Raw genomic sequence first — 57,671 nt, 5'->3', positions numbered from 1 at the left:
TGCCTACCAGCTCTATAAATATAACACAAAAGGCTATAAAACAATAGAGATTCTGCCAACGTTTTCTCTTCAAAAGTACAAAAAACAGAATGCCGAGAAGCAACGAAAAATAGTCCTTTAAAAATAAAGCAACACTTAAAAATAAAAGAGCAAAAAAGGAGAGGAAATATTTTCTTAAATAAAGTTCTTTAGAAATGGACCATTCGGTATTGGCAAAAACATAACCGGAGACGTAAACAATGGCATGTCCAAAAGGAACGTATAAAGGAATTGCCGGAGTTCTGTACGAGTACATTCCTAACAGAGTACAGAAAAGTAACTCACCAATATAAGAAAGTCCAAGCATTACGAGCATCAATTTCCTTAAATAGGAGTTTGATGTAAAATAAAAACCGGCAAAATAAAGGATGCACAATACGTTGGTCAGCTGTCTGCCGTCAAAATAATGTTCGGTAAAAAAGACAGAATCGATCCCTAATGCCAGAACAGTAAAAAACGGAAAACCTAATGCAAAAAGGAATTGCAGTTTTGCATCATTTCTTTCGGAATTAAAAATAACCGCTTCTATTTTGTCCATCAGATCGTTGTATTGAAAAAGCAGCTTTTACTTTTAAAAGCTACACTTTTCTGCCCATTAAATTTTCGCCAAAGGTTTTTAAAATGTTTTTCTTTTCTGCGCTGATATTTATTTTTTCTAAAGTTTCAAAAGCTTTAAAAGTATACATTTCTATCGCTTCCTGTGTTGCTTTTGAAGCACCCGATTCATTAAAAATGGCTTTCGCTGTTTCAATTTTAGCCGTATTGTCGTCAAGTTGTAAGCCGAACAAATTTTGCAGTTGCAAAGCTCTTTCCTTAGAGGAGAATTCTATTGCTTTTAAGTATAAATAGGTTTTTTTATTTTCTATGATATCACCCCCAACTTGTTTTCCAAAAGTTTCCGGATCTCCGAAAGCATCCAGAAAATCATCCTGAAGTTGAAAGGCCAGTCCTAAGTTAAGTCCGAAGTCATAGATTAAATCTGCCTCTTGTTCAGAAGTTTTGGCCACAATTGCCCCCATTTTCATGGCAGCGGCTACCAAAACTGCTGTTTTATATTCAATCATTTTAAGGTATTCCGGAATGGTTACATTGGTTCTGTTTTCAAAATCAACATCCCATTGTTGTCCTTCGCAAACTTCAAGAGCGGTTTTGCTGAACAATTTTGCCAGGTCTCTGAAAATCGTCGGCTCGTATTGTTCAAAATACTGATACGCCAGAATTAACATGGCATCTCCCGATAGAATTCCGGTATTCAGATTCCACTTTTCATGTACCGTTTCTTTTCCTCTTCGTAAAGGAGCATCATCCATAATGTCATCATGAACCAGCGAAAAGTTATGAAAAACTTCAACCGCCATAGCAGCCGGAAGTGCTGTTTTGTAATCGGCATCAAAAACTTCTGCCGCCATTAGGGTAAGTACAGGACGCATACGTTTTCCGCCAAGACCTAAAATATATTCAATGGGTTCATAAAGATCTTTGGGTTCTTTATTGATGCTTTGTTTGTTTAAATAACTAATAAAGAAATCCTGGTACTGACTAATATCGTGCATAAAATGAAATTCTGATTTACGAAGTCCAAAGATACAATTCAATTATGAATAATTAGTTCTTAAATTTTAAAAGGAATTATGCATTAAAAACAGCGTTTGGAGCAGGTAATGCACAATACATCAAAAAAAATATAAAAAAACTTGGAAACTTTGTTGGTGTTTAAAGTTTCCTGTTTATATTTGCACCGCAGATACGGAAACTCAGGAAACTATAAAAGTTTCCACGTAGGAGTTCGAGTAATGTGTTAACACAGTAAAATCAGGTATTTATGAAAACAACATGGACCATAGATTCTAGTCAATCAGATGTTTTAATAAAAATGAGACATTCGATAATTGCTTACTTAGGAGGAACTACAAACAAATTTGACGGTTATGTAGATTTTAAAAACAATGAAATTGAAGATGCTTCTGTTGAGTTTTTTCTGGATATAAACAACCGAAATGATAGTTTCCAGCAAATGGACACCCATTTACAGTTGAATGATTTGTTTAACGTAAACGAACATCCAATTATTAGTTTTAAATCGACCTCTTTTCAGAGAGTGAGTAATAATATTAATTTTTTCAAAGGAGATCTGACAATAAAAGATGTAACGAAAGTGGTAGAGCTTGATGCTGAGTTTATTGGAGTTAATTCTTATGATGGTAAACAGAAAGTCGCTTTTGAAATTACCGGAAACATCAAACGCCAAGATTTTGGGTTAGATTATAATTCGTTTAACCATAACGGAGGTTTGGCATTGGGAAAAGATATGAAGCTTATTGCCAATTTAGAATTTAGTATATAACTGTTATATAGTGAACAAATTAATGTAAAATTATTACAAATTTATTGGAAACTATTTTCGTAATAAAAGTTTCCAAATTATATTTGTAGTACAATTTGAAAATTAAAATGAAAGAGAAAATCATATCAAAAGCAAGTGAATTATTTTTAAAACTAGGTTTTAAAAGTGTTACTATGGATGATATTGCAGGGGAAATGTGTATTTCTAAAAAAACGATCTACAAGTATTTCTGTAATAAAGAGGTTTTAATAGAAGAGAGTACTTCATTGGTTCATACACAAGTACATCAGATTATTGATTCTATAGTAGCAAAAAACCACAATGCAATTCATGAGAATTTTGAAATCAGAGAAATGTTTTGTGAGATGTTTAAGAACAATATTGATTCTTCCCCTATTTATCAGTTAAAAAAACATTATCCGGAAATATACCATAATATAATGAGTCAGGAAATTGATTTGTGCAGTCAATGGTTCAGAGATAATATTGCAAAAGGAATCGAGCAGAATTTATACAGAGCAGATTTAAATGTTGAGGTATATGTGAAATTCTATTACATTTTGATTTTTCATATCAACGAAAATACAGTCTCAGAAAAAGAGGCACAAAGCATAGAATTAGAAGCTTTGGAATATCACACCAGAGCCATGGCAACAGCAGAAGGCATTGTCGAATTAGAAAAACAACTTAAAAAATTTACTACTTAATCATCAATCTATGAAAAGAATCATTCTTATATTTTTGTGTTCCATTGGCTTAAGTGCCAACGCACAAGTCAAAACACTAACCTTAAAAGAGGCTATTACCTACGCGCTTGAGAATAAAGCCGACGCTAAAAAGTCTAAATTAGAGGTTGAAAAAAGTGAATATCAAATTCAGGAAGTACGTTCCAGAGCCTTGCCTCAGATTACAGGAAATGGAAACTTAACTTATAACCCAGTCTTACAAACAAGTGTGATCGACGGAGCAGGATTTGGACAACCGGGAACGACTATTCAAGCTACTTTTGGTCAAAAATGGACTTCGGGAGCCGGAATTTCTTTGACTCAGGCTTTGTTTGATCAATCTGTTTTTACAGGATTGAGAGCAGCAAAATCTACTCGTGAATTTTATCAGATCAACGATCAATTAACAGAAGAGCAGGTAATTGAAAGAGTAGCAAACAATTATTATTCTGTTTATGTACAACGCGAAAGATTGGTTTTATTGGACAGTAACTATGTAAATACGACTAAAGTACGTGATATTGTTAAAGGTCAGTTTGATAACGGTCTTGCTAAAAAGATCGATTTAGACAGGATTATTGTAAAAATGTCAAACATTAGTACAGAACGTCAGCAAATCTTAAATCAGGTTCAGTTACAGGAAAACGCATTGAAGTTTTATATGGGAATGCCTATCGAAACTCAAATCGAAATTCCACAAGAACAATTCGAAGTTACGATTCACGCTTTGACAGAAGAGCCAAATATGGCCAACAGAACAGAATATTTGCTTTTGAAAAAACAAGAAGAATTGTTAACCTTTCAAAAGAAAGCGGTTATGGCAGAGTACTATCCGACACTTTCTTTAGTTGCAGGCTATAATTTTATTGGTCAGGGTCCGGAAATGCCTCTTTTTGCAAAACCTAGAGATGGAGTATACTGGTCTGATTACTCAGCAATCGGAGTGAATTTAAAAGTGCCGATTTTTACAGGATTCGGTACCCGTGCTAAAGTAAGAAAGGCAGATGTGGATATCAGATCACTTCAGGAAGATATTAAAGACACACGTCTTTCTCTTGACTTAGATTACAGAAACGCAAAAACTCAAATTGAGAATAACCTTGTAACAATCGAAAATCAGAAAGAAAATATGCGATTGGCAAGCGAGATCTTGAGCAACACAAAAAACAATTACCTTCAGGGATTGGCATCATTGACCGATTTGTTAGATGCTGAAAATGCATCACTGGAAGCGCAAAACAATTATACCAGAGCAGTTTTAAATTACAAAGTTGCCGAAGTAGCATTAATCAAATCAAAAGGCGAACTTAAATCTCTTATTAAATAACTATACACAAATGAAAAAAACTATTATAACTATCGTAATCATAATTGCAGCATTAGCTCTGATTGGATTTGTCTTAAATAATAATAAGAAGGAGAATAAAGCTAAAACAGACATTGTTGCAGAGAAAAATGCAGCGGTTTCAGTAAAAGTAACTCCTGTAAAAACAGAAGAAGTTTCGTTGGATTTCGTGGCAAACGGAAACTTCCAACCAACTCAGGAATTGACTTTCTCTGCTGAAAAATCAGGAAAAGTAATCAGTGTTTTGGCTAAAGAAGGAGACTACGTAAGAGTAGGTCAAACTTTACTAACGGTAAGAGGAGATGTAATCAATGTAAATGCACAAACGGCTGAAGCAGCTTATTTAAATGCAAAATCAGATTACAGCAGATACGAAAATGCTTTTAAAACCGGTGGTGTTACAAAACAACAATTGGATCAGGCAAAATTGGCTTTAACCAATGCACACTCTAATTATACAGAAGCAAAAATTAATGTGGGTGATACAAGAGTAAAAGCCCCTATTAACGGATTTATCAATAAAAAATATATTGAACCGGGTTCGATCTTAGCAGGTATGCCGGCAACAGCATTGTTTGATATCGTAAATGTTTCTAAATTAAAATTGACGGTTACGGTAAACGAAAACCAAGTAGCAAGTTTGAAAAATGGAGACAATGTAAACGTAACAGCCAGTGTTTATCCGGATAAAACGTTTTCAGGAAAAATTACTTTTGTTGCTGCAAAAGCAGATGCTTCTTTAAACTTTCCTGTTGAAATTGAAATCGCAAATAACTCGAACAACGATTTAAAAGCAGGTATGTACGGAACAGCAAATTTTGCATCCAAACAACAAAAACAACACTTAATGGTTGTACCTAGAAATGCATTTGTTGGAAGTGTGAGCAGTAATGAGATTTTTGTAGCGCATAACGGTATTGCAAAATTAAGAAAAGTTACGGCTGGAAGAATTTTGGGTGATCAGGTAGAAATTATCAACGGATTGTCTGACGGTGAAACTGTAATTACTACAGGTCAAATTAACTTACAAGACGGAAATACAGTCGAGATTATTAAATAATTTAAAGCAATAAGCTATAGGCCGTAAGCATTAAGCTTATTGCCTAAAGCCTACAGCATAAAGCAAAACAAATGAAATTAGCCGAAATATCGATAAAACGTCCGTCGTTAGTAATTGTATTGTTTACGATTCTAACACTTGGTGGATTGTTCAGCTATAGCCAGTTGGGTTATGAACTGATCCCGAAATTTGAACAAAATGTGATTACGATTTCTACTATTTATCCCGGAGCTTCTCCGAGTGAGGTAGAGAATACCGTAACCAAGAAAATAGAAGATGCGATCGCATCCTTAGAAAATGTCAAGAAGATTGACTCGAAATCTTATGAGAGTTTGTCCATCGTGTCGATTACGCTGACCTCTAATGCAAAAGTCGATTTTTCGATGAATGATGCACAGCGAAAAATTAATGCCATCATAAGTGATTTACCGGAAGATGTTAAAACACCGGCGCTGACCAAATTCTCGCTGAGTGATTTACCAATCATGACGCTTGGAGCAAATGGTAAAATGGATGAGGCAGAGTTTTACGACTTAATTGATAAAAAAATTGCGCCTATTTTATCTCGTGTACAAGGGGTAGCGCAGGTAAGTATTATTGGTGGTTCTGAGCGTGAGATTCAGGTGAACTTGGATGCATTAAAAATGCAGGGTTACGGACTTTCGATTCCACAAGTACAACAGAATATTTTGACTTCGAATTTGGATTTCCCTACAGGAAATATTCAGACTCGTGATCAGAAAATATTAATTCGTTTAGCGGGTAAATATAAAAGTGTTGAAGAATTAAGAAACTTGGTAGTGTCTTCTCAAAACGGAATTCAAATTCGTTTAAGTGATATTGCAGATGTACAGGATACTCAAAAAATTGCAGAGAAAATATCTCGTGTAGATCAAAAAAGTGCGATTGTTTTGCAAATTGTAAAACAGTCAGATGCCAATGCCGTAGCGGTAAGTGAGCAATTATTGAAAACGATTGCAACTCTTGAAAACGATTACAAAAGCAATCAGTTAAAACTTGAAGTAGCAAAAGACAGTACTATTTTTACATTAGAAGCAGCAGATTCTGTTGTACACGATTTATTAATTGCGGTTGTTTTGGTTGCGTTTGTAATGTTGTTCTTCTTGCACAGTATTAGAAACTCGTTGATTGTAATGGTGTCTATCCCGGCCTCTTTGATTGCCACTTTTATTGGTATTTATTTAATGGGATATACGTTAAACTTAATGAGTTTATTAGGATTGTCTCTTGTTGTTGGTATTCTGGTCGATGATGCGATTGTGGTCCTCGAGAATATTTACAGGCATATGGAGATGGGTAAAAGCAGAATTCGTGCTTCGTACGATGGAACTGCTGAAATTGGTGGAACAGTAACTTCGATTACATTGGTAATTGTGGTGGTATTCTTGCCGATTGCGATGAGTTCTGGTTTAGTATCTAATATTATTACACAATTTTGTGTTACCGTAATTATTTCAACTTTACTGTCACTTTTAGCGTCATTTACAATTATCCCTTGGTTATCATCTCGTTATGGTAAATTAGAACATATTGAAGGAAAGAATTTATTTGGAAGAATTATTCTTGGTTTCGAAAGCTATTTAACACGTTTTACCAACTGGGTTTCTGAATTATTGACCTGGTGTTTGGATCACTATATTAAAACTTTTGCTGTAGTAATTGTATTGTTCTTTGCTTCAACAGTTGGATTAATGGGAGGTGGATTCATCGGTGGAGAGTTCTTTGCTTCTTCTGATAGTGGGGAGTTCTTAGTTCAAATCGAAATGCCGAAAGACGCTTCGTTAGAGCAAACCAACTTCATGACTCAAAAAGCGGAAGCATACTTAAAAGGACAAGAATACGTACACAGTCAGATTACAACGGTAGGACAAACCAGTGAAGGTTTTGGAGCATCGCAAGCTACAGCATACAAAGCAGAGATTGACGTTAAGATGATCGAACAAAAAGATCGAACAGACGATGCCAACGTTTATGCTGCTAAAATGAAGCGTAAACTGGAGAAAGTATTAGTTGGAGCAAAAGTAAAAACAGTTCCGGTTGGTATCTTAGGTACTGCTGAGGATGCTACTTTAGGATTGATCGTAACAGGTCCGTCAACTGAAAGTGCGATGGCCTTTGCTAAATTAGCGGAAGCTGAGTTACGTACTATTCCTGGAACAACAGAGATTAAATTAACGGTTGAGGACGGAAATCCTGAAATCAACGTTAAGGTTGATCGTGATAAAATGGCTGCCTTAGGACTAACACTTCAAACAGTTGGTCTAACGATGCAAACGGCTTTTAGTGGAAACACAGATGGTAAATACAGAGCCGGAGAATACGAATACGATATCAACATCAGATACAATGCTTTTGACAGAAAAAGTATCAAAGATGTTAGTAACTTGATTTTTATTAATTCAGCCGGACAGCAAATTAAATTATCTCAGTTTGCTTCTATTACAGAAGGTTCAGGACCTAGCCAGTTAGAGCGTAGAGATAAATCTGCTTCTGTAACGGTAAAAGGACAAAACGTTGGGGTTCCTTCCGGAACAATTGTTACGCAATGGCAAGCCAAACTGGATAAACTTAAAAAACCAACCGGTGTAAACTACATCTGGGGAGGTGATCAGGAAAACCAAAGTGAAGGTTTTGGTACTTTAGGAATCGCTTTACTAGCAGCTATTATATTAGTTTACCTAGTAATGGTGGCACTTTATGATAGTTTTGTTCACCCGTTTGTGGTATTGTTTGCGATCCCGCTTTCGTTTATTGGTGCGATGTTAGCGTTGGCTTTGACCAACAATTCATTAAACATCTTTACGATTTTAGGTATCATCATGTTGATTGGTCTGGTGTGTAAGAATGCGATCATGCTTGTCGATTATACGAATCAGCGAAGAGCTGCCGGAGAATCGATCAGAACCGCATTAATCCAGGCAAACCACGCTCGTTTACGTCCGATTTTGATGACGACAATTGCGATGGTATTCGGTATGTTCCCAATTGCATTAGCGTCAGGAGCAGGAGCAGAGTGGAAAAACGGATTGGCTTGGGTAATTATCGGAGGATTGATTTCTTCGTTATTCTTAACCTTGATTGTAGTTCCTGTAATCTATAACATCATGGAGAAAATCATTCATAAATTCTCTAAAGGTGAAAAAATCGATTACGAAGCTGAAATGGTAGCAGATTATGTGCCAACAGAAGTAAGTGAAGATGGTTTTAACCCGAAACACACGCACTAAGAATTTAAATTCCAATATTTTAAATTCCAAATTCCAAATTCCAAATTTTAAATTAGGAGTTTCGTAATAGAAAGATCCCAAGTTCCTTAATTGGAATTTGGGATTTTTTATTGAATTAAATAAGTTGGAATTTGAGAAAAAAGGGGCTTCGACTTCGCTCAGCCTGACACTTGGGGAGAAAAAAACTTTGCGGCTTTGCGACTTTGCGAGAGACATTTTGAGGCTAAGAGGAGAGGCTTTTATGGAAAACCATACACTAAGGGTTAAATTCCAATATTTTAAATTCCAAATTTTAAATTAGGAGTTTCGTAATAGAAAGATCCCAAGTTCCTTAATTGGAATTTGGGATTTTTTATTGAATTAAATAAGTTGGAATTTGAGAAAAAAGGGGTCTTCGACTTCGCTCAGCCTGACACTTGGAGAAAAAAAAACTTTGCGGCTTTGCGACTTTGCGAGAGACATTCTCAGGCTAAGAGGAGAGGCTTTTATGGGAAACCCACACACTAAGGGGTAAATTCCAATATTTTAAATTCCAAATTCCAAATTTTAAATTAGGAGTTTCGTAATAGAAAGATCCCAAGTTCCTTAATTGGAATTTGGGATTTTTTATTGAATTAAATAAGTTGGAATTTGAGAAAAAAGGGGGGTATTGAATTAAATAAGTTGGAATTTGATAAAAAAGGGGTCTTCGACTTCGCTCAGCCTGACACTTGGGGAGAAAAAAACTTTGCGGCTTTGCGACTTTGCGAGAGACATTCTGAGGCTAAGAGGAGAGACTTTTATGAAAACCAGTACACTAAGGGTTAAATCCCAATATTTAAATCTCAAATTCCAAGTTAGGAGTTTCAGAACAAAATGATCCAGGACTTCTTCAATTGGAATTTGGAATTTTTCATAACCATCAAATAAGTTGGAATTTTACAAAAAAAGCCCTTCCTTTTTTTGTTTATTTGTATCACCTTACTAAAAAACAGCTATGTTACAAAAAAATAAATCTGCGGCTATTGGTTTTATTTTCATAACCATGTTAATTGATATTACCGGATGGGGGATTATTATACCGGTAATTCCGAAATTGATTGAAGAATTGATACATGGTGATATTAGTGAGGCCGCAAAAGTGGGAGGCTGGTTGACTTTTGCCTATGCCATAACACAGTTTGTGTTTGCTCCCGTAATTGGTAATTTGAGTGATAAATACGGACGTAGACCGATTCTCTTAATCTCTCTTTTCGGGTTTTCATTAGATTATCTTTTGCTGGCTTTTTCGCCTACAATCATATGGTTATTCGTGGGACGTATCATTGCCGGAATTACCGGAGCGAGTATTACAACGGCTTCGGCTTATATTGCCGATGTGAGTACTCCCGAAAACAGAGCTAAAAACTTCGGACTGATCGGAGCTGCTTTTGGTTTAGGATTTATTATTGGTCCGGTTATCGGGGGATTATTAGGGCAATATGGTTCCAGAGTTCCTTTTTATGCAGCTGCCGTTTTGTGTATGGTGAATTTTTTATATGGCTTTTTTATCTTGCCGGAATCTTTAAAGAAAGAAAACCGCAGAGCTTTCGACTGGAAACGAGCAAATCCGGTTGGTGCTATTTTAGGTTTAAGAAAACATCCAACCTTAATTGGACTTATCTCCGCGATATTTTTGTTGTATGTAGGTTCCCATGCCGTACAAAGTAACTGGAGTTTCTTTACGATCTATCGATTTAATTGGGATGAGCGCATGATCGGAATTTCATTGGGAATAATTGGTTTACTCGTAGGAGTGGTACAAGGAGGATTAGTACGATGGATCAATCCAAAAATAGGAAACGAAAAAAGTATCTATATCGGTTTGGCTTTATATACTGTCGGCATGTTGTTGTTTGCATTTGCATCTGAAAGCTGGATGATGTTTGTGTTTTTAATTCCGTATTGCCTTGGTGGAATTGCCGGACCAGCATTACAATCTGTGGTGTCCAGTAAAGTATTACCAAGTGAACAAGGAGAGATACAAGGAACGTTAACGAGTTTGATGAGCGCTTCATCGATTATTGGACCTCCAATGATGGCGAACACTTTTTACTTTTTTACACATGACGATGCTCCTTTTAAATTCGCGGGAGCTCCCTTTATTCTGGGTGGTGCTTTAATGTTACTGAGTACGATCGTAGCTTATTTTTCATTAAAAAAACATGCTGTTTCAAAAGTAGAAACTAGACCGACGACAGAAACTAGTCCGGCGACAGAAAGTATACCCGCCACTGAAACGATTTCAATAAAAGAATAAACTAGAAATAAAAAGAGCCTTCATTATTCAAAATGAAGGCTCTTTTTTTATTGTTGTCGGAAGATTATGAAGTAAAGCTGACAGGTTTCAAAAACCTGTCAGCTTTATTTTTAAGGTATTTAAGAATATTGTTCTTGGAAGGAAATTTTAAAAATAGCCACAGATTAAAGGATTAGATAATCTGTGTAAATCCTTTTAATCAGTGGCAAAAAAATAATTCGTGCCAATTGGTGAAATTCGTGGCAAAATTTACTGTTTCACTACTTTTGGCCTTGATCCACTATTCCTTTACGAATTTTATGATTTTTGCTTTGCCGTTAGCTTTTACTTTTAAAATATAAATACCTGTTGAAAGACTTGACAAATCAATTTCAGAGTGAGTTGTATTTATTTTTTTGAATAGAACAGATTTACCTGAAGTAGAGAAAATTTCAATTTCATCGATTGTCTCCTTATTGTCAAGGATTAGAATGTGTTTGACCGGATTAGGCGAAAATTTGAAATACGCTAACTCAAAATCAGGAGTAGAAAGTGCTCCATCAGATTTTGCTGTTACTGCAAGACGCTCTGTGCTTTCAACCCCGTTTATAGTTTGTGAAGCATAATAGATTATACCATTGACTAAAACGGTTGTTAGGGGTAAACTGGTTTCAGTCTTTTTACCGGTTGAGGAACTTTTGTTGCTGTACCAGGTAATATTTTGACCCTCAACGACAATATCAGCCAAAGTTTGTCCGGCTTTAAATTCGAAAACAATGGCATTTTTTCCATTTATAAGTGGTGCCGGTGGATTTACGGCTATGTCTTTAATAAAATAACATCCGTTGCTATCCTTTATACGTACAGAATGATACCCATAAGATATATTTGTAAAATAAGGACTGGATTGAAATGCACTCCCGTCTAATGAAAAAACATATTGTCCCGAACCTCCACTAGTAGTAATAGTTAAAATTTGTGGATTTGCCTCTACAACAGCAGTTAATAAAGAGGGTTGCGTAATTATTGCAGCTACCGATGAGATACATCCGGTAATATTATCCTTAACCGTTATGTTGTAAGTGCCGGCAGCTAAATTTTTCAAAAGAATTGGGTTATTGCCAGTTCCAATAATATTGACACCCCCATTTACGCTATACGAATAACCGCCATCTCCTGCTGTTTGTACCTTTATAGCACCATTTTGTTCTCCAAAGCAAGTTACATTAGTTACAATCTCTAAAGTAGCTTTAGGAGTAACTACTTTTTTTACTTCTATAATTAAAGTTACTGTAGCCTCTTGTGCATCGCGAACAGTTATATAATAAGCACCTGGAACTAAACCTGAAAATACATTTGAGGCAGTAAGAGGTTCGTTGTTTAGCAGATATTGATACGAACCTGTACCTCCTGTTGCCGTTACCGTAATTGTTGCTGTAGGATTGTTACAAGTTACAAGGGTTGTGGTAGCAACGGCAGAAAGTGTATTTCTTGGGACTACATTTAGACCTGTTTTAGAAACGATACAGCCGTTTGCGTCTTTAGCATATGCGGTATACGTCCCTTCAGCCAGATTAGGGAATAGATCACCAGACTGATAAGGGATCCATAAATTATTAATACCTGAGAGTGCATATTCATAAGTTGGGGTTCCTCCTGCTGCAGTAATACGTATGTTATTAGCATCAACCATTGCATCGGCCGTTAATTGATTGGGTTGCGTAATTTCTGCCGTTAGCGCTTTTATACATCCGGTAGCATTGTCTCTGACATTTATAGTGTAATTACCGGGACCTAAATTGTTAAAATAAGAATTGTTGTCGGAATTGCCATCTCTATATGGACCTCCATTTAAGCTATAAGAATAATCGGAGGGCTTTACTTTCTCTACCTTTATATAGCCATTTTGAACTCCAAAACAGCTTACATTTCCAACAACCAAAGTAGCTTCGGGAGGATTTACGGCACTTATTACCTTGGTTAGAGAGGTTGTAGCACCTTGACTGTCTGTCACGATTATAGTGTAAGTTCCGGCTGTCAAATCTGTAAATAAATTTGAAGTCGTAGAAGGGCCATTATTTATCGAATATCGATACGTACCTGAACCTCCTGTTGCCTCTACGGCTATTGTTGCTGTAGGATTATTACAAGTTATTGCAGTTACCGAAGCAACGGCAGAAAGTGTGTTTCTTGGGGCTACATTTACATTTGTTTTAGAAACGATGCAGCCGTTAGTATCTTTAACATATATGGTATACGTCCCTGTAGCCAGATCAGAAAAGAGATTGCTAGCCTGGTAAGGCACCACCAATACATTGTCAATACTTGAGACGGCATATTCATAAGATCCGGTTCCTCCTGCTGCAGTAATACGTATGTTATTAGCATCAACCAACACATCGGCTGTTAATGGATTGGGTTCGGTAATGACTAAAAAGGTTGTGGAAATACATCCAATTTGATCGCGGGCTTCTATAGTGTAAACTCCCGATACAAGATTGTAGAAATAAGGACTGGTCTGGTAAGGCCCATTATTAGCACCGTTATTTACAGAACGGTAAACATAAGGAGCTTTTCCTCCTGTAGATTGCATAAGGATAAAACCGTCATTTGCTCCGTAACAACGGGATTGCGCGGTTACTCCAACGGTATTCAATCTTGGATTTAGGATCAGATTGAAATAATTTGTCGTGACCGTTCCCTTATTATCAATTCGCGCATAAATAGTTCTAGACGGCTCCGTACTTTTAAATTGGGTTACTTGCAAAATTGGATTTACATTCATATTCGCCTCCTGCAGACTAACATGATAAGTTAGGGTAGTTTCGGCTGGATTTAAATTGCCCAGTAAAAGAGAATTGTTGACGGTTAAATCGAAATAAGTATCGTCGTAACAGTGCTCAATAGGGTTGACTTGAGCATAAAACAGATTGGTAACTAATAAAAGAATAAAATAGAGTAGTTTTTTTTTCATACGTATCGGTTTGTTAAATAGAACTTTAACAAATATAGTATAAAAATAGATCTAGCGTTATTCTAATCATATATATGGGTTAGAATATGCTACAGCCATTTTTTTTAAAATAAAGAATTTTTAAGAAACCAATTTCGGACTGAACCGCATAGCTCTTTTATGGAATAAGCGTTTTCTTAAGATGTTGAATCTCTATCGCTGAGTTTATCCTTGTTGATAATTCATTGTAATCAGGATTGTAATTGTCCCAGATTTTCCAAATCCCATCTCTCTTTTTTATAAAATACGTTTGTCGGTTTACTTTATTTAAAACAATTGAAATGGCGTCGTTTTCATCCTTCCATTCCAGATTCCAGAACTCCTTTGCCGTGATAATGGCGATGGTGTCGGTTATGCTGGATACTTTAAAATCAAAAATTTCAAAATTAGATCGGTTGTTTATACAGTTGAGGTGGTAGTTTAATTGGGAATAATTTTCGAAAAGATCTTTAATTCGTTTGGAGAAGGGGCCTTCCGGAAACACAAAATCAGATAAGCCTTCGTGACAGATTTGAGGTAATTTTTTTAAAGAGTTGAATTCTTCGTGACAATAATCGATAATCAATTTTTCAAAAAAAGAAGCCGATTCTGTTTTATTTTCAAACTCCAATAATTTGTTGGCATCTATTGCTTCATCGTTTAGAAAACTGTTTAAAGAAGGATAACCAATAAAAATAGCCAGTTTGTCTAAACTCTTTAAGAAACGCAAATCAGAGCTTTTAGTTTTTGAAGAGTCATTTTTGAAAATCCTTTGCAAGGTCATACTCGAAATAGAACAACCCAGCTCATTTTTTTTAGAGCCTTGCATGAACTCTGATTTTTCTAAACCATCAGAAATAATTTCCGACAGTATAATATAATGTGCTCTTTTCCACTCTTTAACCCCGGACAAAGTGCTGTTCTGTATAACTGGATGCGACTGTATGCCTTTTATTAATTTTTCTATTATGATTTCCATGGGCGAATTTTTTTAATAATTGACGTTCTTTTTCACGGTAATTAAATACAATTCTTATTAATGAATACACGGTTACATAGTTATGTTTAAGATAAGTTACAGTTGTGGTATTCTTATTGTTAATGTTATGCCAAAACTACTGATAAATTTGTTAAATAATTTAACCGACTTAATAATTAACAATTAAAAACAAAGAATTATGAAAAAACCTCAAATTAAATTTTCAATTAGAAAAATTGCACTCTTATTTTTAGCATTGCTTGCTTTTTATTCTTGTGAAAAAGGAAATGATCAGCAAGAAATCGATACTCAGGAAAAATTAATGGACGGACATGTTAATCTTTTAGATAAAGGAAGATACGGATTGGCTCAAATGCCGGACACTTATTTAAAGAGTATTCAGTTTACCTCTCCGGAAGAATACCGTTCCAAAATTGCCCAATTTAGACCTGACTTAACGACTAGTGCTCAGAAAATGTCTTTAACGGCTAAAGTGGCAGCAGTAAAAAACTTGCCAACACCTCCGGTTGGAGATCAGGGAAGCGAAGGATCTTGCGTAGGTTGGGGAGTAGGATATGCTGCTCACAGTATTGCCAGATATCTTAACAATACTATACACCAAAGTAATTGGAGTGGAGCTTCAAGAAGTGCCGCATACGTATACAATCAGATAAAATTAGGGAATTGTGGAGCAGGTTCTTATCCAAATGATGCAATGAACCTAATCAAAAATCAAGGAGAATGTTCAGAAGCCCAAATGCCTTACATTGCCGGAGGTTGTAATACACAACCATCATCACAACAAAAAACTTGGGCTGCAGGTAGAAAAACTGGTGGATGGTTTAGTGTGAACCCAAAAAGTGTTGCAGATATCAAATATTACTTAAACCAAAATTACGCTGTTGCAGTATGTTTTGATGTAAATCAAAGTTTTTATGACATTCGTAACAACAACCACGTTTGGTCTAGTCTATACGGAAGCAGACAAGGTGGACACTGCGTATGTATAGTAGGATATGATGATGCTACGGGACTTTTTAAAGTACAAAACTCTTGGGGAGCAGGATGGGGCCGTAGTGGTTTCTTCTATGTGACTTATGCTAATATCACCAACGGAGCCTTCAATTGGGCGGGATGTATTGTCCCTAATCCATCGGCAAACTCTTAGTATTAGGATTAATTGGTAAGAAAAAGAGGCAGTTGTAAAACTAGCCTCTTTTTTATTGCAGGTATACATAATGATTGTAATAATCAATAATGGCTTTCCCTTTAAGTAAAACATCGGCGCCAATAATGCCATGAACAGGTTTTGTTTTGTAGGCACGTAAAGCTTCGTTTACATGTGAAAGATCAAAAATCACCAAGCTGAAATCAGTATCTTTCCAGCTCCCAAGTTGCAAACGATTGTGAGAAGAAAGTTGCGTTTCCATACCTGTTCCTCCAGCTCCTGAAGCTTTAGTTTTGGATTTTTTTGCCGATAATTCGAAGTACTCGATGCTTTCAAATCCAATACAGGAATTAGAAGCTCCGGTGTCCAGAATAAAACTTCCCGAAACTCCATTGATTTTGGCCTTAATAGACAAATGCTGTGTTTTGGTAATTTTGAACTTTATTTTTCGATACTTTGCTTTTTTAAGGACTTTCTGAAGATCTTCCATTTTCGATAAGGATTGAAAATCAAAAATAAACCAATTGCAGCCAATAAACTAATGCTATAGACGATATAATTGGAAGATTTTTCGGGTTGTGAAATAGTTCCGTAATAGACAAAAGCACTCCAATAATAAGGTGATTTTTTGGCATTTGGAATATTGGGATCTTTTAAAAAATCTCTTTTTGCATTGGCATTTGCTTCAACATAAGATTGTTTGTTTTTGAGGTTGGTATAAAAATCATCCATAAAAACAGAAGTCGTAAAATCGTTTACTTTCCATAACGAAAACAATAAATTTTTGGCACCCGCAAACTGAAATCCTCTTGCAATACTCATAGCACCTTCGGCTTTGTATAGTTTTCCTATCCCGGTTTCACACGCACTGAGAACTACCAGATCCGGATTGATGTTGAGGTTGTATAATTCTGAATATAAGATTTCCTGATCATAAAATTTGATGCTTGCCGGTGTTTCTAAATCGCCCGAAGAAGCATGTGTACTTAAATGCAAAATAGCATAATTCGCCGCATTATTTTTGAAATTAGAAAAGGTGGCGTTGCTGTTTTCAAAATACTGACCTCCAAAATTTTTCTTTATCGATTGCAATTCGTTTTTAGAAAAAGTCAAAGCAAAATTGGTTTTTTCGAAGATCGGAAAAATGCCCAAAACCGTTTTTTTAGCATTTGAATAGGGAATGGAGTTGAGGTAAAAGGAAGCCGAATTCGTATACCCAATATTAAAATCATTCAGGAAAAAATCCATTTTTGCAAAATTGGTCGTTTTGGATTCCTTTGTAATTAAAGCTTCAAATGGTAGAAAATTCAGAATCCCATCCGGCACTATGATAAGGCTGGGATAAACAGATTTTTTAGGTAGTTTTAAAATATCATAAACCTGTTTGCTGTATGTATTGTAGTCGGAAATAGCATTCGTAATCGCATCGGCTGAATTGAAATAATCCATAAACTGAACAATTTTAGGAATTGATACAGGCGTCGTATTAAGCCGATCTAAACGAATCTGATTGTTTTGTAAAGTAAAATAATATTGATTTTCAAATCCCATAAAATAGCAAATCATCATGGCTTTATCCTTTTCCAGTTTTGAAAATAAGGCTTTTAAATTGCAGGTTTCAGGAATATAGTTTCCGTTTTTAGACTCCGTTTTTTTGAGTAAAAGCATGATTTCGTTTTGCTTTTTTATAAGACGGTTTAGCTCTGAAAGCGTTGCCAAGTTTCCTTTCTGCTGTTCTTTTAAAATGGAATTGTTTAAGTTTTGAAGCTCGTACAAATAATGTTTTTCTGCTGCGGAAGCGTTTTTAATGTTGGAACGAAAACTTTTTAAAATGCCTGATTTGGTTTTTTCAGACAATTGAAAGGCGTTTTCAATATATTCAATTTTGCCTTCTTTTTGATATAAATCGCTATAGATAGCAATACATTTTTCAGTCCGGTTTCGGGATCGTAGTTGTGTAATGATTTTTGAGTTTTCATAAACCAAAGAATTCATGACTAAATTTTCGATATAAAATGAAATTTCAAAAGCTCGTATTGCTTCTTTTGGTTGCTTGAATTGGAAAATTTCCGCCTGTAGATCAAGCGCATCAATTAAAACCGTTTCCGCATACACTTGATTTTGATCCGGAAGACTGTTTTTTGAATTGTAATTGGGAACTAAAATTTTAAAAATAGCCGAAATCAGTTTCGTGCTTTCATTGTATTTATGTTCATCAAAAAGCAATAAAGCTTTTTCGTAGTATAGTTTTGCAAGTTTTCTGGGTTGTTGATTTTTGGTTTCTAAAAACAGTTTTTCGGCTTTTTCTAAATAGGAATTCGCAATTTTAAAATCTCCTCGCTGTCGATTTAGTGTTGCCAGATTCCGATAACAATTCGATAAAGTTTCGGATTGCTCTTTTTCATTTTTTAAATAGTTAACAGCCAATTCAAATGCCTTTTTAGCATGCTGATGAATTTCAGGACGCATTAAATTAGTTGTGGAACTTAACAAATAATTATTCCCGAGATTATTCAGTAAAATCCCTTTTTGAGAATTGGATAATTTCTCTGTTTTCAAAGTGTTTTGCAACAATTCAATGGCTAGAGAAATTTTACCCGAACTTTGATAAACGTTAGATAAATTGAGAATTGCTGCTATTTTCTGAGGCTCGTTTTTTTCGATATTGGCAATAAAATAATACTGTTTAATAGTGTTTTCAGCATTGTCATAGTCGCCCAGAATCGTGTATAAATTGCCCAAAGGTTTTAAACAAAACTCCACTATATCGTAGTTTTTGAGTTTGTTCTTCTGATAGATTTGCCAGGCCTTTTCGTAACTTTTGATCGCCTTTTCCGACTGCCCGAATTGATTTTCGTAATAGGCTTTGTTGCAGTTTAAAACCACCAAGGCTAGTAATTCTGCCTTAGATTTTGGTCTTGAATTTTTCCAGAAATCAGCTTCTGCTTTATCAAGCTTCTGCAGCCCCTCCGGACTTGGATTACCCACGAAAGTATCTACAACATGGTATATTTTATCTTCCTGACTTTGCCCAGAAACGGTCAGACTTAGGAAAAGGAAAATTAAACCATATAAGTGATGTGAGTTCATTTAAAGTTTGTTGATGGGAAGAGTTAAACCATATAAGTGATGTGAGTTCATTTGAAGTTTGTTGGCGGAGGAGTTAAACCATATAAGTGATATGAGTTCATTTAAAGTTTGTTGGTGGGGGAGTTAAACCATATAAGTGATGTAAGTTCATTTAAATATTGTTGGTGGGAAGAGTTAAACCATATAAGTGATGTGAGTTCATTTGAAGTTTGTTGATGGAGGAGTTAAACCATATAAATGATGTGAATTTATTTAAGATTTGTTGATGGAAAAATTAATCGCAACTATATTCAAGCCAGTATAATATGAACTTACATCACTTATATGGTTTAAAAAAAACCGCTAAAACTTCCAAATTCCATAAAACTGAAAATAATTAAAATTCTGTTCAAAGTTGATTACGTACCGTGCCCCGAGACTTGGACCAATTCGTGCCGCTCCGATTGTTAAGTCGAATAATAATCCGGTTTTAAAATCAGCAAAAGAATTTTTAACCGAATTCGAATCTGTTTTGGTGTTTATTACAAATTTTTCCGAATCCCCTTCAAAAGTTTCAATTTTTATGGTCTGATTTCGTTCCTGAGAAATATTAAAATTGGCTTGTAAACCCGCACCAACACCAATGTAGTTATTGATATTGTACCGAATCAGGATCGGGACTTCCCAATTGACACTTTTATTTTCAGTGCTTGTAGTAGTTCGTTGACGCTGTTTTAGGCCATTGGGACTTATAACAATACCGTCAACCACGCTTCCAGCACTGTCATATTGATTGATACTATTGAGCCATTCCACCTGCCAGTAAAAGCGATACGACTTAAAAGGAGAAATAGTGGCACCAACAAAGTAACTCGTCGAGTTGTCTAAATTCGGATATAGATTGTAACCCGCTTTTGCGCCAATAGAGATTCCGGGTAAAAATCGGGTAGTGGCGTAGTTGGTAATGATAGGTTCATTTTTGTCGAAAATGATCGCAGTACGGGTTCTCGTTTTTACTTTGTGAAAGTCTTTATTAAATTTCATTGAATATTTCACAAAGCCTTTTGTACTGTCTTTTTCGTGTACATTTTTCTGTTCACTTCCCGGTAGATAGATGTTTTTGAACGTAAAAAAGATCTGTTTTTGTTTGATAATCGTATCGAGGCAACTTACTGTCGGAACTTCATCTTTCGGACAAATCGGACATTCGGGATACATGCTTTCGATTTTGAAAGTCTTTTTGTCAAACATATCGGGAATATCAGTTTCAAGGCGAATCATTCTGGCGGGACCTTCTCCGTTGTTTTGGAAACGGGTTTTGAAATTTACCCGTTTAAAACGCACGAATCGATAGTTCATAAAACTTCCGTTAGACCCCATTTTGTTTGGGTCGTGAGAAGTAACAATTTCCATCTCAAGGTTTTTTATTTTATGGTTTTTATAACTTCGGTTAGGAACAAAGATGCCACGCATCGTAACAGTTGCGCTGGTATCTTTAATCATTTCGGGAGTCGTTTTGAACGTATAAAAAAGATTGCGGGTTTCGCCCGGATTGGCATCATCAAATTCTAATACCGAAACATTATGATAGGTTTTATGGGCGTCTGACAAGGAGGCATCCAGATCTTCTTCGGTTGTGGTATTTTTGTATTTTTTGATTCTTGAAATGCTTTCGGCAGAAGCCAGATACGATTTGGTATCCTCAAGATCATTCACCGAAGCCACCACGTTTTCTTTTACTTCACGTTCGTTGGCATGAGTCCTGAAATCTACTAATTCGAAATTGTTGTTTTTGAATTGCTTTTCATTGTAAAACAAATAGAGCTTTCCACTCGAAACATAATTTTCCAGATTTTGATAACTCACTACAACTACCATTTCCTGTTCCGGAATAGGATCACAGTTTTTTAAGAGGGCAAAGCCGTTCTGATCTGCAATAGAAGCAATGTCCTTATAATTAGAATCTGTAATGTCATTTACAGCAACTTTTTTAGGACGTGTTGCCGGAGGTTTCCCGTTGTCGTAATTGTTGGTTACGGCTAGTCTTGTGGTGTAATTGCCCTTGTTTTTATAGACATGTTTAGGCTCGGCCTCTTTGCTGTAATGTCCGTCTCCTAGTTCCCATAGATAGGAATAACTTGGTTTTGGAGCACCTGCAATTGGAATTAAAGGTGGCGTCTCAGGTTTGAAAGTAACCTGATTCCCGTTCTGATTGTAAATAATAGTTGCTCTTCGGGTTATGGTGTCTTTTACCTTAGTTTGTGCCAACGCCATTACAGAGGAAAGAAAAATTAAATAACATAAAAGCTTTTTCATATCGAGGAGGTTTTTTATCTCTGAGGTATGCAGCGTCCTTTTCTGTCCATCGTTGCAGATGGCGGAAAGACACCGTTCAGATAGCTGTTGGGGACAGGATTAGCTTCTGTAGCACATCATAAATAATTGTAAGACAGATTAAATGTAAAAAAAAGTGATGAGCTAATCACCACTTTTTCTCAAAAAGTATTTAGTAAGTTACTGAATAGCATTAATTGCTGCTACCAGTTGCGCTTCGGTGCCGACTGTTGTTTCGGCAAGTGTGAAGCTATAAATATCGCCGGCAGCTACGGTTACCCCTTTTATTGCGTAGCGCCATTGACCATTATCTTCCGTTACAAAAATCACATGACAAGCCAATCCAATTGGAATTTGTCCGTAGTGTTCACTAAACAATCCGGCTGTTGTATAGGTATCCAGTTTGGCCAATGCGTTTGTTCCTTCACCATCATAAGACAAATAAACAGCACTGTTGTTGTTGTCATACCCTTCAGGTGCATCTACAAGAAGGCTTGTTTTTGGTCGAGGATCACTGTAAAAACGGTCCACGTTTGTCCATCCAAAGTTTCCAAAAGTAACATAGTAGTTTGATGCTTCTCCTTTTACACCGCCACCATTTTGACCTTCACCATCTTTAGCTTGTTTCCAAACCAATTCTCCTGCTTCGTCAATTCTTCCTGTCCATAAGGTCATCGCATTGTCTACACCATCCGTTAAAGCTGCCGGAATGATCATACTCATAGAACAAGAGGTTTGAAGTGCAACACCCCCTTGTGTAGCCTTAATAAAAAATTCACCTCCCGAAATCAATAAGTTTTTCTTTCCGTCTGTTGTAAGTCCCATGGTAGGTTTGTTGGTCACGAGCATGTTTCCTTTGTCAAAAAGTTCGATGTATTCAATGTCAACGGTTCCGGTCACGGGAGTTCCGTTTTTCATTAAACAATCTCCGTTGATGCTTACTTTCACACCTTTGGCAGAAGTAAAGGTTACCACACCACTTGCGGCTGTGATGGTGAAGTTTTGTGTGTTTTTTTTGACTCCTTGTTCTCTGATACTTTTGAAGGCTGCAGGAGTTGCAGGCAGAATCACATTGTTGTCGCCATCGTTGTTGTCGCTGTTGTCACAACTTACTAATGTCGTTATAGCGAATAATAAAAGTCCGATTGTTTTAAAATTTGTTTTCATGATGTTTAGTTTTAATAGTTATTTGTGAATAGATGTTTATGAAAGGGAAATTGTTACCCTCTGTTTTTACTTTATTTCGATTTATACTAGTAGATCAATGGCATGGAGAATTTGTTACCCCTCTTTTTAATAAATTATTTCGAAAGGCATTTTTCTTCAAAAACATTCCCGTCTTCATCCAGTGCAACCAATATGTCTTTCTTTTTTGAAAATGAAATAACAAAGTACAGCCACACTATTGACCAAAGACCCATAGTGAGGACCGTAAGAAACAGATGGAAAGGATGATTGATTTCTTTTTTTTCTTTGGATAAAACAGCATAAGGTAATTTTTCGTTATGCTCGATAATGACAAAACCATTTCGTTTTTTAGCGGTAAGCATTTTGTGAAACTGATCCAGATTTTTTTCGTTTATAAGTTGATAACTTTCCATGTCACTTCATTTTTTGAATTGTTTAAAAAGATTCTTGTGCTGTTATATCAATTTGATTTTGTAATTGTTACCCCTGTTTTTGAAATTTATTTTAAGATTCTTTTTACATTAGCGAATTAAAAGTTGTTTTATGGCCAAAACTAAAATTCATTCCGACCAAAAATATATTGAAGGACTTGCTGCTAATAATTCGACTATAATTCAGGAGATTTATAAAAAGTATGTTCCGAAAGTTGTTTTCTATATTAGGAACAATTCCGGTAATCAGGATCAGGCACAGGATATTGTTCAGGAAATAATGATACTGCTTTTTAATCAGGCCAAAGCCAATACACTACAGCTAACCTGTCCGTTTGATGCCTACTTTTTCTTGTTGTGTAAAAGAAAATGGCTAAACGAATTAAAAAAAACTGCCAATAAGGGGGTAACAATTAATGAAGATGCGGGATCTATAAGTGAATCTGCTCATGAATTGGTAGAGCAAACCAAAGAATTTGATGAAAAACAACAACTTTTTGATACCATGTTCCAAAAATTAGGAGACAAATGTCAGGAAGTATTAAAGTTGAGTTTTACCCTAAAAACGATGGAAGAAGTTGCCGAAAAGCTTAATGTTACTTATGGGTATGTCCGTAAAAAGAAATCATTATGCATTGGCCAGTTAACACAGTGGATTCAGGAAAATAAAAACTTTAAATCTCTAAAAAATAACTAGTCATGAACGAAGAACGCTACATATTATTCGATCAATACCTTCAAAGCGAACTGACTGTTGATGAAAAAGCGAATTTTGAAAAACAATTATCCGAAGATCAGGAATTTTCTGCGGAGTTTGAGGCTTTCCAAATAGCGCAGCAGCAATTAGAAAATAAATTCGGAATTGCAGCAGAAAGAGAGGCGTTTAAAGAAAATCTGATGAAGATTTCGGACAACCATTTCAATAAAAATAAATCAAAAGTAATTGCCCTGAAACCTTGGAATTATGCAGTTGCGGCCTCTGTAGTACTTTTGGTAGGATTGTTCTTTTTTAATTATACTCAAAAACCGATTTACGAAGAGTATAGTGAGCACGAACAGGCTTATTTTACGGAAAGAGGGGATGTAAATACAGCTTTAAAACAAGCAGAAATAACTTTTAATGCTCATAATTACAAAGCTGCAATCCCGCATTTTGAAACGGCTCTAAAGGAATCAAAAACACCCGAAGTTCAATATTTTTATGGAATTTCTTTATTAGAAGACAATCAGTATAAAAAAGCAGAAACCACCTTCGAAGAGCTAAGATCCGGAACCTCGGCATACAAATACAAAGCAACCTGGAGTCTCGCTTTGTCTAAATTGAAACAAAAAGATTATATCGGTTGTAAAGAGATCCTGCGCACCATTCCTCAGGATTATGAAGATTATGTTGAAGTTCAGATTCTACTGAGGGATTTGAGATAGTAGTTTTCAGTCTCAGTATTCAGTCTCAGTATTCAGTCTCAGTATTCAGTCTCAGTATTCAGTCTCAGTATTCAGTCTCAGTATTCAGTTATTCGGCATGCCGGGACTGAGACTGAGACTGAAAACTGAGACTCTTTATTTCGTCCTAAAATTCCTCGTTTTTAAAATTTATTATTTACATTCGGCCAACCAAAAAACAACCAAATTTTAAACCGAATGAAAAAGGTTATCCTGTTACTTCTTCTTGTGTCTTCACAAATTGTGTTGGCAAATTCAAAAATTACCGAAACCGAAAAACTTACCGCCACTTGCAAAGTGTGGGGATTTCTGAAATACTATCATCCAAAGGTAGCGAACGGAGATTTTAACTGGGATCAGCAGTTGTTGGAAATTTTGCCAAAAATAGATAAAGCAAAGACAAAAGAAGAGTTTTCATTAGTGTTGGAAAATTGGATTGATGCTTTAGGCGAGGTAAAAGCAATTGCGCCAATTGTAGTACCAAAAGATACAGACTACTTTGATAAAAACTTTGATTTATCGTGGATTAGCAAAAATAAAAACTTCTCGAAAAGACTTTCGAAGAAATTAAAATTTATAGAAGAAAACAGATTTCAAGGAACGCTCTTTTATATAGAAGGTAAGGAGCATGTTGGAAATGTTGCTTTGAAAAATGAAAGCTATAAAAATCCGGACTTTAAGGATCAAAATTCAAAACTTCGACTGCTGTTTATGTATTGGAATTTAATTGAATATTTTTTCCCCGATAAATACCAAATGGATCAGAAGTGGGATACAACTTTAGAAAAAACAATCCCCCTTGTTCTTAAATCTGAAAGTGCTGATGCTTTTTATGGCGCAATGAAAAAATTAGTGTCTAAACTTGATGATAGTCATGTAGAGTTTTTCATATATCCTACTACCGCATCAACTACTAAGATAAAGAGATATTTTCCTGCTGATGGTAAGATAATTGAGGAGAAACTGGTGGTTACAGAAATTTTGGGCGACAGTCTGGCACAGGCATACGATATAAAAATCGGTGATGTAATTACTAAAATAAATGATAAGACAATAAAAGAACTTATTTTAGAAAATAAAGACATGATTTGCGCGTCAAATGAAGCTTCGTATCTGGATAAACTGGTCAAGATGATTTTGTTAAGTAATTCAGATACAGTCAAAGTAGAGTTTTTAAAAGACGGCCAGTACGGTACAAAAACAATGACCTGGTTTAATTATCATGATTCTCACCGAAACGAGTTCAAAAAAGGAGCTCAAAAAAAGAAAGAAAAGTTTAAGCTTTTAGAGAATAACATCGGTTATGTCAATATGGGAGTGCTAAAAGACAGAAATATTCCGGACATGATAGGGGCTTTAAAAACGACTAAGGCAATCGTTTTTGACATGAGAAACTATCCGAACGGTACTTACCAGGAAATAGGAAGGTTTATAAACCCTCAGGAAAAAGAATTTGCAATCTACACCCGTCCCGATTTAAGTTATCCGGGAAAGTTTGTATGGAGTGGAGGAACCTCAATTGGTTTTGAAAATAAGGATCATTATAAAGGAAAGGTAATTGTACTGCTCAACGAGAAATCGGTAAGCCAATCAGAATGGACAGCAATGTGTTTTCAAACCGCCGGAAATACGACCATAATCGGAAGCCAAACCGCGGGCGCAGATGGCAACGTTTCTGAATTTGATTTCGAAGGATTTCATACATTATTTTCCGGAATTGGAGTGTTTTATCCGGACAGACGCGAAACACAAAGAATCGGTATTGTTCCGGATATAGAAGTTAAACCAACCATAAAAGGAATCCAGGAAGGAAAAGATGAGGTATTAGATCGTGCATTACTATTTGTAGAATCAGGTAAATAACAGTGTCTTTTTCGATATTAATAAGCCTTCCGAAAGCATAACCAATAATCTTTGTAGTAGTCAGAGGATGTAAAAGTTACTCTAAAAGTTACACACAGAATAAAGTTCACGATAAAGAGATCAGTTAGCACAAAGATAAAAAAGAATCAGTTTTAATCCGCGTCTTCACGTCAGTGAACCCGTTTAATCCGTGTCCCATTTTTAACGTAATACTTGTGAGTACAATCAAATTGGGAAAGTGTACAATATTGTCGTAATTTTGGCTTTTTTAAATTGATACATTTGAATTCAACAGTAATTATTACCGATACGCACACCCATTTATATTCAGAAGAGTTTGATCAGGATCGTGACGAAATGATACAACGCGCCATAAACGCAGGAGTAACACGTTTTTTTATTCCTGCAATTGATGCAGCCGCAACACAATCGATGTACGACTTGGAGCAAAATTATCCCGAAAATGTATTTTTGATGATGGGGTTACATCCCACTTACGTGAAAGACAATTATCTGGACGAATTGAAACACGTAGAAACCGAATTGACAAAGAGACAGTTCTACGCCGTTGGTGAAATTGGAATCGATTTGTATTGGGATAAAACACATCTCAAAGAGCAGCAATTCGCCTTTAGAAGACAAATTCAGTTAGCGAAACAATATAAATTACCGATCGTAATTCATTGTCGTGAAGCGTTCGATGAGATCTTTGAAATTCTCGAAGAGGAGAAATCAGCCGATTTATTTGGAATTTTTCACTGTTTTACCGGAACACAGGATCAGGCTTTACAGGCAATATCCTACAATATGAAGCTCGGAATCGGGGGTGTAGTAACTTTTAAAAACGGAAAAATTGATCAGTTTTTAAATCAAATCGATTTAAGACATATTGTTCTCGAAACCGATTCGCCCTATTTGGCGCCAATTCCGTACCGTGGAAAGAGAAATGAAAGTAGTTATGTTATTAATGTAGTAGCAAAATTAGCAGATATTTATAACGTTTCTGAAGCAGAAATAGCGGCAATTACAACACAAAATTCAAAAGACGTTTTTGGTATTTAACCCACAACTTACAATACTTTGATTTTTTTTTTGTTCTTTTGCGCATTAAAATAGATATTTATAATGCAGAGATTTGATGCCATTCGACCTTTTTATGATTCAGAAATAAATGAAGCACTTCATGGTGTTGCTAATCATCCGATGATGAAAGCCATGATGAATTTTACTTTTCCGGAGTTAGAAGACGAAGTTTGGAAAGATCAATTGAGAAAAACACATTCGATTCGTGATTTTCAATGTAATTTTATTTATCATACGATTCAGAAAGTACTGGAAAGAAGTTCAGAAGGACTTACAACTTCAGGCTTTGAGAAATTAGAAAAAAATACTTCCTATTTGTTTGTCTCCAATCACCGTGATATTTTGTTAGATACCACTTTGCTGAATGTTTGTTTATTCGAACACGGTTTGGTGATGACGGCATCTGCTATTGGAGATAATTTAGTTAAAAAAGCATTTTTAAGCACATTGGCAAAACTGAATAGAAACTTTTTAGTTCTGAGAGGGTTAACGCCAAGAGAAATGTTACAGAGTTCTAAGTTATTGTCTGAGTATATGGGACAATTACTGCTTCGCGAAAATCGTTCAGTTTGGATTGCGCAAAGAGAAGGACGTACCAAAGACGGAAATGACGAGACCAATCCGGGAGTACTTAAAATGATTGGAATGGGTTCTGATGAGGCTAATCTAATGGATTATTTCAAAAAAATAAAAATAGTTCCGGTTTCAATTTCATACGAGTACGATCCGACAGATGTTTTGAAAATGCCACAATTAATGGCAGAAGCAAACAACGAAGTTTATATTAAAGAGAAAAACGAAGATTTCATGACCATTTTAAGTGGTATCATGGGAACGAAGAAAAGAATACATATTTCTGTTGGAGACGTTTTAGATACAGAAATTGACCAGATTGCAGCGGAGAATGATAATGCCAACAAACAAATTCAGGCTTTGGCACAAGTAATTGATGATTCTGTTTTGAAAAACTATCAATTATGGCCGACCAATTTTATCGCTTACGATATTTTGAACGAGACAGATAAATTCTCACACAAGTACAAAGAGAGCGAGAAATCCCTTTTTGAACGTCGTTTAGAAATGAGAATTGGCAGCGATAATCCGGTTACAAGACAAGGATTTTTGGCTATGTACGCCAATCCAGTGGTTAGTAAATTAAAATATCAGGATGTCATCTAAAGCTAAAATACTTTTAATTTATACCGGAGGAACTATCGGTATGAGCAAAGATTTTGAGACAGGAGCGCTCAAAGCTTTCAACTTTAGTAAATTATTACAAAAAATTCCGGAGTTAAAACAATTGGATTGTGAAATCGAAACGGTTTCATTTGAAAACCCGATTGACTCTTCCAATATGAATCCCGAAATGTGGACCAAAATTGCCACAATTATCGAGGAAAACTATATTCCTTTTGATGGGTTTGTAGTGTTGCATGGTTCAGATACAATGTCGTATTCTGCTTCAGCATTGAGTTTTATGCTTGAGAATTTAGCTAAACCCGTAGTGTTTACCGGATCGCAATTACCAATTGGAGATTTACGCACCGATGCTAAAGAAAATCTGATTACTGCTATTCAGATTGCTTCACTTCAGGAAAATGGTAAACCCGTGATTCATGAGGTTTGTTTGTATTTTGAATATAAATTATACCGTGGCAATCGAACTTCAAAAGTAAATGCAGAACATTTTAAAGCCTTTACCGCACCTAATTATCCTGAATTGGTAGAGTCAGGTGTACATTTGAAATTAAACGAACATTTATTTCTGCCTATAAAATCGGCTGCAGACTTAATTGTCCATAAGAATCTGGACAATCATGTAGCAATTGTAAAAATGTTTCCCGGAATGAGCGAAGCTGTTTTAGGTTCAATTCTGGCAACTCCCGGTTTAAAGGGAATTGTTTTGGAAACATACGGTTCCGGAAATGCTCCAACCGAAGATTGGTTTTTGAGTTTGATAAAAAAAGCAATTCAATCCGGCTTGCATATTGTAAATGTTACACAATGTTCGGGAGGAAGTGTGAACATGGGGCAATACGAAACCAGTACGGCTCTGAAAGAGTTAGGCGTAATTTCAGGAAAAGACATTACAACCGAAGCCGCAATTACAAAACTAATGTATCTGTTAGGACATAAAATCAAAGCAGAAAACTTCAAAACAATATTCGAAACCGCTTTGCGTGGAGAAACTTCGTTATAAATAATTAAATTCCAATATTTAAAATTCCAAATTCAAAATTCCAAAATTGAGAAAATTGATTTCTTAATTTTGGAATTTTGTTTTTAGCAGATAAACGTAAATCTTTCCAGGTTCAAGACATACTTTCGCATATAATTATTCAATATGTTTTTGCACGAAAGGGAAGCAACTCCCAATATACTTTTAACTATAAAAAAATACCAGATTACAAGAAGCCAAATCTAAAATGAACTTATATCACTTATATGGTTCAAAGCTCACAAGTTTAGAATTTTAATTATTAGAGTTTTACTTTTGCTTCCAGGCATAAATCTTTCCAGTTTGATTTGGATGGTTTATGGAATACAAGCTTTTCCATATAATTATAAAATATATTTTTGGGCGTAAAGAGAACAACTCTTAGTATACTTTTAAGTTGCTGCTAGTATGTTAAAAAAATACCAGCTACCAACAAACCAAGTCTAAAATGAACTTATATTACTTATATGGTTCAAAGTTCGCAAGTCCACAAGTTTGGAATTTGGATTTTAATTATTGGATTTTAAATTATCAGTATTTCTGTATTGAACAGGGCAAGTCTCCAATTCCTCTGCAGTTTTGTGATTTTTGTAATACACATAAACAAGCACAGAGATAAGACAGATTACCCCCTGTATAGCCACTGTCGCTCGCACACCTAGCGAATGAGAAATGTATCCAATAATCAAACTGCCCACAGGAATCATTCCCTGATAAGCCATCATATAATAACTAATACTTCTCGAACGCATGTTTACAGCACTTTGTGTCTGAATATAAATATTTATCGATGAGGTTTGTCCCATCATTCCAATACCACTTAGGGTCATACAAATAAGAGCAACAGTTAGACTGCCCGAAATCGCTAGAATAATGACACTGAAACCGAGCAGTAAACTCGATGCAATCATTATTTTATTCATGTTTTTGGATGTTTTTAAGTTGGCAAGGTAGATAGCAGCTAAAACAGAACCAATACCGGCGGCACTTTCAAACCAGCTAAAAGTTTGGGCATTTCCATTAAAAATATCTTTAGCAAAAACAGGCATAAGCGTATTAAAAGAAATTACAAACAAACTACTGCACATAAGCATAAGTAACATTCGGGCCATTTCAGTTTCTTTTTTCACATAATCCAGACCTTCCATGAAATCATCCAACATTTTGAGTTTGTTTTCTGCTTTGATATGGGGTGTGATTTTCATCAACATCAAAGAAATTAGAACCGGAATATAACTTAGAAAGTTTCCCATAAAACAAATGTCTTCACCATATTGATGCAAAATAATTCCGGCAAGAGCGGGTCCTGCAATTCTCGCAAAGTTGTTTAGAGTTGAGTTTAGCGCTACTGCATTTGGTAAATCTTCTTTGTCGTTTACAATATCAATCATCATAGTTTGTCGACAAGTCATATCAAAAGCATTGATAATACCCTGTATAAGACTCAGCGCTAGTATAAAGTTAATGTTGTATATTTTTAGATAAATAAGGAGTGCCAATGCGCCTGCCTGTAGCATTGCCAAAGATTGTAATACCATCATACAACGATGTCTGTCGTAACGGCCAATAATACTTCCGACCAGAGGTGCTAAAAATAAGGATGGGATCATACTTAAAAAAGTCGCCAGTCCAAGTAAAAATACAGATCCTGTTATGCTATAAACCATCCAGCTTACAGCAGTTTTTTGCATCCAGGTACCAATAACCGATACCGACTGACCGTAAAAGAATAATTTGAAGTTTTTTGATTTTAACGCCTTAAACATGATGCCTTTTGTTTTTTTACAAAGTTCGGAATTATGATTTCATTAGAAAAATTAATAATTTTACTGATAATAAGTAGTAAGACTTATCAATATGGAAATTTATCAACTACACTATTTTATAAAAACAGCTGAGGTATTACATTTTACAAAAGCAGCGGAGCTTTGTTATGTAACACAATCCGGATTGTCACAGCAAATAAAAAAACTCGAAGAAGAACTCGGAATGCCTTTATTCGTCAGAATTGGGAAAAAAGTACAACTCACCGAAGCCGGATCTGTTTTTTTGATTCATGCCAAACAGGTTATAGAAAATGTGCAAAACGGTAAGCAGGCAATCGATGATTTAAACGATATGATTGGTGGGGAGTTACGACTTGGTGTGACCTATATCTTTGGACTTTTGATTTTACCGGTGATCAATTCGTTTGCAAAAAGATATCAGAATTTGAAAATTGTGGTAGAGTACGGAACAACCGAAGCTTTAGAGCAGAAACTAATGAAGAACGAATTAGATTTGGTTTTGGTTATTTCGTCTCATGAAATTGGACTTCCAATTCAGAAAGTGCCTTTGTTTACTTCTCAGATGGTGATGGTGGTTTCAAAATCACATCCTTTGGCGATTTTAGATAAGATTGCTTTCAAGAAAATAGAAGAGATTCCACTTATTTTGCCGGGAAAAGGTTCTAATTCGAGAGAATTTGTGGAAGGGTTGTTTCTCAAGCACAATATGAAACCCAAAATTGCGATCGAATTAAATTCTATTCATGCTTTGCTGCAAATGGTAGAAAACAGCGATTGGGCGACTATAGTTGCTGAAAAAGCGCTGAAAGGCTGGGATAATCTGAAATCTATTGTGATTACCGGAGTTCCGACTAAAAGAGATTCCTTTATGTTGACGATGGGAGGATACCAGAAAAAGGCCGTAAAATTGTTTATGGAGGAGTTTAGAAAAAGTATTTAAAAGGAATGTTGGATTTTACTTTTGTAAGTCACTTTTTTTTATGTTATTTGCAAACCGAAAATAGAGAGGTGTCCGAGTGGTTGAAGGAGCTAGCCTGGAAAGCTAGTATATGGGTAACTGTATCGTGGGTTCGAATCCCATCCTCTCTGCCATAATTTTGTTAACCCTTGTAAACAATGAGTTTGCGAGGGTTTTTACAAAAATCTTGTGTCAAATTTGTGTCAATCATTTATAGTTTAAAAAACGCTGTGTTTTTAAACCATAAAAAAAAATGCCAAATTCTCAAAAAATCACCTCCCGTGCGAAATGCACAATTTTTATTGACTACAAACCCGCTGAACTTCGGGAAAACAAAGATTGGATCATTGTTTACTACGCTAAGAATCCAGTAAATCAAAAATTAGAAATGCAAAGGCTACGTGTGCCGACAATGGCAAATAAGGCCGAAAGACTTAAGCATGCCAAACATATTGTTACAGAAATCAACATTAAGCTTTATGGTGGTTGGTCACCTTTCTTTGAACAAACAGGTAAAAGCTATAAAAGTTTTGAGGATGCAGTTGCGGAGTTCTTAAAGTATTTGAATAAGCAGGTCAAGGACATGGTTTTTAGAGCAGATACATTACGAACCTATACTTCTAATATGAATTTGGTAAAACAGTTCATTAAAGAGAAGGGATTAGGTGTAAAATTCGCTTTAGAGATTAATAAACAGCTTGTTGTCCAATACTTAGATTGGATTTATATTGATCGTGGTAACTCTCCAAGAACTAGAAACAATCATTTAACTTTTATGAAGTTGTTTTGTTCCTATTTAGTAAATAGGGGAGTATTAGTTGAAAATTCTGCAGTAGGAATTTTGCCAATGAAAACACCCCCGAAGAATCGGGAAGTGTTCCCGCCAGAAATAAAAGAAAAAATACAACAAGAGCTGGCCACATATACTAATGGTTTTAACGCTCTTTGCTTAATGACTTATTTTTGCTTTGTACGGAATACGGAGTTAGGAAAAATGAAAGTGAACACGGTAAATTTAAAAGGGAACTATATTTTTTTATCGAAAGAAATTTCAAAAAATAAAAAGGATGAGTTTGTGACTATTCCAACGCAGTATTTACCAATTATTACAAAACATATTTTAAATGCAAATCCCGATCATTATTTGTTTTCTAGCGATGATTTTAAAACGGGATTAAAACAAATGCCTGTACGCAAGATTGCGACTGCATGGGAGAAAATTAGAGATCGTTTGAAATTAGATAGTAAGTATCAGTTTTATTCTCTTAAAGATACAGGAATAACAGATTTATTAAATAGTGGTGTTCCTGCAATAAAAGTGCGAGACCAAGCACGTCATTATGATATAAAAATTACAGAAATTTATACGCCAAGAAACAAAGGTTGTGACGAAACGATACAAAACGCAAATATTTCTTTTAGCTAATGTTGCAGTTGTGCCACTACTTGTGGTTTGACTTGGTTTTTGTTAGAAACATTAGAAACAATGTGTATTCGGCTTGTTTATAGCGTGTTATGTTTCTGATTGTGTTTCTTGATAGGTTTTGAGTTTGGAAACATAAAAAATAAAAAGAAACATTTGGTTAGTATAAAGTAGATTTTTTTTAACCAGATCTTTCCCGGCACTTTGTCCAGGAACTAAAAATAATCTACTTTATTATATAGAGCTCTTATGCTTACTTAAATTGTATTTGATAATTTATATATTTGGTTAAAACTAAAAAAAATGAATAGAATAATACTAATTGGAAATGGTTTTGATTTAGCTCATGGAATGAAAACAAGCTATAATGATTTTATTAATGATTATTGGTCAAACACAATATTAAGTATATTAGAAATTAAAGAATCGTCATTTGAAAATTTAGAAATTAAAATTACGGAAATATCCTCGCTTTTGTCTTTGTATTTGTCTAAAAACAAGAGTTATCAAGATCTTGTTGAAGGCTTGGAGAAGACAAAAGGCAAGATGGTTTTTAAAAACAAATTTCTTGAGCAAATAAATGAAAAAAAGCAAATTCAAAATTGGGTTGATATCGAAAACGAGTATTATTTGCTTTTAAAAAAAGCATTTAAGGATGAAAATTGCACATATAAAATTTCTCAATTAAATTCTGACTTTACCGAAATACAAAAACTATTAGAAAACTATTTAAAAAAAATAGAAACGAATTTCAGAAATGATTTTGGTAATGATGAAAGTGATGTCAATTTAAAAATATCTATTGGTAACAAAGTCTACTCTCAATTCAAGTTGAAAGATTTTACTGAAGCATCTATTAATAAAAAAGTTGACTCTGAATACCTAGAAATTAAGGATGACCTGAAGGCTATTAATTCTGGAATTGTTAACATGAAGGATATAAATGAGAAAAAGCAAAATTTAATCTCCGCAATAGGGAAAAGTGATCCTAGAACAATCATAAGAAAAAGATTGCTTTCTGAAACAGCTACTAATTATTTTAATCTGCAACCGGCCGAAATTTTATTTTTGAACTTTAATTATACTTTTACTGAAATTTTGTACAATAATCTTACTTGGTTTGAGCTTATCAATGTTGGTAAAAACCTAGAAAAAAGTGTAATTCATATTCATGGAACTACGGACCCAAAAGATAATAATAATGTTATTTTCGGTTTTGGAGACGAAATAGACGAAGATTACAAATCTATTGAAAATCTAAATGATAATATTTTTCTTGAAAATATAAAGTCAATTAAGTATTTCGAAACAGATAATTACAAAAAACTATTAGAATTTTTAAATAGTGGAGATTACCAAATATTTATTTTTGGTCATTCTTGTGGAAATTCAGACAGAACGCTTCTAAGTACACTTTTCGAGCATAAAAATTGTGTCTCGATAAAACCATTTTATTATAAAAGAGAAAAAGATGATAACTATAGTGAAATTGTACGAAACATTACTAGAAATTTTAGTAATAAAGCAGTTTTGAGAGATAAAGTAGTAAATAAAGAATATTGCGAACCCTTAACATAAAAATTTTGTTTTAGGACAATTTTTAGATAATGAGAAAGCCGTTGCAAAATTCTGCAACAGCTTTCTCATTAAAAAACAAAACTAACGACATTTATTTATTGTGGTGCAATCTCTAATTCAGGAACATTTCTCCAACGCAAAAAGGCTTGTATTCCATTATAATCTGCAGTGGTCAAAGACAAGTGCCATGTATCGCTAACCGCATTATAATCATATCTCACGTCTGAACGAATATGCAAGGGGTCAGCGCTCATAAATGAAAACGTGTTATTGTCAGGATTCACAATTAATTTGACATCAAAGAAGCGATGAAATGAATTAGAATTAAATCTAAAAAACAAATCATCTAAGGAATACAAATATTCTATGCTCGAGTTATTGGACATCAAAGGGTTTAAATCAGTACCCCCGTAAAACGGTTTAATGTAAGGCGTTAAAGTGTTCTCTGTAAAACCGCCATATTCAACGGTAACATCATTGGGATATTCTGCACCCTGCAATTTTTGAAAACGTATAAACTTTGAATTTTTAGTGATAAAATCTTTACTATGAACAAACGTAGGTCTTACAATCCCGTACAAAGAATTTTTTAGACTACCAGCATCCCCTGAACCGCTTTGAGTTTTATTGCTTACAAAGAAAAACTTCTTTGATAATTCGATTAAGAAATCATTAAAATTGTCCGCTTCAATAACGGGCACACACGCTTTGTTATCCACATGATTATAATCCAAAATCAAAGGGTTTTCCCCGAATGAAGCATTCGACTGTATTTTAAACTGATTTGGAGCTTCGGGGATTCTCAGGACATTCTGAGACGGACTTAAAGAAGCAATCAGAGTATTGTCTAATTTCTGCAGTAATACATTACCATTTGTGTCTTTTATTAATTTTATGATTCTTTGGGAAACGCTGTTCATTGGTTTTTATCTTTTAGATTTAGACGCTTTTTTTATGGTTTTCTTTTTAACGGCTTTCTTCTTTGCAGGTTTTGCTTTGACGATTTCTACTTTGACAATTTTACCGCCTTTTACATATTTAAAACCTTTTTTTAGTGTTCCATCTGCTTTAAGTCCTGTGGATTTAACAACACTTCTACATACTTTTTTTAATCCTCTTACTGTCTTTTTTGTTACTGCCATGATTGGTTGATTTTTGATTGATGAATGATTGAATTGTAGATTTTTTCGTCAAATTAGCCAGGAGAAATTTGCACCGGCGCTTGAAAAAAATCTACTTTTATTAACTTACCACAAAGGATAATTTTTTGTTTTTCGTTGTTGGTTCTGGTGATGCTTCGGGTTCTTCTCTCTGCAGCTTTTTATAAAAAATGTTGAATTTCAAAGCATCAAGGGGTTTGCTTTGGTAACGATTTTTGTCGGTGTAGATGTAGTTTTCTCTGTAATCGGATTTTTTCTCAGTAAACAAAACTACATCAGCATCAAACTGACTTTTACTCCCTCCTCTCATTTTACCGTCTGTGGTCTGTTGGAAAATGACAATGAACAATTTACCGTCGTATTTCTTTCTCAAATCTTTGTCCACTTCAAAGCCTTTGTGCATTTCCTGCATTTTAGAAAAACTATCGATAACTATTACATCATTGTCCCTAATGAGTTTGTCTAAATCTGAAACGCTTTTAATCTCAGGAGCTTCAATATTTTGCAACGCCTTAGGGTTTAAATACTCTTCCGCTTTGTCATAATACAAACTACTCTCGGGATGTTCCTCGATACTCGCATGACCAACTTTGTAATTTTGAGCTAAGGCGTTGATAAGCTGAAAACACATTCTAGTTTTCATTGATCCCTGACCTCCCGTAAGAGACACGACAACACTTTCTTTTGTCTTTATCTCAATTTGTCCAAGAAACTCGGCAATGTCTTTATGCTCTACTTTATAAAAATCAACATTGGTAGGTTTGTTAGCCATTTTATAAGCAAGCGTATTTTTGTTCACGTTTCCCTTTATAACTGTAACCTTTTGCTTTGCAACGGGCTTTGCAATGCTTTTTATAACAATTGCCTTTTTAGGTTTTGATGCTATAATTTTTCTTTTCCTTTTCGCAGCTCCGGTTAAACCCTCGAACAAATCCAATTGTTTGGTTTTAGGTTTTTCCTTTGTTTTTGTCTTTTCTTTAATGATCGGTTTGGCAACTACTTTTTTGATAGGCTCGGGGATCGGTTTCAAAAGCGGTTTTTCTTCTTCTTTTTTTACCTCTTGGGTATTTACTACCTCACGCCCTAAAATATGATTACTTGCCTTTTGAGCTTGCGCCGATGCTTTTAAGAAAAAACGATTGTCGTCGGTGAGCTCGTCAATTAAATGCCTGTTCCAACTCTGCAGATACTTTGCGGAATTTTCTTTAGTATGAAACAAGATTCCTGATTCACTACAAAGAAAGACCGCCCCGAGCTCTGCAATTAATTCCTCAAAGGCATAATTTCCAGTACCGCCCCCTTTTCTTGTACCTGTCATATCTCTGTTGAGCCTTTTTTCTGCGCCTGTACTGTGTACGGCTTCATGAAAAAAGGTAGAATAATAAAAGGCTTCACTTGTAAAAGCTTCGATAGTCGGCATATTTAATTCGTCCGTACTGGGGCGATAATAGGCTCTATCTCCAACATTGGTATATTTTGGAGGATTCTTAAACCCGTCAATTATTGCCTGTGCTGCATCGATTGGATTGGTAACTTTTCTTTCTTTTGCTTCAGGGAATTTTAAACCTTCACAATCATCAGCTCGAAATACATTGTAATACTTTAAAACAGGAAACTTGGTGAGATTCTTTTTTAAATCGTCTTTGGTAAGTGCATTGGCTTTTACAAAATCACCAAACTTTTTATTATCGTTGGTTTTGAATTTCAGGTTGTCGCTATGGTAGTCGTGAATGAGCGTGTAATAAATAACACGTCTTGCCTTACTACCTTTTTTAAGCTTTGCTTTGGCTTCTTCAATTTGGTTAAACGTCAGATAGTAAGGTTGGATGAAATCTGCAGGAACTAAATAAGGATTTTTGTTTTCATCGAATTTTATATCATAGTTCAAAATAAAATTTGCTCCTGTGTATTCCTTTTTAGAAACATAATTCATAACCGAATTACCTGTACCTGAACCTTTCCATTCTTTTTGCCAAGGCAGATGTCCGACTTTCTTGATTGTATTGATAATCAAATCCGTGATGTAATTATAAATTTCATCAGGAGAAACGGCGTTAAGTCCGTCGCTGTGATTCTCAGGGATATACTCCAGAGTAGGTAGCAGTATTTCAGCTTCTACGCCATTGAGCCCGAAAGGCTCTACCAGATTATTAATTTCAATTAAAAAAGTATCATCTTTAAAAACTTGTAGCACCTTTATAACCCGTTTTGAAATAACCGTGTGTTTTTCTTTTTCGGCTTTCAAAAGCAAATCTTCGAGCGTTTTCCTTGAAACGATTAATCCGTTAAGGCTGTTGAATTCTTGTGCTAATGTCATTTGATTATAATTTATGTTCGATACCCAAAACACTTACAATAGCTTCGATGCGAATATCATTGCTTGTAAAGTTGCTCCCTGCCATTGCAGCAAGCACGTTTACAATAGTGGTCTGCAGATTCATCTGAATCGGTATATTAGGAATTACGATACTTGAATTAGCTGCAATTGTTATGGCATTAATATTTACGTTGGCTACTCCTAAAAGCATGTTCTTTTTGTCGTAAAACAAAATTCGTTTGAGCCTTACGGCGCTGATTTTAGCGGTGAAATTCTGCGCTGTGGGATTGGTTAATTTTAAATCTAAATTGAAGGTAATAAAGGGTCTTGCATCATTCCACTTGGCATCTAGTTTTTTAAAAGCTACAGGATAAACTTTGACAAATTGGAAGTGTTCCATTATTTCGGTTACTCTGCGCTTCAAAAGAAAATACCCCGCAACGGCTGCTATTCCTACTCCTATAACTATTTTTTTAAGACTCATTTGTGCTGTTTTTTAAATAAAAATTCGTCCAATTCGCCAGGATAAAAACACTAAAAAAGCACCTCCCAAATACGCTAAAATTTTAACCCAAAAAGGGATGTATTTCACCGGAACATGTTTGATTGTGTGATCCCCTTTGATATAGATTTTTTCTTTATTGGTGGCTGTAGTTTCGTTTTTGGTCTGGGCTATTTTTTGCCATGCTATAATCTGATTTTTTAAACTGTCGTAATAAAGCCCTGCTTCATTGTCACCTGATTTTTTCCGACTGTTCAGCAATTCCAAAACCCGTTGTATTTCTGCTTTGGTGATACTGTCACACTCGGGCTTTATAGTTTGTATCTTGGGGATTTGTATTTTTAAAGTGTCATTGATAGCGTTGTTTATAACGGTTGTTTTGATACTGTCTTTTTTGTGATTTGAAACCGTCTCTATGGTGCGATTGCTTTCAATTGGTTTGGAAGCGCAGCCATGTAAGGCAATGCAAAGGGAAGAGTAGAGCAGAATGAAAACGAACACTTTTAAAAACAATTTAAACGGATTCTGTGGGCTAATACTGGTATTCATGATTTCTTTATTTTAAGTTTTAGACTATCGAAAAAACTGCTGATTAATTCTTCGACTTTGCTATGTATAAGAGTTGAGAGCGAACCGCCCCAAGCGCAGATAACATAAGTTAACATTTTGTTGATGCTCAGATATTGGTCACAAACAGTATAAACTGAGAAAGCAACAAAAAAGCTGATTACGGCTTCGGCTAAAAACCAACTCAGTCGTGGGGTTTTACCCTTTTGAACAGCGATATAGATTTTCATAAAAACCCCTGCCAGTACGACAATGAGAAATAAAAAATAATCCTGATAGTATTTAAGCTCGTCTATGATTTGATTTATGAGGGTGTTTTTCATGTGTTTTTATATTTATAAGGTGTAAGCCAATTCCAAGCGTAAGTGCGGACGCTGCTAAAATTAGGTAGTGGTTTCGCTTTTTTTTTTAATAACTCAACACTGATGTTTTGAGCTGCATAATGCTTGAATTTTTTAATTCTGTCATCGAGTCCGTTTGTTTTCCCGTTGACTTTTATGGTAATAGCAGTCATTAAATTGGCATCGGCAAGGGGATTTAATTTTTTGTAGATAGCAAAAAACCAAGCTGCTGAATCCACGGCAATAGCCGTTTGAAAAAGCAAATCAGGATTACCCACTACGTCATGGCCTGAATATCTTTTGTAAGCTTCATAATTAGCCTTACCCGTTAATTGAATAAAACCACGTCCTCTATATCGCCATCCGTCCCCGCTGGCAATGTTTCCGTTGCCGTTTTTGTTGGCATATCCAATATTGGCGATCATTTGTTGATTGGCTTTGTGGTCTGCGGTTCTGCCGTATTTCTGAGCCTCTGCGATCGTTAAACGAGAATTAAAAGGACTTGTAGATAAAAGCCCTTTAGGGGTATAATTCAGATTCTCGACCATTCGGGTAAAATTGCCTGATTCATGGGCTAATTGGGCTAAAAAGTGGGCAATTCGAAGCGGTGTATTAACACTATATTTTGTAAATGCATTTAAAAAAATGCGGCTGTTATCTAAAATAAAACTCATTATAAAATCACTTTTTTAGGGGTTGTTTGAGGCTTTGTCAGCAGGTAGATTAAGCCCGTGAGTGTTACAGCTCCAATAATTATTTTTTCAGTTGTTCCCATCTTAATACGCTTTTATGGCTGAGGCATTCACGAAGTAATGAACCCCGTCACGATTGATTAAATACTGCCCGCCCGTTTTGGCTCCGACAAAAACGCCGATGTGCTCGCCATAATCAAAACTCCCTCCGATAAAGGGTTTTGTTCCGATGTTGAAATAAGAACCGCTTGCCGTTTTTTTGGCGTTGTAAAGGCTAACATCATTTTGATTCGCCATGAGTTTCTGTCCTTTTTTGGGTAGAATGGGAATAATTGGCAAAGCATTTAAAACATTTTTAGAACTGTTTTTCGTTTTAGAAAAAGTATTAAGACTAATTCTCGAAACTCCTTTTTTGCTTTGCAGGGCGAGGGAGGTTTTATTCCCGAAAACACCATCGATTGTAACGCCCAATAGTCTTTGCAATTCTCGAACTTCAACTCCTTTGCTTCCTTTGCTCAATAGTTTGTTTTTGTCTAAAACTGCCCCTGTGCTTGGGATTTTAATCGTATCATTTTGAGGAACTACTGTGTCGGGTTCGGGTACTTCGGTTAAAAGCTCTTCCTGCTTTTGTCTTTGTTTTTTTCTCCAATACAAATAGCCTATACCGCTAACGGCTACCAGTCCAACTCCTATAAGTACTTTATCTTCATTGTTCACTTTCATGTGTTGTAATTTTAATTGTAGATTTTTTTTGAATAGATCCTCAGCTGCAGCTTTTCCTGGCGCGCTAAAAAATCTACTTTTAGATTTGTTCTTTTGCCGTGTTCTCCTTTATAAATAGAGAGGGAATTTCTTTCGTAGTAAATTATAATCGGCATCGTTTAACTCCTCTTTAAGCCATGTTTTCAGGGGTAATTTTGTACCGCCAATGGTATTGTAACCTAAAATGCGATTGTAGTTTTTAAGACCAAAGGTTTTACTAATAAGCCCAAATTGGGCTTGGGTCACACCTGTGAGGGTCTCAAAGATTAAAGTTTCATCTGTACCACTGTAACGGTTCATTGCTTCATACAACACGGAAACTTTTTGACTTGGAGAAAAAACGGGCATAAGATTTACGTCACCTTCATCTACATATTTTTTGCCACCTCCTAAGAGCGATTTTCCGTTTTTGTTGGTTTTGGTCAGTAGATACGCCCCAATACCTAAAATCACTACTGAAACCCCTACGATGATTATTTTCTTTTTATCTGTCATTAGAAAAATCCTTTTATTAAAAATCGCAATTTGGCTATATCATCCTCTTTAAACTGATCCTGCAGCCATTCTACTAAATTCATTTTAACTAGTGTAGTGCTTCTGCGTTCTCCAAACTCATTGTAAACCCTGATAAAACCGTTATGATTGAGCCCCGTTAGATTATTTTCGACGGTGTTATAATTAGCACCGAAACCAAGCAGCGCCGTATAAATGGCCTCCGCTCTTGCTCTTGCCTGTGTTACATTGATATTACTGGGTTTGTATCTCGTATCCTCTGAGAGTCTGGAAAACCCTTTGAGCACCTTGTAATACAGAAGTGTTAAGAGCCCGCCAACGGCTAAAATTTTTAAAAACGTGATTCCTGTACTGATTCCCTTTCTTGCGGCATCCTGAGAGTTGGCAATTGCTTTTTGTCCCTGAGGACTTGACAAGACAGTTGCTACAACGGCAGGATTAGACAACCCTTTCTTTCTCATTTGCTTTGGTTTTTAGTTAGACAAAAAACCTTTTATCATAGAGAAATTGGTTTTTAACTGTGTGATCGCTTTGGGGCTTTTACAGAGTTCAGCCAGTTTGCCAAGCGCCTCACTATCGAGCTCTGCGAGTTCAGTAAGGGCTTTGGTTTTTGCTTTTTCCTCAAAAGGATTGCTCGATTTGATGTTTATTGTAATGCTTGTTTCTATGCTTGCCATAATTGGTGTTTTTTTAATAGTTGTGCTAATTCATTTGAAAATTCAACATTTGTATTTAGTCCGGTGTTGATACTGTCCAAAACAGTTACAACGGTATCATCAATGTTTTGCAAAGTCGTTGCAAAGTGTTGTTTTACATCGCTGGAATATTGCTCCATTGCCCCTGCAAGTCCTGCAACTGGTGCAACTCCTTTAAAGGCAGCCAATAAAGCAGGCGCATTTTGTACCGCACCTTGAACGGCTCCCCACAAACCACTTTCTTTATCAGTATTGTATTTAGAAAGTAATTGCTCCTCTCGGATATCCTCGTACTTCTTTTTTAATTCCTTATTCTCCGCCTTTAGTGTTTCTGCTTCGGTAAACAATCTCGAAGCGTCATTTTTAGCCACCATAAGATTCATAATGTCAAGTGTACCAAGACCAAAAGAATTAGAGAAAACGTCAACCTGAGGTGTTTGTACTTGCGGTAAACGTTGTACTTGTGGGGTTGGGGTTGGCTCAGAGAAATTCACTTCAAAAGAAGTACCGTCCACTTTGTAGGAACTACCGTTTTTGCGTTTCAAAGACAGACTTAAACGGGTGTGTCCTTTAGCAAAAAGACTTTCAAAAAATTCCTCTGCACTTCCATGCGCTGCAAGGATTTCCAAGTGGGTTTTGTTGCGAAAAAGAAATAGATTCGTATTCAAATCCAAGACAGAAACAGCCGAGTAGGTATCGGTATTTAATTTCTCTATAAGGTTGTCTAATGCTAGCATTTAATGAATTTTTTATAAATAATATCTATCTCTTTTTTGTTCCAAGTAAAGCCCGAAAACTTCTCTGTTGTGTCTGTATCCGTTGCAAAGCGAATGTTTAGTTCTACTTTTGAGGTTGTACCGTCGGGCGGCACTAAGGTTATTTTTTCCTTACTCGCAATTTCAAAATCATTGACAAAGACAGTTACAAAGCCAGAATTAACAACCTGCAGCGTAGTTACATTGTCAAATGAAATTTCCTTGTCTTGTTTTAGTTTTAGAAAAACTACTGCTGTGTTTACTACGATAATGTCTTTCATCATTTTGATTTTATTTTAAGAGCAAGGACTTTGTTGAATTTTATACATCAGGATCAAATGAAAATAGGTCTCTTTATCTACTGCTTTCTTTGTTTTGGCTCTAAAAGTGTAGGTCTTGGATTCGGTATCAAAGAGTAAGGGTTTGTAGCTGTCTTCAAATCCTGAGCCTTCTCTTCGTTTCCAATGGTTGATGTGTGTGGGTTTTGAAAATGCGGAGCTGCTGTCGTCAAAAATTCCATATTCTGCAAAATTGTCCATGTCCGTATGATTGGTGTGGAGTTCTGCTCCCATAATAAAACCAACATCTAAAGCCGTTGTAAATGATGCTTCTGTTTCTCCCTGTTTGATGGTCATATTGACTACTTTTTCTCTTACTGCCATTTGTGTGTGTTATTTGAAAAAAGCCGTAACTGCTTACGTTTTACGGCTTTTTTGTGAATACTAAACCTTTTGATTATCGTTTTGCTTGGTGTACTCTAAATTCGAAACGTACGTTAACTTCGGCAGTCGTAGCCACAGCAACCCCTTTTGGGTATTCGATTTCAATTTCAAATTCCATATTTGAACGAATTAAAGGAGAAGTAGAAAGGTTTCTGAAAAAATTCGTTGTGTCACCTGTAAGATCGGTAATTGGCATATCGGTTAAGACGTTACCATCTTGTTTGATTCGAAGCTCTGCATTTAAAAAAGCAGCATCGAAAAGTTTGTTTGAATTGATATGTGTAGCGTCCCAAACTTCATTTCTAAGATTGGCGCTTGCATTTGAACCTCTGAGTATTCTAATGCTGTCAATGATGTAGTCACGTCCGGCATTTAATTTATTTCCGTCAAAGTTGGTTACACCGACTTCACGTTTGGTATTCACATCGACAATCCCAACTGTACCCCCTTGCCCTTTGATGGCAACGTTTAAATACAAGGTTTTGTCTGTAAGTTCTACCTGTCCTACTCTTGGAACTGCTCCGTTTCTTTTAGCCTTAATTGTCGCTACCGCTGACGCTAATTCTGTTCTTCTGCTCATTGTAATTGTTTTTTGATTGATGATTGATAATTCAAAGCTTTTTACAGCTCGTTTTTATTTTGTTTTTAACTGCTTATTGGTACAACTCTTCGTAAAGTTCGTGTTCATTTACTCCGTTTAACCCGTGATCTTCTTCGCCGTAAACGTCTGCTTCCGCTCCGTTTAAACCGTCTTGTTCTTCGTATAACTCTTCGTATTCTCCGTTTAATCCTCCATCATGGAAAATATTCCCTTCTTCATCGATGAAAGAGCCGTTTAAGCCTTCATCATGAAAAATATTTCCTGCTTCATCGATGAAAGTACCATTCAAACCTTGCTCGTCATATTCATAAATATGACCATCGCCACCCATAAACTGACCGTTTAGACCCTCACCATCAGGGCAGGCTAAACCAACTACACCTTTTGCAAATAATGATCCTTTACCCGTTCCTGTAAATTTTGAGCTCAGGTGTTTTTCAGATACTTTTCTAACAGCGATTAAAGTCTGCACAACTGCGCTACCTATTAACGCTCCTCTTAAAAGATTATCCTTTGTATTAATACCTGAAACTTTTGTTGCACCAAAGGCAGATACACCCGCCAGTACAAGATTCATTAACGGGTTTTCGGATTGAGGTAATAACGTACTCGCTCCATTTGACAGCATACCGCCGACAATTCCTCCTCCAATGACTACTACTTCTTTATTCATTTGTGATTAATTTTAATTACTTACTTTTTTTTGTGGCTAAATAAATTCCGCCTCCTACAACTGCAGCGCCTAAGACATACAAAAGAGTGTTGTTCTTTGCAGGGGTTTGCATTGGTTTTGCTGTTGAAATTGCCTTTACGGGGGTTAACTCACCTACGGGCTGCTCCGTTACATTACTTTCTGATGATTCGTAAGAACCACTCTCACTTTGTTCTGCTGCTGCATCGGTGGGCATTGTGGCGTAAGAGGCAGGAACAAGACTATTTACGGATTCGATTTGTGGACGGGCTCGATTTTGTACTGCACCTACAACTTTTCTACCTAGTGAAGTTTTGGAAAAGGCTATTCCTTTTCTAACGGCTCTGGATTTTGCAACTTTGTTAATTAATCTGCCTCCTTTTGAATTTAAAACCTTCGAGATTACACCGCCTCCAATTGGAATAAATCCCGCTGCAATAGGAGCAGCAAACTTGGCTACTTTGACGGCATTTTTTAAACTGACGCTTCGCATCCTGATTTTTTTCATCCATCTGGGCTTACCTAAGCCCGTTTCATCTGCATTAATTAGTATCATACTTCATTGTTTAATTAGTTTTCTTTTAAAAATAAAAACCCAAAGAATGCTCCAATTCCTAAGAATACGGGTAGGTTAGCGTTTTTCTTTGCAACGGTTGGGGATTTCTTTGCAAAGCCTTTGGGGTTTGTTTTGGATTTGGGAGCATTCAGCCCATAATGGGGTAGGTTAACTTCTGTGTCGTGTGCCATGATATAAATAGGTTCTCGGTTTGTGCTAGTTGTGCCGTCTATGATAAAATAGCCTTGTTTTATATCGCCTGTCTCTTGATTCAGCGGTACAATTACGTAGACATGGGTATACAAATCAGGTCGGAAATTAGGCTGTTTGATTTGTCTGATATAGTGCCTTATTCCCATGTTTGCCAGTAAAGAGCTCGCAAAAATTGAGTAGGTTTTGCAATCGACCCCCTCGGCTCTTTGTTTAAAAGCACAGGCAGGACTTCTAAGCATTTGCTCCACGCCATCGGCTTTATACTGGATATGATTGTATAAAAACCAATATATTTTATCGCAAGTTTCTTTGAGTGTTTCTTGTTGCAATTGCTTTGCAACTTCCTTTGTCTGATGGTTGTATTTGACAACCATTTCTTTTATCATTCTGACCGTATCAAAGGTAGAGCCGTTGCCGAGGTTAGTCTTATCACAGCTAACCTCTGGAAACAACGGTTCGTACTCTTGACCGCCTAAGATGTTCCTCTGTAACAAGTTATCAATATCCATTTATCTCGTTTTCGTTCTTGTGTTAGGTTGTTAGGCTTTTCTTTTACAAAGATGCACAGGTTATTTGTTTACGATTCAGGATTTACAAGGCTTGCGGGAGGTTTTGTAGGATTGAATAGCTTTGCAAAGGTTTTGCAAGGGAGTTGCAAAGAAAATCCAAGGTTTTTTACCTGAGCGCCTATATAATCTACTTTTTAAGAGAATTTAAAATAAAAAACTTCTTACAATTGTTTTGAATACATAAAATGTATACTTTTGATTTTTTTTAAGAAAAAACTGTAATATACTTCCCCATCTATTACAGCAAATAGTAATTAATACTTAAGTCTATTAACAAACCTAGATTATAGATGGGATTAACTAAATCCAATTCTGCCCAGCAAAATGCGAAATGAAATGGAAAAAAAAAGTAATGAAGAGTAACAAACTAGAAAAAATTAAGAAAGTAAAAAGAATAATTCTTTTTACTTTGGCATTAGCACTAACGAATTGCCAGCATGAAGAAAATGCAGTAGAACAGTCACAAAGTTCAATTCAAACTGTAAGTATCAACGAAGCTAAAGCTTTTTTATTAACATCACAGAATAATCCTGCGGGTAAACTGTCCAGTAATCAAATTGCAGGTCTTGACTTAGAAAAAATTACGCAAGAAAAATTGGGTAATACAGATCAGTTGCTCACTGTTATTCCTTTTAAGCGAACTAATGCGGTACGATTTGATAGAATACTTCTTCTTAAAGTTAATAATGTAGTTAGGAGTGTTGTATATAAAATGTATGCTGATGGCTCACAAATTACATCTTCATTTTCCGGTAAAATTTTGATATCCGATTTAGATGGAAACTTCATCAATGGTTTTCACTTGGAAAATGGCATAGCAACCCTGCAATACATAAAGAAAAGCTCGAAGAGTATTACAAATAAATCCAGTAGTGATGAGTATGGCGGAGATTTAGAAGGAGTTACGGTATATAATAGGTATAAGAATAATAGGTTTATTCCAGAAATTGCCGATTTCGGCTGGGGGGATAATCTTAGCAGCGGTGGCGGCGGTGGAGAAGTTACTTGGGAGCAAGACCCGGGAGCAGGAGATACTGGAGGTAGCACTGATAATTCCTCAGAAGATGTTCCTCCTAGTTGTGAGAGTTTTAATTTTACATCAAAAAAAGGTGCTAATTGGCAAGAATCTGCGGTTAAAAATATCACCTTAAGAATCGTTGTTCTTACTCAAGATAGGGTTGAAGTAACAAATACAATGATATTTCCTCAGGCTGTGCTTTTCGGTATGCCGATAAATTTTAATAAAGGAAATGGGGATGTTACGGCTGGTGCGGCTGCTACAGTTTCTGCTATGGCTCTTAATGAAACAATGAAAGAGATGACGAAACTGTATACTCGAACATTAACAAATGAATTAACATTACGGACGAAATTTCAAGAACTTTTAATAAAAAATTATAGATTTTACACAAATGGCGGAACGGTAAATTTCAATTCTACATCCACTTTACCAGCAACAAATTATAAAACAAACCCAAGACAAACTGGGCTTTGTGATAATTGATTTCTATATCCATCGACAACTCTTATTAAAAAAATAAAAACGATGAAACAGGAATTTTTAAATTAAATTTAAAGAATGATAGAAGATGTTTTAATAAATTTTGTGCACCTCTATTATCCCAAGAATGTATGTCCTTGGGATGATAGGGAAGCCTATTTAAAGACTTTAGAATATAAAAGATTACAATCTACAATTGACTATTTTGATTCTGATGAAAGCCAAACAATACGAAATAGTATAAAAGAAGAATTTCAAGATGATTTAATTTTAAAAGAATTTGAAGATTTCTCTATATTAGATAGTAATCAAGATAGATGTTATACGTTTTTTTTAAATGTATTTGAAGGAGGGGAATTGTATTCAATTTCTTTGTATCTGAGTCTTTTAATTCCATATTACACAATCAGTAAACAAAGGCATGCAGCAGAACCTTTTTATTCAAAAGCAAGGATTGAAGAATTAGAAAAAGAAAAACTAGACACAAGAAAAATTGATGACTTAATTCTTGCTGCTGAAAGAATAGTTGAGGACAAACTTTTTTATGAAAAATTTCCACCATTGCTAATGGATAATATAATTTTAGATGTAAGTTTTGGTGATATTAATTTAGGTCATTTCACGATGTTTAATGCTTTTTTTAACAACAGAAAATAAATGAAAACAATAACTAAATACTATTTAATTTTTCTAGTAATCAGCCTTTTTTTTGTAATATATTTTTATTTTGATATGCATCTTTATGTTTATGCATATTATGATACTTACTATTGTATAAGCTATTTCTATTTTGCTTTACTATTTCTAATATTTGGAAGTTCCATTTACTTCTTTAGATTACTTCAATTAAGACGAAAAAATTGAAACTAGAAAAAAACCTCGAATTTATTGTTCGAGGTTTTAATACTACCATAGAGATAAATTAAACTTAAATACCCAATCTTTATTAAAATGATTGGGCATTTTTTTAACTAACGAACCCAATTATTGATGATATGATTAATAAAATTTTTGAAAATTTAGTTTATTTGTTTTATCCTAAGAATGTATCTGCTTACACAGAGAAGGAGAAATACTTTGAGACTGAAGAGTATATTAGATTAAGTAATATAATAGCTGGCTTTGATACTGAGGAAAGTAAAAAACGTCACATTGCACTAATAAATGAGTTCGAAAAAGACTATACCTTGAAAGGATTTAGAGATTTTTCTGCATTTGATCTGGAGGATAGATGTACTACTTTTTGTTTAACCATAATAGAAGAGGGAGAGTTATATACATTATCATTGTACACAAGTTTTTTAATTCCTTATTATGTTGTCAAATGTCAAAAAAATATGATTGAAATGTTTTTCTCAGATTTGGAAATTGCTCAATTGCAGAAAGACAATATTGAAACTAGGAAAATACCAGATTTAATTTTAGAAATTGAGACCATTGTTGAGAGTAAATTATTGTATAAAAAATTTCCAAAAGAAATGCTTGGCAATGTTATTCAAGATGTTAGTTTTCAAGATTCAGACTTTGGGTATTTTAATCTATTTAATGCTTTTTTTAATAATTGTATAATATAACTAAAATTAGTAGAACAATTCCAATTTAGAAAAAGCAGCATTCAAGATTGAAATACTGCTTTTTTACTTTACAAGTTATTTTGACTGAAAATCGATTTTAAGGCGGTTTCTTATTAGAAAGGTGTATTTGTCTTTATCACCCTCTAATACCTTCTTAAAAAGCTTTATTTTGATTTCTTCGTCATTTAGATAGCCCGAAAGCTTGTTTGCGGAGGTTAATTTTGTGTTTTTGATTGGATTTTCTTTGTGATTTTCCAATACACGAATAATAAAGCTGCGATTTATTAAGGCGTTGGTTTGGTTATTAGATTTTACTGCCATCTTGTTTATAGTGGTTTTTCGATTGATAATATTGCAAAGCCTTCTTGTAATCCTAATGTTGTGTCCTCAAAAACATTTGTTATTGTCCTTTCATAGCTCCAATTAGATGACTCTTCAAATTCTAGTATTTTAAATCGGATAGTATCACCAACTTTAAAATCTCGGTCATTTTTCCGAAGCTCCCAATTCTTTTTTCCCGTGAAATGCAACTGGGCAAATTCATATTTTATTTTTAATTCATGTGTCATAATATGGCGTTTAAAAGTTGACTTTGCAAAGCTTTTCCCTTTGCAAAGGATTTGCGGTATTCATCCAACTTAATTTTTAATTCCTCTGAAAGAACAAACCCGTCAGGCACTCCATTGCGATCAATAAAAATAATAACTTCAAAAGTGGATATGTTTTTGGCAAATAACCGTGCCCCGACAGTTGCAGATTTTCGGGTTTCATTGATAATGTCATTGATTTCTTTTCGAATGTAGTTTACTGTAAATTGGCTCATAAAAAGTTCTTGAAGCTGCGCTTTGTTTCGAATATAATTTAGGGTTTTAAGGTTCATAGGTAAGTAGCTTAGGGTAGTTAATAGATGTGATTTGTTTGCTCGATTTTTTTATTTTTCTTTTTTCAAGAAAGTACTTAGTTCATGAATTTTTTTAGACGCTGATTTAAAAAAGTCTAGCTTTAATTCGAGAGAATTAATTGAGTCATTTTTGAGTGAAATAGTTTTCTTTAAATTCTCAATTTCTTTTTTTTGGGCTAAATAACTATCCAGAGAATAAAACAGAATTTCAGGAACAGTTTTAATATTTTGGGCATCTGCCACTTTTTCAAGTTGCTTTAATTGTGTTGTTGTAAAACTTCGGATGTAGGTGCTTTTCTTTATCATAATGGTTTGAATTGTAGATTTTTTTTGCTCAGATCTTCCGCTGCAGCTTTTCCGGATTCTTTAAAAAGTCTACTTTATTTGTAGGTTAGTTTTAATTTTGCTTTTCTTCGATTATTTCTACTTCGTCAAAAATGCCAGTAGGAACATATAATTGGCAACTGGTGTACAATTCCCTGAACGTTTCTAAATCGGTTTCTTCGGAAAAATAAAAAGGTTGTGTGCATATCGCACCTGTAATAGATTGTTGGAAATAAATTGCGCCAATTCTTTTGTCTCCAAAAAGGTCTGCGAAATCTTCCTTTTTAGCTTCTCTTAACTTCATGAATACATATTTTGCCATAGTCGAATTATTTAAAAGGGTAAATCATCTATTTTTTTGTTAGGGTCAAGTTGCAAAGGCTTTGCAATGGTTTGTTCTATTAAGTCGCTTTCTTTTGCTAATGGAGCTCCTGTTGTATTAATGAAAAAATGATAAATTGAGTTTCTTTTACCTGTTACGCCATTGGTGATTGCTTTCTTCTTACCTTCAAGCACATAACTTTTTTTACTTAAATACGTCATGTATTCGCACCAATCTTCAATACCTTCGGTCATTTTAGCCGTGGCCTTAGCCGTTTTCCCTGCAGCTCTTTTGTAATCGTCTTGTACATCGTCCGTGTGTATGTAAACGTTTAGATTTTCTTCGGTAAAAAAATCATTGCACCATTTCAATTGCACATCGCCAATTTTCTGCATTAGATTTCGAACTACTAAATTTTCTTTGGGAGGGTCAATTTTATCGGCTTGGGATAGATAGAACTGTACACATTGCATCCAAAAATTATCATCATTATTCCAATCTTCTACCGAGTAGGTTTCATCCCAAAGTGTAGCCCCTTTAAAATCATCTTTTACGCTTCGAGAGTTTTCATATTCTTTGCCGTCAGAGTGGTAATAATCGGAATATTGGCAAAGCAATAATCTTCGTAAAAAAGATTTGTTTAAATCGTTGGGTACATAGTTACTGGCGCATACTTGTTTTGGGCTGTCTGCAAAAGCCAATTTGAAAATTTTACCTCCTTTCTGGTTGGCTTCTGTTTGTCCTGTAATTTGGTTAAATACGGGATTATGATTCCAAAATTGGCTTGCATCATCTGTGAATATGATAGGAGTATTTTTAGTTACGCCACTCATTAAGAAAGTAGCTTTGTTTTGATCCTGCCGACCGTCTATAGTATGCCAGTTCGGAACTATTTTTTCTAAAGTTGAGATGGTCAAACTCTTGGCAGAACCTCCGTTTGCATCTGCAATTTTATCTCCCTTTTTGGCATCCATTGCAAAGACATAATACGTCTTTGCAGCATCTTTGTATTGGTGTAGTAGGTAGCCAATACAAAAGATTTTATTGATTAGCTGTAATTTTTGTATAGCGATTTCCTCCTCACTAAGCCCCGAACCTGCAATGTTAAAGCGATTAGCGTTGTGATAAGCTTCCTTTGCTTTAGTATCTTTACCCTTGAAATTATCTTCTAACTCTTTTTGCCAAAACATACGGCTTGTATTAATCAGGATATTAAAATAAGTACAATCTTTTTTTAATATTTCAATATCCCAATTTCCTGAAATGTCCTTTGCAATGGTAAAATGCGGGCTTTGCAATTTTATTTGTCGTTTTAGTATTGAAGTGTCCCAAACCATGTTGTCAGTTGGTTTGTGTGGCTTTTCTGCAATGCCTTCTTTAGTTATAATGATACTCCTGTTTTTATAGTAGTACATCTGCGAGGTTCTTGTACCGCTTTTGGTATTAATCTCTTTTTTAGGCAAATCCAAAAGCGCCTTTTTTGAAAAATAAGTGCTACGCAAAACCATGTTTTGTATCTTTCGATCAATGGCATTTTCGATTAACCATTTACTCACAAAATCTTTAACATCACTAGGCTGTACTTTTGTAATTACATTCTTCTTTTGATGAATGAATTTTATTTCTTCGTCGGTGTTGTCTGGGTCTTCTACATACTTGTAAAAGCCATTGTGCTTTAAAAAGTAGTTCATGCAAACATTATCCAAAGAATACGCCCCACCTCTCGAGCTATCTTGCCAAGACCAGAATTTAAATTCTAAGGCATTTCTCTTTAACTTTTCAAATTCAGTAACTACAGTTTCTAAATTAGATGATGCCTTGGCACGTACCCAGTCGGCAATATCTTTCTGGTTTGTTTCTGTAAGGTATTCAGGTAACCAAATGCTTTTTATCTCTAAGAAATTCAATCCTAATTTTACAGCCATTTCAACCCCTGTAGTATCTAAATCGGGAATATTATAAACGTTTTTGCAAATGGTTTGCAAAAGGTAGTATTCGTCACTATTTATTTGTTCGGTTTCGGAGTTCATCCAAACAACATTATAACCCAAGGAGGCAACGTTTAAACCATCAGACCCGCCACTGCAAATAATTACACTGTCTAATTGCAAATCATCCAATTGAGTAAGTAAATTCTCTTTTAAAGACTTGGAAGGGTTTTGTTTTAGCTCGTATTTTATACGTTCTAAAGTGGTCAAATCCACCTCAGAAATTAATCTTTCAAGCCCATAAATATGTCGGGTTGGTTTTACTCCTAGAATGTGGTGTTTCATGGCGTAAGGGTCAAATCTTTCCCCCTCCTTATTTTTGCTTAGGTTTGCTTTTGGCTCATAGATTTTTACAAAGCCATCTTCTTGGTAACCATAGATAGGGTATTTTTCGGTTGCCGTTATGGTTTTTAATAGCCTGCTTGTAGTGTTTTTTTTGAGTGTTACGGTACTATAAGAAAGGATAGACCTAAAGTTATATTCAAGCGCAGTGTATTCTGTTGCAAAGGGAGCAATGTTTTTTAGTCCGTTTACAGAATCGGCAAATTCAACATTATAGAAACCAACTGGCTCGTCGGTGGCACTAAATTTTAAAAGAGGTTTGTTGAGTAAAACGGAATCTTCGGATAGATTATATAGAGAATATAAATGCTTTAATGCGTCAATAAATTCAACATTTTGGTCTTTACAGATGTAATTTATTGCATTTATGGCAGCTTCTCCGCTTTTAAAATCTTTGTAATACCAAATACCTTTTGATTTGCTTAGTTTTATCGAATTTGAATTGTCACCTGCTACGATACTAAAACCTTTTTTCTCAAAACCTTTAGATTGTGGGAGTACTTCGTGAAAGTATTTTAGTCCTCCGTCAATTTCTATTATTTTCTCAAAATTATATGCGTATTCCATTTTTTGGGGTTGGTTTGGTTAACTAATAGTTAGGTCAGCTTATAGTAAAGTAGGGTCAATGACCTCTTTTTCTCTTGCAATAGCCTGATAACAAATAGTTAATAGTTTGTCATAAATATCATTCAAATCTTCTTTCTCCTTAGCAGAAAAAACTGTGCCAAGAGACAAAAGATCCTTTTGTAGCTCTAGCCTGTGAGTGTATGCAATTAATTGTGTAGGTGTAAAAATTGCCATATTAAAAAGAGGATTTTTTATTGATTTTTGCCTGTAGTTTTTCTTTCCGTTTTTGGGTTAATTCTAATAGTTTTAAAATTTCAAATTCGACAGTTTCATGTGGTTGAATTCCGGAAACTATTTTTTGGATCGATTCGTTAGAAAATGGTTTGCTTCTCGCATTTAGAATATTTCTTTCTGTGAGGTGCAGAATAATTTTAGGGGCGTAATGACCGCCTAGAATTTCTTTTATTTTGGTTTTGAATGTTGGAGTTATCATCGGTTAGGAATTTCTAATTGAATTTGATAATTATAGTTGTTTTGCAATTCGAGTACATACTTGTTTTTTAAGTCATCATCAAAAGGCAGAAAAATGGTTTTGGAATTAGGTTCAAAACGGTACAGCTCTTTTATTCTTTGATGTAGTTTATATTTTCGATTACTTTTTTTGTCGCTTTTAGTCTTCATAATTTATAGTTTTCTCTTTACGGAAAACCGTAAGATTTTTTTTAGAAATGACTTTATATTTTTCAGTTATTCACGCTTGCTTTCTAATAGTTTTTTAATAAAGTATGATAATGGATTAAAATCGTAAATTGCGAGGTATTTTAATTCCGCTTTTAGGTGGTTTTAAATCCGTTTAATACAAACAAATATATAAACAAAGTTTAGATTATTGTGTTTAATACGAACAAAGATTATAATTTTTAATAATATTTTTTTTAAATGTCTGAGTTAGAAAGAATTAGAAAGGTTTGTGATTGGTTGATTTTTGCCGAGTTTGCCCAAAGTGATAGCGATTTAGCTCAAAAACTGGGTTATGCGAAGTCTTCTCTTTCCCAAATTTTAAACGGTAAAGTTCCATTGTCGGAAAAATTTATAAATAGAGTTTGTTATTTTAATAAAAATATAAACAGAGTTTGGATTTTGAATGAAGAAGGAGATATGTTGTTAAAAGGCATTCTTAAGGATGATTCTGTAGAAAAAGTTAAACAATTGCAAGAGCAGTTAAATGATAAAGCGGAGATAATACTATATCAGAAGAAAGAAATTGCTTCGTTGCAAAAGAAATTGCAGGATTACGAAAATAAGAAGCTGTAAAGAAAGATTAGTTAAAATGCTATTTGATGGCTAGCTTTTAACGTTGTTTAAACACATCTTTTCCTTAAGGTTAGACAGATTTTAATATGAGTTTAAGGTGTTTTTTCTTTGTTCTATTTTGTTTATTCCTTATTTGTTTCTAGTTTTTTTAGAAACAAAATAATATTAGAAACAATAAAGAAACACATAAAACTACTGAAAACAAGGGCTAACGTAATTGTTTCTAATGTTTCTCTTTTATTTCATATATATTTATGGGGGGAGGGGGAAAAAGAGGGTAGAAGTAAAAAACTGTTTTTAAAGTGAGGATCATAAATAAGGTATTTAGTTTATAGAAACACACTATAAACCGCCCTTTCGGGCTTATCATAGTGTGTTTCTATAAACTAGATGTGTCCTTTTCAGCAACCGCTACGCTATTGCAAAGAATAACCCGTCCAAAGTTGGATAATTGAGGTGAAAAGTGGTTTTTTTAGCATTTTTAGCTAGTTGCAGAGAGGGGAAAAAGTCTGTGAAGTACTGGTTTTGTTGAAGTTGCTCTCTGCAGACCTGTGTCAAATTTGTGTCAAATGAAGTCTAATTTAAGGCTTTTTTAAATTATAAGTAACTGACAATGATATGGTTGTGTTTTTAAAAAGCGAAAATTAAAATCCCATCCTCTCTGCAATATTAAAACCGCAATTTCATGTTATGATGAGATTGCGGTTTTTTCGTTTATTCCACTTTTTCTGAAGGTAGAGAATAAATGATTACTGCTTTGTTAATTAGTGTGTTTATGTCATCTTTTTTGGTGTTGTTGATTCCTTCTTATTATTGTAGTCAAGATTTCTTCGGTGAAATCCATTCGTTTCGATCAGTTTTCTTTATATAGTACACCCTCAACCCGACAGGTTTTCAAAACCTGTCGGGTTTGTTTATTAGAAACGATATATAATAAGGTAAGGAATAATAGTTCTTTTATATAATGTATATGGAGAAAGTTGATAAGATCAGCTTCCAGCTTAGAAGATAAACGTTCAAGCTAGATATTCCTATATATAATCATCAGGCTAAATTAAAAAGCGTCCAGTTTATTATAGATTCCCTAAATCAGATACTATAATATATAGGAGCAATCATATCCTTAATTATACGTCCTCAACCCGACAGGTTTTCAAAACCTGTCGGGTTTATTATTCTAAGTCCACAAGCCCCAACATCAAAAAAAGAAGAAACTTGGCGCCTTTGCGTCTTTGCGAGACTATCCAGAGTAAAGAGAGAGTCCGAGAAGCAAGAATAACTCCGAGGATCTAAACCCTCAAAAGAGCAAAACTCCAGCAAAATCAGCCCTTCCCAAAGAACAGCAACAAGACAAAACCACAACATGAAAGAAAATTCCTAAAAACAACAAAAATCTAAGTTTTGTAAAAACGCCATTACCAATAAGTTAAGAAAAATATTTAAAAAAAGGCAAAATAACCTCTTCAAAAAGCTTGTAGAAACGAATAAAGGGACTACTTTTGCACCCGCAACAAGACAGACGTTCCCTGATAGACTGACAAGATAAGAGGATTGATTTTTTAGGAAAGTTTGAGGAAACTAAATAAAAAAAAGATTCAAAAAAGCTTGTGAGATTTGAAAACGCTGCTTACCTTTGCACCCCGCAAAACA

Annotated in this window: 57 protein-coding genes and 1 tRNA gene (1 of these 58 running past the window's edge); 21 read left to right on the top strand and 37 right to left on the bottom strand. The window is 35.0% G+C overall.

Features of this window, described 5'->3' with window-relative positions; genetic code table 11:
• Together AB674_RS20260 and AB674_RS20255 are read right to left on the bottom strand one after the other, a co-directional pair.
• Positions 1-577 carry the 5' portion of a hypothetical protein gene (locus tag AB674_RS20260; protein ID WP_047779110.1) on the bottom strand. 152 nt of this gene lie to the left of the window's left edge, so 577 of the gene's 729 nt are visible here — the first part of the coding sequence; its start codon is at positions 575-577; its stop codon lies off the left edge, out of view.
• A 40-nt stretch (positions 578-617) separates the two neighbouring features.
• Positions 618-1,592: a polyprenyl synthetase family protein gene (locus AB674_RS20255; RefSeq protein WP_047779109.1), complete on the bottom strand. Its 975-nt coding sequence runs from the start codon at positions 1,590-1,592 to the stop codon at positions 618-620.
• 269 nt (positions 1,593-1,861) lie between these two features.
• Between AB674_RS20255 and AB674_RS20250 the strand changes: the two genes are divergently transcribed.
• From AB674_RS20250 to AB674_RS20225, 6 genes are all read left to right on the top strand, one after another.
• Entirely contained in the window at positions 1,862-2,383 is a 522-nt protein-coding gene (locus AB674_RS20250) for a YceI family protein (RefSeq protein WP_047779108.1), read from the top strand.
• A 107-nt stretch (positions 2,384-2,490) separates the two neighbouring features.
• The gene (locus AB674_RS20245; protein WP_047779107.1) at positions 2,491-3,090 is read left to right on the top strand and encodes a TetR/AcrR family transcriptional regulator; all 600 of its coding nucleotides are present in this window, start codon (positions 2,491-2,493) and stop codon (positions 3,088-3,090) included.
• 10 nt (positions 3,091-3,100) lie between these two features.
• On the top strand, positions 3,101-4,435 hold the full coding sequence (locus AB674_RS20240) for a TolC family protein (RefSeq protein WP_047779106.1): 1,335 nt from the start codon (positions 3,101-3,103) through the stop codon (positions 4,433-4,435).
• 10 nt (positions 4,436-4,445) lie between these two features.
• Complete coding sequence (locus tag AB674_RS20235) at positions 4,446-5,513, top strand: efflux RND transporter periplasmic adaptor subunit (protein WP_047779105.1); 1,068 nt, start codon at positions 4,446-4,448, stop codon at positions 5,511-5,513.
• A 71-nt stretch (positions 5,514-5,584) separates the two neighbouring features.
• The gene (locus AB674_RS20230; RefSeq protein ID WP_047779104.1) at positions 5,585-8,761 is read left to right on the top strand and encodes an efflux RND transporter permease subunit; all 3,177 of its coding nucleotides are present in this window, start codon (positions 5,585-5,587) and stop codon (positions 8,759-8,761) included.
• Positions 8,762-9,737: 976 nt separating this feature from the next.
• Positions 9,738-11,039 carry a TCR/Tet family MFS transporter gene (locus tag AB674_RS20225; protein WP_082210685.1) on the top strand — a complete coding sequence of 434 codons (1,302 nt, stop codon included), beginning with the start codon at positions 9,738-9,740 and terminating at the stop codon, positions 11,037-11,039.
• Positions 11,040-11,319: 280 nt separating this feature from the next.
• Here AB674_RS20225 and AB674_RS20220 read toward each other — a convergent pair whose 3' ends face one another.
• Entirely contained in the window at positions 11,320-13,992 is a 2,673-nt protein-coding gene (locus tag AB674_RS20220; RefSeq protein ID WP_047779103.1) for a T9SS type A sorting domain-containing protein, read from the bottom strand.
• 157 nt (positions 13,993-14,149) lie between these two features.
• Positions 14,150-14,989 (bottom strand): hypothetical protein, encoded by an 840-nt coding sequence (locus AB674_RS20215; RefSeq protein WP_047779102.1) that lies wholly within the window; start codon positions 14,987-14,989, stop codon positions 14,150-14,152.
• A 199-nt stretch (positions 14,990-15,188) separates the two neighbouring features.
• Here AB674_RS20215 and AB674_RS20210 point away from each other — a divergent pair, with 199 nt between their 5' ends.
• Positions 15,189-16,157 carry a C1 family peptidase gene (locus AB674_RS20210; RefSeq protein ID WP_047779101.1) on the top strand — a complete coding sequence of 323 codons (969 nt, stop codon included), beginning with the start codon at positions 15,189-15,191 and terminating at the stop codon, positions 16,155-16,157.
• Between the two features lie 52 nt (positions 16,158-16,209).
• Here the strand turns inward: AB674_RS20210 and AB674_RS20205 are convergent, their stop codons facing one another.
• The 5 genes from AB674_RS20205 to AB674_RS20185 form a co-directional block, all read right to left on the bottom strand.
• Positions 16,210-16,647 carry a retropepsin-like aspartic protease gene (locus AB674_RS20205; protein WP_047779100.1) on the bottom strand — a complete coding sequence of 146 codons (438 nt, stop codon included), beginning with the start codon at positions 16,645-16,647 and terminating at the stop codon, positions 16,210-16,212.
• The gene (locus AB674_RS20200) at positions 16,599-19,247 is read right to left on the bottom strand and encodes a CHAT domain-containing protein (protein ID WP_047779099.1); all 2,649 of its coding nucleotides are present in this window, start codon (positions 19,245-19,247) and stop codon (positions 16,599-16,601) included. Before AB674_RS20200 ends, AB674_RS20205 begins: the two co-directional genes overlap by 49 nt.
• Positions 19,248-19,589: 342 nt before the next feature.
• On the bottom strand, positions 19,590-21,542 hold the full coding sequence (locus tag AB674_RS20195; protein ID WP_047779098.1) for a PKD domain-containing protein: 1,953 nt from the start codon (positions 21,540-21,542) through the stop codon (positions 19,590-19,592).
• Between the two features lie 198 nt (positions 21,543-21,740).
• Positions 21,741-22,727: a hypothetical protein gene (locus AB674_RS20190; protein ID WP_047779097.1), complete on the bottom strand. Its 987-nt coding sequence runs from the start codon at positions 22,725-22,727 to the stop codon at positions 21,741-21,743.
• Between the two features lie 134 nt (positions 22,728-22,861).
• Entirely contained in the window at positions 22,862-23,161 is a 300-nt protein-coding gene (locus AB674_RS20185; RefSeq protein ID WP_047779096.1) for a hypothetical protein, read from the bottom strand.
• Between the two features lie 130 nt (positions 23,162-23,291).
• Here AB674_RS20185 and AB674_RS20180 point away from each other — a divergent pair, with 130 nt between their 5' ends.
• The 6 genes from AB674_RS20180 to AB674_RS20155 all read left to right on the top strand — a co-directional run bounded on the left by AB674_RS20180 (position 23,292) and on the right by AB674_RS20155 (position 29,768).
• Positions 23,292-23,876: an RNA polymerase sigma factor gene (locus AB674_RS20180; protein ID WP_047779095.1), complete on the top strand. Its 585-nt coding sequence runs from the start codon at positions 23,292-23,294 to the stop codon at positions 23,874-23,876.
• A gap of 2 nt (positions 23,877-23,878) precedes the next feature.
• Complete coding sequence (locus AB674_RS20175) at positions 23,879-24,604, top strand: tetratricopeptide repeat protein (protein WP_047779094.1); 726 nt, start codon at positions 23,879-23,881, stop codon at positions 24,602-24,604.
• Between the two features lie 216 nt (positions 24,605-24,820).
• Positions 24,821-26,485 carry a S41 family peptidase gene (locus AB674_RS20170; RefSeq protein ID WP_047779093.1) on the top strand — a complete coding sequence of 555 codons (1,665 nt, stop codon included), beginning with the start codon at positions 24,821-24,823 and terminating at the stop codon, positions 26,483-26,485.
• Between the two features lie 282 nt (positions 26,486-26,767).
• Positions 26,768-27,547, top strand: a complete 780-nt coding sequence (locus AB674_RS20165) for a TatD family hydrolase (RefSeq protein WP_047779092.1) — start codon at positions 26,768-26,770, stop codon at positions 27,545-27,547.
• A 63-nt stretch (positions 27,548-27,610) separates the two neighbouring features.
• Complete coding sequence (locus AB674_RS20160; protein ID WP_047779091.1) at positions 27,611-28,747, top strand: 1-acyl-sn-glycerol-3-phosphate acyltransferase; 1,137 nt, start codon at positions 27,611-27,613, stop codon at positions 28,745-28,747.
• Entirely contained in the window at positions 28,737-29,768 is a 1,032-nt protein-coding gene (locus AB674_RS20155) for an asparaginase (RefSeq protein WP_047779090.1), read from the top strand. Before AB674_RS20160 ends, AB674_RS20155 begins: the two co-directional genes overlap by 11 nt.
• Positions 29,769-30,295: 527 nt before the next feature.
• Here the strand turns inward: AB674_RS20155 and AB674_RS20150 are convergent.
• Positions 30,296-31,552: an MFS transporter gene (locus tag AB674_RS20150; RefSeq protein ID WP_047779089.1), complete on the bottom strand. Its 1,257-nt coding sequence runs from the start codon at positions 31,550-31,552 to the stop codon at positions 30,296-30,298.
• 91 nt (positions 31,553-31,643) lie between these two features.
• Between AB674_RS20150 and AB674_RS20145 the strand changes: the two genes are divergently transcribed.
• From AB674_RS20145 to AB674_RS20130, 4 genes are all read left to right on the top strand, one after another.
• Positions 31,644-32,513: a LysR substrate-binding domain-containing protein gene (locus tag AB674_RS20145; protein WP_047779088.1), complete on the top strand. Its 870-nt coding sequence runs from the start codon at positions 31,644-31,646 to the stop codon at positions 32,511-32,513.
• A gap of 62 nt (positions 32,514-32,575) precedes the next feature.
• Positions 32,576-32,665, top strand: a tRNA-Ser gene (locus AB674_RS20140).
• Positions 32,666-32,784: 119 nt separating this feature from the next.
• Positions 32,785-33,957 (top strand): tyrosine-type recombinase/integrase, encoded by a 1,173-nt coding sequence (locus tag AB674_RS20135; protein ID WP_053004343.1) that lies wholly within the window; start codon positions 32,785-32,787, stop codon positions 33,955-33,957.
• A 300-nt stretch (positions 33,958-34,257) separates the two neighbouring features.
• Positions 34,258-35,532, top strand: a complete 1,275-nt coding sequence (locus AB674_RS20130; RefSeq protein WP_047779087.1) for an AbiH family protein — start codon at positions 34,258-34,260, stop codon at positions 35,530-35,532.
• 95 nt (positions 35,533-35,627) lie between these two features.
• On the opposite strand, the gene AB674_RS20125 is transcribed toward AB674_RS20130, so the two are convergent.
• From AB674_RS20125 to AB674_RS20040, 18 genes are all read right to left on the bottom strand, one after another.
• Complete coding sequence (locus AB674_RS20125; protein WP_047779086.1) at positions 35,628-36,452, bottom strand: hypothetical protein; 825 nt, start codon at positions 36,450-36,452, stop codon at positions 35,628-35,630.
• A gap of 6 nt (positions 36,453-36,458) precedes the next feature.
• A complete protein-coding gene (locus AB674_RS20120; RefSeq protein ID WP_047779085.1) occupies positions 36,459-36,674 on the bottom strand; it encodes a hypothetical protein in 216 nt (71 codons plus the stop codon).
• A 100-nt stretch (positions 36,675-36,774) separates the two neighbouring features.
• Positions 36,775-39,009: a zincin-like metallopeptidase domain-containing protein gene (locus tag AB674_RS20115; protein WP_047779084.1), complete on the bottom strand. Its 2,235-nt coding sequence runs from the start codon at positions 39,007-39,009 to the stop codon at positions 36,775-36,777.
• A gap of 4 nt (positions 39,010-39,013) precedes the next feature.
• Positions 39,014-39,493: a hypothetical protein gene (locus AB674_RS20110; RefSeq protein ID WP_047779083.1), complete on the bottom strand. Its 480-nt coding sequence runs from the start codon at positions 39,491-39,493 to the stop codon at positions 39,014-39,016.
• Positions 39,494-39,505: 12 nt separating this feature from the next.
• Positions 39,506-40,060 (bottom strand): hypothetical protein, encoded by a 555-nt coding sequence (locus AB674_RS20105; protein WP_047779082.1) that lies wholly within the window; start codon positions 40,058-40,060, stop codon positions 39,506-39,508.
• Positions 40,057-40,401, bottom strand: coding sequence for a hypothetical protein (locus AB674_RS20100; protein WP_047779081.1), 345 nt, complete (start codon positions 40,399-40,401; stop codon positions 40,057-40,059). Before AB674_RS20100 ends, AB674_RS20105 begins: the two co-directional genes overlap by 4 nt.
• Entirely contained in the window at positions 40,398-41,093 is a 696-nt protein-coding gene (locus AB674_RS20095) for a glycoside hydrolase family 19 protein (RefSeq protein ID WP_053004342.1), read from the bottom strand. Before AB674_RS20095 ends, AB674_RS20100 begins: the two co-directional genes overlap by 4 nt.
• Before the next feature lie 102 nt (positions 41,094-41,195).
• Positions 41,196-41,834, bottom strand: a complete 639-nt coding sequence (locus AB674_RS20090) for a peptidoglycan-binding domain-containing protein (RefSeq protein WP_047779080.1) — start codon at positions 41,832-41,834, stop codon at positions 41,196-41,198.
• A 108-nt stretch (positions 41,835-41,942) separates the two neighbouring features.
• Complete coding sequence (locus AB674_RS20085; RefSeq protein WP_047779079.1) at positions 41,943-42,368, bottom strand: hypothetical protein; 426 nt, start codon at positions 42,366-42,368, stop codon at positions 41,943-41,945.
• A complete protein-coding gene (locus tag AB674_RS20080; protein ID WP_047779078.1) occupies positions 42,368-42,847 on the bottom strand; it encodes a hypothetical protein in 480 nt (159 codons plus the stop codon). The genes AB674_RS20085 and AB674_RS20080 overlap by 1 nt, the downstream gene beginning before the upstream one ends.
• 12 nt (positions 42,848-42,859) lie before the next feature.
• Positions 42,860-43,063: a hypothetical protein gene (locus AB674_RS20075; RefSeq protein ID WP_047779077.1), complete on the bottom strand. Its 204-nt coding sequence runs from the start codon at positions 43,061-43,063 to the stop codon at positions 42,860-42,862.
• Positions 43,051-43,818 carry a hypothetical protein gene (locus AB674_RS20070; protein WP_047779076.1) on the bottom strand — a complete coding sequence of 256 codons (768 nt, stop codon included), beginning with the start codon at positions 43,816-43,818 and terminating at the stop codon, positions 43,051-43,053. Before AB674_RS20070 ends, AB674_RS20075 begins: the two co-directional genes overlap by 13 nt.
• On the bottom strand, positions 43,812-44,120 hold the full coding sequence (locus AB674_RS20065; RefSeq protein ID WP_131701565.1) for a hypothetical protein: 309 nt from the start codon (positions 44,118-44,120) through the stop codon (positions 43,812-43,814). The genes AB674_RS20070 and AB674_RS20065 overlap by 7 nt, the downstream gene beginning before the upstream one ends.
• Positions 44,121-44,132: 12 nt before the next feature.
• Entirely contained in the window at positions 44,133-44,498 is a 366-nt protein-coding gene (locus AB674_RS20060) for a hypothetical protein (RefSeq protein ID WP_047779074.1), read from the bottom strand.
• 73 nt (positions 44,499-44,571) lie between these two features.
• Positions 44,572-45,138, bottom strand: coding sequence for a hypothetical protein (locus tag AB674_RS20055; RefSeq protein ID WP_047779073.1), 567 nt, complete (start codon positions 45,136-45,138; stop codon positions 44,572-44,574).
• A gap of 73 nt (positions 45,139-45,211) precedes the next feature.
• Positions 45,212-45,832, bottom strand: a complete 621-nt coding sequence (locus AB674_RS20050; protein ID WP_047779072.1) for a hypothetical protein — start codon at positions 45,830-45,832, stop codon at positions 45,212-45,214.
• Positions 45,833-45,848: 16 nt separating this feature from the next.
• On the bottom strand, positions 45,849-46,406 hold the full coding sequence (locus tag AB674_RS20045) for a hypothetical protein (RefSeq protein ID WP_047779071.1): 558 nt from the start codon (positions 46,404-46,406) through the stop codon (positions 45,849-45,851).
• A gap of 14 nt (positions 46,407-46,420) precedes the next feature.
• Positions 46,421-47,128 carry a transglutaminase-like domain-containing protein gene (locus tag AB674_RS20040; RefSeq protein WP_047779070.1) on the bottom strand — a complete coding sequence of 236 codons (708 nt, stop codon included), beginning with the start codon at positions 47,126-47,128 and terminating at the stop codon, positions 46,421-46,423.
• 391 nt (positions 47,129-47,519) lie between these two features.
• Here AB674_RS20040 and AB674_RS20035 point away from each other — a divergent pair, with 391 nt between their 5' ends.
• The 3 genes from AB674_RS20035 (at position 47,520) to AB674_RS20025 (ending at position 50,263) form a co-directional block, all read left to right on the top strand.
• Positions 47,520-48,692: a hypothetical protein gene (locus AB674_RS20035; RefSeq protein WP_047779069.1), complete on the top strand. Its 1,173-nt coding sequence runs from the start codon at positions 47,520-47,522 to the stop codon at positions 48,690-48,692.
• 75 nt (positions 48,693-48,767) lie between these two features.
• The gene (locus AB674_RS20030; RefSeq protein ID WP_047779068.1) at positions 48,768-49,346 is read left to right on the top strand and encodes a hypothetical protein; all 579 of its coding nucleotides are present in this window, start codon (positions 48,768-48,770) and stop codon (positions 49,344-49,346) included.
• Between the two features lie 338 nt (positions 49,347-49,684).
• Complete coding sequence (locus tag AB674_RS20025; RefSeq protein WP_047779067.1) at positions 49,685-50,263, top strand: hypothetical protein; 579 nt, start codon at positions 49,685-49,687, stop codon at positions 50,261-50,263.
• 75 nt (positions 50,264-50,338) lie between these two features.
• Here the strand turns inward: AB674_RS20025 and AB674_RS20020 are convergent, their stop codons facing one another.
• The 9 genes from AB674_RS20020 to AB674_RS19980 form a co-directional block, all read right to left on the bottom strand.
• The gene (locus AB674_RS20020; protein ID WP_047779066.1) at positions 50,339-50,584 is read right to left on the bottom strand and encodes a hypothetical protein; all 246 of its coding nucleotides are present in this window, start codon (positions 50,582-50,584) and stop codon (positions 50,339-50,341) included.
• A 5-nt stretch (positions 50,585-50,589) separates the two neighbouring features.
• Positions 50,590-50,832 carry a DUF3850 domain-containing protein gene (locus AB674_RS20015; RefSeq protein ID WP_047779065.1) on the bottom strand — a complete coding sequence of 81 codons (243 nt, stop codon included), beginning with the start codon at positions 50,830-50,832 and terminating at the stop codon, positions 50,590-50,592.
• On the bottom strand, positions 50,829-51,143 hold the full coding sequence (locus AB674_RS20010; RefSeq protein WP_047779064.1) for a hypothetical protein: 315 nt from the start codon (positions 51,141-51,143) through the stop codon (positions 50,829-50,831). The genes AB674_RS20015 and AB674_RS20010 overlap by 4 nt, the downstream gene beginning before the upstream one ends.
• Positions 51,144-51,194: 51 nt before the next feature.
• Complete coding sequence (locus AB674_RS20005) at positions 51,195-51,407, bottom strand: hypothetical protein (RefSeq protein ID WP_131701564.1); 213 nt, start codon at positions 51,405-51,407, stop codon at positions 51,195-51,197.
• A gap of 154 nt (positions 51,408-51,561) precedes the next feature.
• Entirely contained in the window at positions 51,562-51,810 is a 249-nt protein-coding gene (locus tag AB674_RS20000; RefSeq protein ID WP_047779062.1) for a hypothetical protein, read from the bottom strand.
• Between the two features lie 11 nt (positions 51,811-51,821).
• Complete coding sequence (locus AB674_RS19995; RefSeq protein WP_047779061.1) at positions 51,822-54,707, bottom strand: hypothetical protein; 2,886 nt, start codon at positions 54,705-54,707, stop codon at positions 51,822-51,824.
• A 39-nt stretch (positions 54,708-54,746) separates the two neighbouring features.
• Positions 54,747-54,941: a hypothetical protein gene (locus AB674_RS19990; RefSeq protein WP_047779060.1), complete on the bottom strand. Its 195-nt coding sequence runs from the start codon at positions 54,939-54,941 to the stop codon at positions 54,747-54,749.
• 1 nt (position 54,942) lies between these two features.
• Positions 54,943-55,200 carry a hypothetical protein gene (locus tag AB674_RS19985; protein ID WP_047779059.1) on the bottom strand — a complete coding sequence of 86 codons (258 nt, stop codon included), beginning with the start codon at positions 55,198-55,200 and terminating at the stop codon, positions 54,943-54,945.
• Positions 55,197-55,388, bottom strand: coding sequence for a hypothetical protein (locus AB674_RS19980; protein ID WP_047779058.1), 192 nt, complete (start codon positions 55,386-55,388; stop codon positions 55,197-55,199). Before AB674_RS19980 ends, AB674_RS19985 begins: the two co-directional genes overlap by 4 nt.
• 258 nt (positions 55,389-55,646) lie before the next feature.
• Between AB674_RS19980 and AB674_RS23000 the strand changes: the two genes are divergently transcribed.
• Positions 55,647-56,021 carry a transcriptional regulator gene (locus AB674_RS23000; protein WP_047779057.1) on the top strand — a complete coding sequence of 125 codons (375 nt, stop codon included), beginning with the start codon at positions 55,647-55,649 and terminating at the stop codon, positions 56,019-56,021.
• Positions 56,022-57,671: the final 1,650 nt, after the last annotated feature.

Source organism: Flavobacterium sp. ABG, from assembly GCF_001027725.1.
Classification (GTDB): domain Bacteria; phylum Bacteroidota; class Bacteroidia; order Flavobacteriales; family Flavobacteriaceae; genus Flavobacterium; species Flavobacterium cupriresistens.
The sequence above is the reverse complement of the archived record's forward strand: the minus strand, read 5'-3'. Positions and strand labels throughout refer to the sequence as shown.

Excerpts from the sequence above, each read along its gene's own strand:
- AB674_RS20255 (WP_047779109.1), bottom strand. The coding sequence starts at position 1,592 with ATGCACGATATTAGTCAGTACCAGGATTTCTTTATTAGTTATTTAAAC.
- AB674_RS20250 (WP_047779108.1), top strand. The coding sequence starts at position 1,862 with ATGAAAACAACATGGACCATAGATTCTAGTCAATCAGATGTTTTAATA.
- AB674_RS20245 (WP_047779107.1), top strand. The coding sequence starts at position 2,491 with ATGAAAGAGAAAATCATATCAAAAGCAAGTGAATTATTTTTAAAACTA.
- AB674_RS20240 (WP_047779106.1), top strand. The coding sequence starts at position 3,101 with ATGAAAAGAATCATTCTTATATTTTTGTGTTCCATTGGCTTAAGTGCC.
- AB674_RS20235 (WP_047779105.1), top strand. The coding sequence starts at position 4,446 with ATGAAAAAAACTATTATAACTATCGTAATCATAATTGCAGCATTAGCT.
- AB674_RS20230 (WP_047779104.1), top strand. The coding sequence starts at position 5,585 with ATGAAATTAGCCGAAATATCGATAAAACGTCCGTCGTTAGTAATTGTA.
- AB674_RS20225 (WP_082210685.1), top strand. The coding sequence starts at position 9,738 with ATGTTACAAAAAAATAAATCTGCGGCTATTGGTTTTATTTTCATAACC.
- AB674_RS20220 (WP_047779103.1), bottom strand. The coding sequence starts at position 13,992 with ATGAAAAAAAAACTACTCTATTTTATTCTTTTATTAGTTACCAATCTG.
- AB674_RS20215 (WP_047779102.1), bottom strand. The coding sequence starts at position 14,989 with ATGGAAATCATAATAGAAAAATTAATAAAAGGCATACAGTCGCATCCA.
- AB674_RS20210 (WP_047779101.1), top strand. The coding sequence starts at position 15,189 with ATGAAAAAACCTCAAATTAAATTTTCAATTAGAAAAATTGCACTCTTA.
- AB674_RS20205 (WP_047779100.1), bottom strand. The coding sequence starts at position 16,647 with ATGGAAGATCTTCAGAAAGTCCTTAAAAAAGCAAAGTATCGAAAAATA.
- AB674_RS20200 (WP_047779099.1), bottom strand. The coding sequence starts at position 19,247 with ATGAACTCACATCACTTATATGGTTTAATTTTCCTTTTCCTAAGTCTG.
- AB674_RS20195 (WP_047779098.1), bottom strand. The coding sequence starts at position 21,542 with ATGAAAAAGCTTTTATGTTATTTAATTTTTCTTTCCTCTGTAATGGCG.
- AB674_RS20190 (WP_047779097.1), bottom strand. The coding sequence starts at position 22,727 with ATGAAAACAAATTTTAAAACAATCGGACTTTTATTATTCGCTATAACG.
- AB674_RS20185 (WP_047779096.1), bottom strand. The coding sequence starts at position 23,161 with ATGGAAAGTTATCAACTTATAAACGAAAAAAATCTGGATCAGTTTCAC.
- AB674_RS20180 (WP_047779095.1), top strand. The coding sequence starts at position 23,292 with ATGGCCAAAACTAAAATTCATTCCGACCAAAAATATATTGAAGGACTT.
- AB674_RS20175 (WP_047779094.1), top strand. The coding sequence starts at position 23,879 with ATGAACGAAGAACGCTACATATTATTCGATCAATACCTTCAAAGCGAA.
- AB674_RS20170 (WP_047779093.1), top strand. The coding sequence starts at position 24,821 with ATGAAAAAGGTTATCCTGTTACTTCTTCTTGTGTCTTCACAAATTGTG.
- AB674_RS20160 (WP_047779091.1), top strand. The coding sequence starts at position 27,611 with ATGCAGAGATTTGATGCCATTCGACCTTTTTATGATTCAGAAATAAAT.
- AB674_RS20155 (WP_047779090.1), top strand. The coding sequence starts at position 28,737 with ATGTCATCTAAAGCTAAAATACTTTTAATTTATACCGGAGGAACTATC.
- AB674_RS20150 (WP_047779089.1), bottom strand. The coding sequence starts at position 31,552 with ATGTTTAAGGCGTTAAAATCAAAAAACTTCAAATTATTCTTTTACGGT.
- AB674_RS20145 (WP_047779088.1), top strand. The coding sequence starts at position 31,644 with ATGGAAATTTATCAACTACACTATTTTATAAAAACAGCTGAGGTATTA.
- AB674_RS20135 (WP_053004343.1), top strand. The coding sequence starts at position 32,785 with ATGCCAAATTCTCAAAAAATCACCTCCCGTGCGAAATGCACAATTTTT.
- AB674_RS20130 (WP_047779087.1), top strand. The coding sequence starts at position 34,258 with ATGAATAGAATAATACTAATTGGAAATGGTTTTGATTTAGCTCATGGA.
- AB674_RS20125 (WP_047779086.1), bottom strand. The coding sequence starts at position 36,452 with ATGAACAGCGTTTCCCAAAGAATCATAAAATTAATAAAAGACACAAAT.
- AB674_RS20120 (WP_047779085.1), bottom strand. The coding sequence starts at position 36,674 with ATGGCAGTAACAAAAAAGACAGTAAGAGGATTAAAAAAAGTATGTAGA.
- AB674_RS20115 (WP_047779084.1), bottom strand. The coding sequence starts at position 39,009 with ATGACATTAGCACAAGAATTCAACAGCCTTAACGGATTAATCGTTTCA.
- AB674_RS20110 (WP_047779083.1), bottom strand. The coding sequence starts at position 39,493 with ATGAGTCTTAAAAAAATAGTTATAGGAGTAGGAATAGCAGCCGTTGCG.
- AB674_RS20105 (WP_047779082.1), bottom strand. The coding sequence starts at position 40,060 with ATGAATACCAGTATTAGCCCACAGAATCCGTTTAAATTGTTTTTAAAA.
- AB674_RS20100 (WP_047779081.1), bottom strand. The coding sequence starts at position 40,401 with ATGAAAAACACCCTCATAAATCAAATCATAGACGAGCTTAAATACTAT.
- AB674_RS20095 (WP_053004342.1), bottom strand. The coding sequence starts at position 41,093 with ATGAGTTTTATTTTAGATAACAGCCGCATTTTTTTAAATGCATTTACA.
- AB674_RS20090 (WP_047779080.1), bottom strand. The coding sequence starts at position 41,834 with ATGAAAGTGAACAATGAAGATAAAGTACTTATAGGAGTTGGACTGGTA.
- AB674_RS20085 (WP_047779079.1), bottom strand. The coding sequence starts at position 42,368 with ATGACAGATAAAAAGAAAATAATCATCGTAGGGGTTTCAGTAGTGATT.
- AB674_RS20080 (WP_047779078.1), bottom strand. The coding sequence starts at position 42,847 with ATGAGAAAGAAAGGGTTGTCTAATCCTGCCGTTGTAGCAACTGTCTTG.
- AB674_RS20075 (WP_047779077.1), bottom strand. The coding sequence starts at position 43,063 with ATGGCAAGCATAGAAACAAGCATTACAATAAACATCAAATCGAGCAAT.
- AB674_RS20070 (WP_047779076.1), bottom strand. The coding sequence starts at position 43,818 with ATGCTAGCATTAGACAACCTTATAGAGAAATTAAATACCGATACCTAC.
- AB674_RS20065 (WP_131701565.1), bottom strand. The coding sequence starts at position 44,120 with ATGATGAAAGACATTATCGTAGTAAACACAGCAGTAGTTTTTCTAAAA.
- AB674_RS20060 (WP_047779074.1), bottom strand. The coding sequence starts at position 44,498 with ATGGCAGTAAGAGAAAAAGTAGTCAATATGACCATCAAACAGGGAGAA.
- AB674_RS20055 (WP_047779073.1), bottom strand. The coding sequence starts at position 45,138 with ATGAGCAGAAGAACAGAATTAGCGTCAGCGGTAGCGACAATTAAGGCT.
- AB674_RS20050 (WP_047779072.1), bottom strand. The coding sequence starts at position 45,832 with ATGAATAAAGAAGTAGTAGTCATTGGAGGAGGAATTGTCGGCGGTATG.
- AB674_RS20045 (WP_047779071.1), bottom strand. The coding sequence starts at position 46,406 with ATGATACTAATTAATGCAGATGAAACGGGCTTAGGTAAGCCCAGATGG.
- AB674_RS20040 (WP_047779070.1), bottom strand. The coding sequence starts at position 47,128 with ATGGATATTGATAACTTGTTACAGAGGAACATCTTAGGCGGTCAAGAG.
- AB674_RS20035 (WP_047779069.1), top strand. The coding sequence starts at position 47,520 with ATGAAATGGAAAAAAAAAGTAATGAAGAGTAACAAACTAGAAAAAATT.
- AB674_RS20030 (WP_047779068.1), top strand. The coding sequence starts at position 48,768 with ATGATAGAAGATGTTTTAATAAATTTTGTGCACCTCTATTATCCCAAG.
- AB674_RS20025 (WP_047779067.1), top strand. The coding sequence starts at position 49,685 with ATGATTAATAAAATTTTTGAAAATTTAGTTTATTTGTTTTATCCTAAG.
- AB674_RS20020 (WP_047779066.1), bottom strand. The coding sequence starts at position 50,584 with ATGGCAGTAAAATCTAATAACCAAACCAACGCCTTAATAAATCGCAGC.
- AB674_RS20015 (WP_047779065.1), bottom strand. The coding sequence starts at position 50,832 with ATGACACATGAATTAAAAATAAAATATGAATTTGCCCAGTTGCATTTC.
- AB674_RS20010 (WP_047779064.1), bottom strand. The coding sequence starts at position 51,143 with ATGAACCTTAAAACCCTAAATTATATTCGAAACAAAGCGCAGCTTCAA.
- AB674_RS20000 (WP_047779062.1), bottom strand. The coding sequence starts at position 51,810 with ATGGCAAAATATGTATTCATGAAGTTAAGAGAAGCTAAAAAGGAAGAT.
- AB674_RS19995 (WP_047779061.1), bottom strand. The coding sequence starts at position 54,707 with ATGGAATACGCATATAATTTTGAGAAAATAATAGAAATTGACGGAGGA.
- AB674_RS19990 (WP_047779060.1), bottom strand. The coding sequence starts at position 54,941 with ATGGCAATTTTTACACCTACACAATTAATTGCATACACTCACAGGCTA.
- AB674_RS19985 (WP_047779059.1), bottom strand. The coding sequence starts at position 55,200 with ATGATAACTCCAACATTCAAAACCAAAATAAAAGAAATTCTAGGCGGT.
- AB674_RS19980 (WP_047779058.1), bottom strand. The coding sequence starts at position 55,388 with ATGAAGACTAAAAGCGACAAAAAAAGTAATCGAAAATATAAACTACAT.
- AB674_RS23000 (WP_047779057.1), top strand. The coding sequence starts at position 55,647 with ATGTCTGAGTTAGAAAGAATTAGAAAGGTTTGTGATTGGTTGATTTTT.